56 protein-coding genes, 1 tRNA gene and 2 pseudogenes (1 of these 59 only partly in view) are annotated in these 53,771 nt (G+C 75.2%); 32 read left to right on the top strand and 27 right to left on the bottom strand.

The window, feature by feature from the left end; all coding sequences use genetic code 11:
• Nucleotides 1-53 precede the first annotated feature (53 nt).
• On the top strand, nt 54-1,040 hold the full coding sequence (locus Q3W71_RS10710; protein WP_302919150.1) for an RNA polymerase sigma factor RpoD/SigA: 987 nt from the start codon (nt 54-56) through the stop codon (nt 1,038-1,040).
• A 108-nt stretch (nt 1,041-1,148) separates the two neighbouring features.
• On the opposite strand, the gene Q3W71_RS10705 is transcribed toward Q3W71_RS10710, so the two are convergent.
• Entirely contained in the window at nt 1,149-2,123 is a 975-nt protein-coding gene (locus tag Q3W71_RS10705) for a C40 family peptidase (protein ID WP_302919149.1), read from the bottom strand.
• A gap of 501 nt (nt 2,124-2,624) precedes the next feature.
• Between Q3W71_RS10705 and Q3W71_RS10700 the strand changes: the two genes are divergently transcribed.
• Nucleotides 2,625-3,164 (top strand): DUF6232 family protein, encoded by a 540-nt coding sequence (locus tag Q3W71_RS10700; RefSeq protein ID WP_302919148.1) that lies wholly within the window; start codon nt 2,625-2,627, stop codon nt 3,162-3,164.
• 75 nt (nt 3,165-3,239) lie between these two features.
• Here Q3W71_RS10700 and Q3W71_RS10695 read toward each other — a convergent pair whose 3' ends face one another.
• Both Q3W71_RS10695 and Q3W71_RS10690 read right to left on the bottom strand, forming a co-directional pair.
• A complete protein-coding gene (locus Q3W71_RS10695) occupies nt 3,240-3,578 on the bottom strand; it encodes a DUF3817 domain-containing protein (protein WP_302919147.1) in 339 nt (112 codons plus the stop codon).
• A gap of 27 nt (nt 3,579-3,605) precedes the next feature.
• The gene (locus Q3W71_RS10690) at nt 3,606-4,013 is read right to left on the bottom strand and encodes a hypothetical protein (RefSeq protein ID WP_302919146.1); all 408 of its coding nucleotides are present in this window, start codon (nt 4,011-4,013) and stop codon (nt 3,606-3,608) included.
• A gap of 128 nt (nt 4,014-4,141) precedes the next feature.
• Here Q3W71_RS10690 and Q3W71_RS10685 point away from each other — a divergent pair, with 128 nt between their 5' ends.
• Genes Q3W71_RS10685 through Q3W71_RS10675 form a run of 3 tightly spaced genes read left to right on the top strand, consistent with a single transcriptional unit; the run spans nt 4,142 to nt 5,340 of the window.
• A complete protein-coding gene (locus Q3W71_RS10685; RefSeq protein ID WP_302919145.1) occupies nt 4,142-4,465 on the top strand; it encodes a DUF6158 family protein in 324 nt (107 codons plus the stop codon).
• Complete coding sequence (locus Q3W71_RS10680; RefSeq protein ID WP_302919144.1) at nt 4,465-4,785, top strand: hypothetical protein; 321 nt, start codon at nt 4,465-4,467, stop codon at nt 4,783-4,785. Before Q3W71_RS10685 ends, Q3W71_RS10680 begins: the two co-directional genes overlap by 1 nt.
• A 27-nt stretch (nt 4,786-4,812) precedes the next feature.
• Entirely contained in the window at nt 4,813-5,340 is a 528-nt protein-coding gene (locus Q3W71_RS10675) for a DUF1360 domain-containing protein (protein WP_302919143.1), read from the top strand.
• Between the two features lie 62 nt (nt 5,341-5,402).
• On the opposite strand, the gene Q3W71_RS10670 is transcribed toward Q3W71_RS10675, so the two are convergent.
• The 3 genes and pseudogenes from Q3W71_RS10670 to Q3W71_RS10660 form a co-directional block, all read right to left on the bottom strand.
• Nucleotides 5,403-5,612 carry a hypothetical protein gene (locus Q3W71_RS10670; RefSeq protein WP_302919142.1) on the bottom strand — a complete coding sequence of 70 codons (210 nt, stop codon included), beginning with the start codon at nt 5,610-5,612 and terminating at the stop codon, nt 5,403-5,405.
• A gap of 32 nt (nt 5,613-5,644) precedes the next feature.
• Nucleotides 5,645-5,881: a hypothetical protein gene (locus Q3W71_RS10665; protein WP_302919141.1), complete on the bottom strand. Its 237-nt coding sequence runs from the start codon at nt 5,879-5,881 to the stop codon at nt 5,645-5,647.
• A 201-nt stretch (nt 5,882-6,082) separates the two neighbouring features.
• Nucleotides 6,083-7,217: pseudogene (locus Q3W71_RS10660) on the bottom strand (3-deoxy-7-phosphoheptulonate synthase).
• Nucleotides 7,218-7,541: 324 nt separating this feature from the next.
• Between Q3W71_RS10660 and Q3W71_RS10655 the strand changes: the two are divergent.
• Nucleotides 7,542-7,757 carry a hypothetical protein gene (locus tag Q3W71_RS10655; protein ID WP_302919140.1) on the top strand — a complete coding sequence of 72 codons (216 nt, stop codon included), beginning with the start codon at nt 7,542-7,544 and terminating at the stop codon, nt 7,755-7,757.
• Here the strand turns inward: Q3W71_RS10655 and Q3W71_RS10650 are convergent.
• Nucleotides 7,724-8,464 carry a phosphodiesterase gene (locus tag Q3W71_RS10650; protein WP_302919139.1) on the bottom strand — a complete coding sequence of 247 codons (741 nt, stop codon included), beginning with the start codon at nt 8,462-8,464 and terminating at the stop codon, nt 7,724-7,726. The genes Q3W71_RS10655 and Q3W71_RS10650 overlap by 34 nt on opposite strands.
• A gap of 87 nt (nt 8,465-8,551) precedes the next feature.
• Here Q3W71_RS10650 and Q3W71_RS10645 point away from each other — a divergent pair, with 87 nt between their 5' ends.
• The 4 genes from Q3W71_RS10645 (at nt 8,552) to Q3W71_RS10630 (ending at nt 13,216) form a co-directional block, all read left to right on the top strand.
• A complete protein-coding gene (locus Q3W71_RS10645) occupies nt 8,552-9,844 on the top strand; it encodes a pitrilysin family protein (RefSeq protein ID WP_302919138.1) in 1,293 nt (430 codons plus the stop codon).
• Complete coding sequence (locus tag Q3W71_RS10640) at nt 9,841-11,187, top strand: pitrilysin family protein (protein ID WP_302919137.1); 1,347 nt, start codon at nt 9,841-9,843, stop codon at nt 11,185-11,187. The genes Q3W71_RS10645 and Q3W71_RS10640 overlap by 4 nt, the downstream gene beginning before the upstream one ends.
• Nucleotides 11,188-11,705: 518 nt before the next feature.
• Entirely contained in the window at nt 11,706-12,731 is a 1,026-nt protein-coding gene (locus Q3W71_RS10635; RefSeq protein WP_302919136.1) for an aspartate-semialdehyde dehydrogenase, read from the top strand.
• A 47-nt stretch (nt 12,732-12,778) separates the two neighbouring features.
• Nucleotides 12,779-13,216, top strand: coding sequence for a PPOX class F420-dependent oxidoreductase (locus tag Q3W71_RS10630; RefSeq protein WP_302919135.1), 438 nt, complete (start codon nt 12,779-12,781; stop codon nt 13,214-13,216).
• Between the two features lie 68 nt (nt 13,217-13,284).
• Here Q3W71_RS10630 and Q3W71_RS10625 read toward each other — a convergent pair whose 3' ends face one another.
• Nucleotides 13,285-13,866 (bottom strand): nucleotidyltransferase family protein, encoded by a 582-nt coding sequence (locus Q3W71_RS10625; RefSeq protein ID WP_302919134.1) that lies wholly within the window; start codon nt 13,864-13,866, stop codon nt 13,285-13,287.
• Nucleotides 13,867-13,954: 88 nt separating this feature from the next.
• On the opposite strand from Q3W71_RS10625, the gene Q3W71_RS10620 reads away from it, so the two are divergent.
• On the top strand, nt 13,955-14,371 hold the full coding sequence (locus Q3W71_RS10620) for a CBS domain-containing protein (RefSeq protein ID WP_302919133.1): 417 nt from the start codon (nt 13,955-13,957) through the stop codon (nt 14,369-14,371).
• A gap of 127 nt (nt 14,372-14,498) precedes the next feature.
• Here the strand turns inward: Q3W71_RS10620 and Q3W71_RS10615 are convergent, their stop codons facing one another.
• On the bottom strand, nt 14,499-15,608 hold the full coding sequence (locus tag Q3W71_RS10615) for a crosslink repair DNA glycosylase YcaQ family protein (RefSeq protein ID WP_302919132.1): 1,110 nt from the start codon (nt 15,606-15,608) through the stop codon (nt 14,499-14,501).
• 239 nt (nt 15,609-15,847) lie between these two features.
• Here Q3W71_RS10615 and Q3W71_RS10610 point away from each other — a divergent pair, with 239 nt between their 5' ends.
• Nucleotides 15,848-16,222 (top strand): SCP2 sterol-binding domain-containing protein, encoded by a 375-nt coding sequence (locus Q3W71_RS10610; protein ID WP_302919131.1) that lies wholly within the window; start codon nt 15,848-15,850, stop codon nt 16,220-16,222.
• A complete protein-coding gene (locus tag Q3W71_RS10605) occupies nt 16,219-18,279 on the top strand; it encodes a glycogen debranching N-terminal domain-containing protein (RefSeq protein ID WP_302919130.1) in 2,061 nt (686 codons plus the stop codon). Before Q3W71_RS10610 ends, Q3W71_RS10605 begins: the two co-directional genes overlap by 4 nt.
• 64 nt (nt 18,280-18,343) lie before the next feature.
• Here the strand turns inward: Q3W71_RS10605 and Q3W71_RS10600 are convergent, their stop codons facing one another.
• A complete protein-coding gene (locus Q3W71_RS10600) occupies nt 18,344-18,991 on the bottom strand; it encodes an alpha/beta hydrolase (protein WP_302919129.1) in 648 nt (215 codons plus the stop codon).
• 116 nt (nt 18,992-19,107) lie between these two features.
• Here Q3W71_RS10600 and Q3W71_RS10595 point away from each other — a divergent pair, with 116 nt between their 5' ends.
• The 3 genes from Q3W71_RS10595 (at nt 19,108) to Q3W71_RS10585 (ending at nt 21,663) form a co-directional block, all read left to right on the top strand.
• Nucleotides 19,108-19,857 carry a 1-acyl-sn-glycerol-3-phosphate acyltransferase gene (locus tag Q3W71_RS10595; RefSeq protein ID WP_302919128.1) on the top strand — a complete coding sequence of 250 codons (750 nt, stop codon included), beginning with the start codon at nt 19,108-19,110 and terminating at the stop codon, nt 19,855-19,857.
• A 213-nt stretch (nt 19,858-20,070) separates the two neighbouring features.
• A complete protein-coding gene (locus Q3W71_RS10590; RefSeq protein WP_302919127.1) occupies nt 20,071-20,679 on the top strand; it encodes a cysteine hydrolase family protein in 609 nt (202 codons plus the stop codon).
• A gap of 3 nt (nt 20,680-20,682) precedes the next feature.
• Entirely contained in the window at nt 20,683-21,663 is a 981-nt protein-coding gene (locus tag Q3W71_RS10585; RefSeq protein ID WP_302919126.1) for a GlxA family transcriptional regulator, read from the top strand.
• Here Q3W71_RS10585 and Q3W71_RS10580 read toward each other — a convergent pair.
• The 6 genes from Q3W71_RS10580 to Q3W71_RS10555 all read right to left on the bottom strand — a co-directional run bounded on the left by Q3W71_RS10580 (nt 21,545) and on the right by Q3W71_RS10555 (nt 27,024).
• The gene (locus tag Q3W71_RS10580; protein ID WP_302919125.1) at nt 21,545-22,273 is read right to left on the bottom strand and encodes a hypothetical protein; all 729 of its coding nucleotides are present in this window, start codon (nt 22,271-22,273) and stop codon (nt 21,545-21,547) included. The two genes, Q3W71_RS10585 and Q3W71_RS10580, sit on opposite strands and share 119 nt — an antisense overlap.
• Before the next feature lie 74 nt (nt 22,274-22,347).
• Nucleotides 22,348-23,061: a response regulator transcription factor gene (locus Q3W71_RS10575; protein ID WP_302919124.1), complete on the bottom strand. Its 714-nt coding sequence runs from the start codon at nt 23,059-23,061 to the stop codon at nt 22,348-22,350.
• Complete coding sequence (locus tag Q3W71_RS10570) at nt 23,034-24,212, bottom strand: hypothetical protein (RefSeq protein WP_302919662.1); 1,179 nt, start codon at nt 24,210-24,212, stop codon at nt 23,034-23,036. Before Q3W71_RS10570 ends, Q3W71_RS10575 begins: the two co-directional genes overlap by 28 nt.
• Nucleotides 24,213-24,258: 46 nt before the next feature.
• Nucleotides 24,259-25,437 carry a sensor histidine kinase gene (locus Q3W71_RS10565; protein ID WP_302919123.1) on the bottom strand — a complete coding sequence of 393 codons (1,179 nt, stop codon included), beginning with the start codon at nt 25,435-25,437 and terminating at the stop codon, nt 24,259-24,261.
• Nucleotides 25,438-25,559: 122 nt separating this feature from the next.
• Nucleotides 25,560-26,369 (bottom strand): class I SAM-dependent methyltransferase, encoded by an 810-nt coding sequence (locus Q3W71_RS10560; RefSeq protein ID WP_302919122.1) that lies wholly within the window; start codon nt 26,367-26,369, stop codon nt 25,560-25,562.
• Between the two features lie 40 nt (nt 26,370-26,409).
• Nucleotides 26,410-27,024: a DinB family protein gene (locus Q3W71_RS10555; RefSeq protein ID WP_302919121.1), complete on the bottom strand. Its 615-nt coding sequence runs from the start codon at nt 27,022-27,024 to the stop codon at nt 26,410-26,412.
• A gap of 228 nt (nt 27,025-27,252) precedes the next feature.
• On the opposite strand from Q3W71_RS10555, the gene Q3W71_RS10550 reads away from it, so the two are divergent.
• Nucleotides 27,253-28,125 carry an alpha/beta fold hydrolase gene (locus Q3W71_RS10550; RefSeq protein ID WP_302919120.1) on the top strand — a complete coding sequence of 291 codons (873 nt, stop codon included), beginning with the start codon at nt 27,253-27,255 and terminating at the stop codon, nt 28,123-28,125.
• Between the two features lie 35 nt (nt 28,126-28,160).
• Here Q3W71_RS10550 and Q3W71_RS10545 read toward each other — a convergent pair whose 3' ends face one another.
• The 4 genes from Q3W71_RS10545 to Q3W71_RS10530 all read right to left on the bottom strand — a co-directional run bounded on the left by Q3W71_RS10545 (nt 28,161) and on the right by Q3W71_RS10530 (nt 31,133).
• Nucleotides 28,161-29,261 (bottom strand): PLP-dependent cysteine synthase family protein, encoded by a 1,101-nt coding sequence (locus Q3W71_RS10545; protein ID WP_302919119.1) that lies wholly within the window; start codon nt 29,259-29,261, stop codon nt 28,161-28,163.
• 220 nt (nt 29,262-29,481) lie between these two features.
• The gene (locus tag Q3W71_RS10540) at nt 29,482-29,979 is read right to left on the bottom strand and encodes a DinB family protein (protein ID WP_302919118.1); all 498 of its coding nucleotides are present in this window, start codon (nt 29,977-29,979) and stop codon (nt 29,482-29,484) included.
• A gap of 46 nt (nt 29,980-30,025) precedes the next feature.
• Nucleotides 30,026-30,430 carry a RidA family protein gene (locus Q3W71_RS10535; RefSeq protein ID WP_302919117.1) on the bottom strand — a complete coding sequence of 135 codons (405 nt, stop codon included), beginning with the start codon at nt 30,428-30,430 and terminating at the stop codon, nt 30,026-30,028.
• A 268-nt stretch (nt 30,431-30,698) separates the two neighbouring features.
• The gene (locus Q3W71_RS10530) at nt 30,699-31,133 is read right to left on the bottom strand and encodes a DUF4440 domain-containing protein (protein ID WP_302919116.1); all 435 of its coding nucleotides are present in this window, start codon (nt 31,131-31,133) and stop codon (nt 30,699-30,701) included.
• 66 nt (nt 31,134-31,199) lie between these two features.
• Here Q3W71_RS10530 and Q3W71_RS10525 point away from each other — a divergent pair, with 66 nt between their 5' ends.
• A complete protein-coding gene (locus Q3W71_RS10525) occupies nt 31,200-31,541 on the top strand; it encodes a helix-turn-helix domain-containing protein (protein WP_302919661.1) in 342 nt (113 codons plus the stop codon).
• Nucleotides 31,542-31,671: 130 nt separating this feature from the next.
• On the opposite strand, the gene Q3W71_RS10520 is transcribed toward Q3W71_RS10525, so the two are convergent.
• Nucleotides 31,672-31,744: transfer RNA gene (locus Q3W71_RS10520), tRNA-Arg, on the bottom strand.
• 168 nt (nt 31,745-31,912) lie between these two features.
• On the opposite strand from Q3W71_RS10520, the gene Q3W71_RS10515 reads away from it, so the two are divergent.
• Nucleotides 31,913-32,605, top strand: a complete 693-nt coding sequence (locus Q3W71_RS10515) for a hypothetical protein (RefSeq protein WP_302919115.1) — start codon at nt 31,913-31,915, stop codon at nt 32,603-32,605.
• A gap of 31 nt (nt 32,606-32,636) precedes the next feature.
• On the opposite strand, the gene Q3W71_RS10510 is transcribed toward Q3W71_RS10515, so the two are convergent.
• Together Q3W71_RS10510 and Q3W71_RS10505 are read right to left on the bottom strand one after the other, a co-directional pair.
• A complete protein-coding gene (locus Q3W71_RS10510; protein WP_302919114.1) occupies nt 32,637-33,686 on the bottom strand; it encodes an alpha/beta hydrolase in 1,050 nt (349 codons plus the stop codon).
• A gap of 101 nt (nt 33,687-33,787) precedes the next feature.
• A complete protein-coding gene (locus Q3W71_RS10505) occupies nt 33,788-34,213 on the bottom strand; it encodes an HPF/RaiA family ribosome-associated protein (protein WP_302919113.1) in 426 nt (141 codons plus the stop codon).
• Nucleotides 34,214-34,647: 434 nt separating this feature from the next.
• Here Q3W71_RS10505 and Q3W71_RS10500 point away from each other — a divergent pair, with 434 nt between their 5' ends.
• From Q3W71_RS10500 to Q3W71_RS10485, 4 genes are all read left to right on the top strand, one after another.
• Nucleotides 34,648-35,511: a single-stranded DNA-binding protein gene (locus Q3W71_RS10500; protein ID WP_302919112.1), complete on the top strand. Its 864-nt coding sequence runs from the start codon at nt 34,648-34,650 to the stop codon at nt 35,509-35,511.
• Between the two features lie 276 nt (nt 35,512-35,787).
• On the top strand, nt 35,788-36,789 hold the full coding sequence (locus Q3W71_RS10495; protein WP_302919111.1) for a cobalamin biosynthesis protein: 1,002 nt from the start codon (nt 35,788-35,790) through the stop codon (nt 36,787-36,789).
• Complete coding sequence (locus Q3W71_RS10490) at nt 36,786-38,336, top strand: cobyric acid synthase (protein ID WP_302919110.1); 1,551 nt, start codon at nt 36,786-36,788, stop codon at nt 38,334-38,336. Before Q3W71_RS10495 ends, Q3W71_RS10490 begins: the two co-directional genes overlap by 4 nt.
• A gap of 135 nt (nt 38,337-38,471) precedes the next feature.
• A complete protein-coding gene (locus Q3W71_RS10485) occupies nt 38,472-39,515 on the top strand; it encodes a hypothetical protein (protein WP_302919109.1) in 1,044 nt (347 codons plus the stop codon).
• 61 nt (nt 39,516-39,576) lie between these two features.
• Here Q3W71_RS10485 and Q3W71_RS10480 read toward each other — a convergent pair whose 3' ends face one another.
• The gene (locus tag Q3W71_RS10480) at nt 39,577-39,978 is read right to left on the bottom strand and encodes a rhodanese-like domain-containing protein (RefSeq protein ID WP_302919660.1); all 402 of its coding nucleotides are present in this window, start codon (nt 39,976-39,978) and stop codon (nt 39,577-39,579) included.
• Between Q3W71_RS10480 and Q3W71_RS30950 the strand changes: the two are divergent.
• The 4 genes and pseudogenes from Q3W71_RS30950 to Q3W71_RS10460 form a co-directional block, all read left to right on the top strand.
• Nucleotides 39,913-40,906: pseudogene (locus Q3W71_RS30950) on the top strand (uridine kinase); the annotation flags it as partial. The gene Q3W71_RS10480 and the pseudogene Q3W71_RS30950 overlap by 66 nt on opposite strands.
• The gene (locus Q3W71_RS10470) at nt 40,899-42,251 is read left to right on the top strand and encodes a dipeptidase (RefSeq protein ID WP_302919659.1); all 1,353 of its coding nucleotides are present in this window, start codon (nt 40,899-40,901) and stop codon (nt 42,249-42,251) included. The pseudogene Q3W71_RS30950 and the gene Q3W71_RS10470, both read left to right, overlap by 8 nt.
• Before the next feature lie 77 nt (nt 42,252-42,328).
• Nucleotides 42,329-42,535 (top strand): hypothetical protein, encoded by a 207-nt coding sequence (locus Q3W71_RS10465; protein ID WP_109902554.1) that lies wholly within the window; start codon nt 42,329-42,331, stop codon nt 42,533-42,535.
• A gap of 119 nt (nt 42,536-42,654) precedes the next feature.
• On the top strand, nt 42,655-44,238 hold the full coding sequence (locus tag Q3W71_RS10460) for an ATP-dependent DNA ligase (RefSeq protein ID WP_302919107.1): 1,584 nt from the start codon (nt 42,655-42,657) through the stop codon (nt 44,236-44,238).
• 34 nt (nt 44,239-44,272) lie between these two features.
• On the opposite strand, the gene Q3W71_RS10455 is transcribed toward Q3W71_RS10460, so the two are convergent.
• The gene (locus tag Q3W71_RS10455) at nt 44,273-45,097 is read right to left on the bottom strand and encodes an SURF1 family protein (RefSeq protein WP_302919106.1); all 825 of its coding nucleotides are present in this window, start codon (nt 45,095-45,097) and stop codon (nt 44,273-44,275) included.
• Nucleotides 45,098-45,257: 160 nt separating this feature from the next.
• Here Q3W71_RS10455 and Q3W71_RS10450 point away from each other — a divergent pair, with 160 nt between their 5' ends.
• The gene (locus Q3W71_RS10450) at nt 45,258-46,649 is read left to right on the top strand and encodes a cobyrinate a,c-diamide synthase (protein WP_302919105.1); all 1,392 of its coding nucleotides are present in this window, start codon (nt 45,258-45,260) and stop codon (nt 46,647-46,649) included.
• On the top strand, nt 46,646-47,215 hold the full coding sequence (locus Q3W71_RS10445) for a GNAT family N-acetyltransferase (RefSeq protein ID WP_302919104.1): 570 nt from the start codon (nt 46,646-46,648) through the stop codon (nt 47,213-47,215). Before Q3W71_RS10450 ends, Q3W71_RS10445 begins: the two co-directional genes overlap by 4 nt.
• A gap of 120 nt (nt 47,216-47,335) precedes the next feature.
• Here the strand turns inward: Q3W71_RS10445 and Q3W71_RS10440 are convergent, their stop codons facing one another.
• A complete protein-coding gene (locus tag Q3W71_RS10440; RefSeq protein ID WP_302919103.1) occupies nt 47,336-49,468 on the bottom strand; it encodes a transglycosylase domain-containing protein in 2,133 nt (710 codons plus the stop codon).
• Between the two features lie 122 nt (nt 49,469-49,590).
• Between Q3W71_RS10440 and cobC the strand changes: the two genes are divergently transcribed.
• From cobC to cobA, 3 genes are read left to right on the top strand one after another with little or no spacing between them, the layout of a single operon-like run.
• Nucleotides 49,591-50,688, top strand: a complete 1,098-nt coding sequence (gene cobC, locus Q3W71_RS10435) for an Rv2231c family pyridoxal phosphate-dependent protein CobC (protein ID WP_302919102.1) — start codon at nt 49,591-49,593, stop codon at nt 50,686-50,688.
• Nucleotides 50,688-51,758: a nicotinate-nucleotide--dimethylbenzimidazole phosphoribosyltransferase gene (cobT, locus tag Q3W71_RS10430; protein WP_302919658.1), complete on the top strand. Its 1,071-nt coding sequence runs from the start codon at nt 50,688-50,690 to the stop codon at nt 51,756-51,758. The genes cobC and cobT overlap by 1 nt, the downstream gene beginning before the upstream one ends.
• Before the next feature lie 38 nt (nt 51,759-51,796).
• The gene (cobA, locus tag Q3W71_RS10425; protein WP_302919657.1) at nt 51,797-53,038 is read left to right on the top strand and encodes a uroporphyrinogen-III C-methyltransferase; all 1,242 of its coding nucleotides are present in this window, start codon (nt 51,797-51,799) and stop codon (nt 53,036-53,038) included.
• 75 nt (nt 53,039-53,113) lie between these two features.
• Here the strand turns inward: cobA and otsB are convergent, their stop codons facing one another.
• Nucleotides 53,114-53,771 carry the final stretch of a trehalose-phosphatase gene (gene otsB / locus Q3W71_RS10420; RefSeq protein WP_302919656.1) on the bottom strand. 1,904 nt of this gene lie beyond the right edge of the window, so only the last 658 of its 2,562 coding nucleotides appear in the window; its start codon lies off the right edge, out of view — the gene reads right to left on this strand; its stop codon occupies nt 53,114-53,116.

Genomic DNA, 53,771 nt, shown 5'->3' with positions numbered 1-53,771 from the left:
GAAGTTACGGGGGAGGGCTGATGGACGTGGGGACGGCAAGGAACCGGGTGGGGATGGCAAGGAACCGGGCAACCGGCGCTAGCGAGGGGACCGTGAACGTGGACAAGAACATCGGCATGCGAACCGACGAGGTCGCCGAGGAGCGTGACCTGGTCGGCGTCTACCTGCACGAGATCTCCCGGACGCCGCTGCTGGACGCCGCCAAGGAGGTCGATCTCTCCAAGGCGATCGAGGCCGGCCTCTACGCCGAGCACCTGCTGGCCGAGGACCGCGTCCCGGCCGGTGTCGGGCGGGACGAGCTGGAGCGGCTGGTCGCCGAGGGGGAGCGGGCCAAGGACCTGTTCATCCGGGCGAACCTGCGCCTGGTGGTGTCGATCGCCCGACGCTACGTGCGGTCCGGGATGCCCATGCTGGACCTGATCCAGGAGGGCAACACCGGCCTCGTCCGGGCGGTCGAGAAGTTCGACTACGAGCGGGGCTACAAGTTCTCCACCTACGCGACCTGGTGGATCCGCCAGGCGATCAGCCGGGCGATCGCCCAGCAGGAGCGCACCGTGCGGCTGCCGGTGCACCTGGTCGAGGACGTCAACCGGATGCGCAACGTGGCCCGGCAGCTCACCCGTGAGCTGGGCAGCGACCCGGAGCCGGAGCAGATCGCGGCGGCCCTCGGGGTCACCGTCGAGCGGGTCAACGAGCTGGTCCGGTGGTCGCAGGACACCGTGTCGCTGGACACGCCGGTCGGCGACGACGGGGACACCAACCTCGGTGACCTGGTCGCCGACAGCGACGCCCCGTCGCCGGAGGAGATCGTGCTGACCGGCCTGGAGCGGCAGCGGATCGAGGGCCTGCTCAACCACCTCGACGACCGGTCGGCCGGGATCATGCGGGCCCGGTACGGGCTGGAGGACGGCCGGGAGCACTCGCTCACCGAGGTGGCCTCGCGGTTCTCGCTCTCCCGCGAGCGGATCCGGCAGCTGGAGATCCAGGCGCTCGGCCGGCTCCGCGAGCTGGCCCGCGCGGAGGGGCTGCAGGCAGCCTGAGCTGGTAGTAATGACGAGAGGAACGGCCGGCGTCCGATAGGGGGACGCCGGCCGTTCGTCATGTCCGGGGCGGGGTGCGCGCGGGCCGCTGCCCGCGTGGTCGTCGGGTCAGCGGACCCGGCCGTAGCCCTGGATGGGCATCAGGTTCATCCCCCGTTTGAGCACGTTCCGCCCGGCGCTGGGCGCGTCGATCACCTGGCCGCCGCCGACGTAGAGCGCCACGTGCCCGAGACCGCTGTAGAACACCAGGTCGCCGGGGCGTAGCTCGGCCCGGCTGATGTGGGCCACCACGCCCCACTGCATCCGGGTGTTGTGCGGCAGCGACTTGCCGGCCGCCCGCCAGGCCGCCGAGGTGAGGCCGGAACAGTCGTAGCCGTCCGGGCCGTCGGCGCCCCACCGGTAGGGCTTGCCCAGCGCCCCGTACGCGTAGCGGACGGCCACCCCGGCCCGGCCGGAGACGGCCGGCGCGTCGTCGGCGCTGCCCGGCCGCGCGGCGGGCTGCTCGGTGGCCCGGCCGTACGCCTGGCGGCGCAGCTCGTAGAGGCGGGCCAGGTCGCGTTCGATGCGCTTCTTTCCCGCCTCCAGTTCCCGGGCCTGGGCCGCCTGCCGGCTGAGCGTGACGTCCAGCCGGGTCTTCTCGTCGAGCAGCGCGCGCTGGCTGGCGGTGAAGCCGGCGATCCGCTGCTGCCGCTGCCGGGTGAGCTGGTCGAGGGCGCCGAGCCGGTCCAGCAGCGTGCTGGCCGAGTCGGGCCGCAGCAGCGCGTCGGCGGTGCTCAGATCGCCGCCGGTCTTGTACGCGGTCACCGCGAGCGCGCCGACGTCGGCCCGGCTCTGCTCGCTCTGCCGCTCCAGCGGCGCGATGCGCTCCTGCAGAGCGGCGACGGCGGTGCGGTTCTCCTTCATCTGCTCGCGGAGCCGGTTGTACGCCTCGACCACGTGCTCCAGCTCGGTCGAGGCCTTCTCGATCCGTCGGTTCAGTTCCCCGGCCGACGGCTCCGCCCGGGCCACCGTGGCCGGCGCGAGCAGCGCGGCCGAGAGCACCGTGACGGCCAGGCCGCGCAGCGTGTTCCTGAGGGACGACAAGAGCGGAAGGCTCCTCTCCCACCGGCCGCCGAGGGCTGCTGAGGCCCCGGGCGGCACCCGGGCCGGCGCCATCCGGGTGGACGGCGATCAACCGGGCCGGGCCCGCCCAACCTAACCCGGGGCGGGAGTGGTCCGCAGTGAAAGCCGGGGCGAATGTTGGCAAAGGGGCGGCAAGGGCGGACGTGCCGTCACGATGCGTGCGGGGCGGATCGCCGCCTCGCGCCCGGCGTTGGTCGGCCTTTTCGGGCTACCGGGGGATGTGTCGGATTCGTCGTTCCAGGCGTATGCCGCCGGTTGTCGGGTCGCTATAACCGATAAGACGGACTTGGATGGCTCTATCTGGCGGAACGCCGGTGACCAGCGCCGCCCGGGCAACGAAAACGACAGTCCGGGCTGGCGGGGCGGCAACACAATGAAGCGCGGAGCCGGGAATCCCGCCGGCGGGCATTGATGCCCGTGCCGGCGGCGGCCGACCCGGCGCACCAGCCGTGGGAGGTAGCCGTGAACCACGATGGCGCCACGACCCGACCGCCGCGACCGCCCCGTCCCGCCAAGGTGAGCGCGGAGAAGAAGAACACGCTGCTCTACGCCCGGCCCGGGATCATCGTCACGGTCGACCGGTTCACCGTCGGCCGCAACACCTGGCGGGTCGCGGAGCTGACCCACCTGCACACCACCCGGGGGCCGCACGACCGGGTGGCGATGCGCGCGGTCGCCGCCAGCGGTGCGGTGATCGGCGCGGTCGGGCTCCTGCTCGGCTTCACCGGCGGGCTCCAGCGGCTCACCGCCGGGGCGTACCTCACCCTGGGGGTGGTGTTCCTGCTGCCGGTGCTGCTCGCCGCGGCCGGCGACCGGTGGCGGCCGCCGGCGTACGAGCTGTGGGGGTGGCACCGGGGCACCGAGGTCCTGCTGTTCAGCAGCGATGACGAGCGGCAGTTCGGCCAGGTGTCCCGGGCGCTGCGCCGGGCCCGGGAGATGAACCGCTACGGCGGCTGGGAGGAACCGCTCGCCTCGATGGACCCGTGGCGACCGATGCGGTGACCGCACCGGCGGCGGCCGGACGGTCCGTAGCCGGGCCGGCCGCCCGCCGTCGCCCGGTGTGGAGCCGCGCCGGAGTCAGCGGGAGGCGGGCACGGCCGGCTCGGCGGCCGGCTCGGCCCGGCCGCCGGTGACCCAGGAGCTGACCCGGCGCTCGGCGTAGAAGGAGACGAACGGCACGGTGCCGGCCAGCATCACGGCGAGCATCCGCTTCAGCGGCCAGTCGGCCCGGCGGGCCAGGTCGAACGCGGCCACCAGGTAGACCATGTAGAGGAAACCGTGCGCCGGGCCTACCGTCTCCACCACGACCGGGTTGTCGAAGCCGTACTTCAGCGGCATGCCGATCACCACCAGCAGGATCAGCACCACGCCCACGATCCAGGCGATCACGCGGTACCGGGTAAGGGCTGCGCCCACCTTCGTCCGTCCTTCCGAGATCCGGCGTCAGCCGGGGTAGTCACCGGGCCGGGCGCCCGGATTGGCGTTCAACCATTGCAGGTAGCGGTTGTAGGCGGCCAGGTCGGCGTCCTCGCCGTCGGCGGCGGGCACCGGCACCCGGGTGACCCGCACCGGCCGGCGTACGCCCGGGCGGGTGGCGGCCCCGGACGGTGCCGGCGGGGCCGGGGCCGGCTCCGGCGCCTCCGGGCCGCGCAGGGCGTGGCGGACCTCACGCCACCAGACGAACACCACGAAGCCCGCGAAGATCGGCCACTCGAAGGCGTACGCCCAGCTCAGCCCGTTGCCGGAGGCGGCCCGCCCGATCTGCCACCAGCCCAGCGCGAGGAAGCCGACGACCAGCACGACCATGGCCACGTGGCGCACGATCCACGCCGGGGTCCAGAGCCGCTTCATGGCATCGAGGGTACCGGTGCCGGCAGCGTTCTCCGACGCGGTGTCGTAGTCCGCCCGGGCCGCAATGGTTTGGTGCGACCCGGTGTGGGCATCCGTCTAGACGCCAGCCCAAAACTCCACCAGGGGGCGTGATGACCGGATCGATACGACAGGACGAGTTCCCCAGCCCCGAGCAGCGGATGCCCGAGTGGGGTGGCGACCAGGTCCACGACGTGGCGTCCACCGGCCCGGACGACGACGGCGACCTGCTCGGTGTGGACCCCGCCGAGCTGGCCGACGAGGACCTCATCCGCGAGATGCACAGCCTGCACCGCACCCGGCTGGACACGCTGCGGCACGCGTCCGACTCGGCGTTGGCGCACCACCTGCGCCGCACCGCCGAGTTGGAGACCGAGTACCTCGCCCGGCACCCGGGCCGCGAGGTCGACCCGAGCCGGCTGCGGGACGAGTGATGGGTTCCGCCGAGCGCGGGGTGTCCGCGCCGCCGGAGGTGGTGTTCAGCACCGCTGTCGACCCCGACCGGGCGTCGGCGTGGCTGCCCGAGCCGTTGCGCGCCGACGGCACTCCCGCCGAGCACACCGACGTGGAGGAGCTGTCGGCGCGCTGGACCGCCCCGGGCGACTGGAGCGCCGAGCTCCGGGTGGACCCGGGCGACGCCGGCGGCGCCCGGATCCACCTCGACCTGACCGGCGCCACCGACGCCGACCGGCTGGCCGGCGAGGCCCTGGACAGCCTGGCCCGCGAGGTGGCCGACAACCTGCAGGCCGGCTGAGCCGGCGCGGAGCACGAGGGAGATCGGGTGACCGACCTGAAGGAGAAGGTGGCGCGGCTGCGCCAGGCGTACGCGCCGAACGAGTACCGGCCGCTGGGCAGCTACCTGGGGGCGATGGGCACCTATGTCGGGGTGACCGGGGCGATCGCCGGCCTGGTCCGGCTGACCGGCCGGCCGGTGCCGGAGCGTCCGGCCACGGCGGACGTGGTGCTGCTCTGCGTCGCCACCCACAAGCTGAGCCGGCTGCTCTCCAAGGACGCGGTGACCAGCCCGCTGCGGGCCCCGTTCACCCGTTACGACAAGCCCATCGGCAGCGGTGAGGTGATGGAGCAGGTGCGCGACTCGGGCAGCTCCACCCGGCACGCCATCGGCGAGCTGCTCAGCTGCCCGTTCTGCCTGGCCGTCTGGGTGGCCACCGGGCTCACCGGCGGCCTGGTGCTCGCCCCGCGGCTGACCCGGCTGGTGGCGACCGCGCTGACCGCGGTGGCCGCGTCGGACTTCCTGCAGATGGCGTACGCGGTGGCCCAGCAGGCCGCCGAGGGGGACGAGGACTGACCAGTACCGACGGAAGCGGGGGCCGGCGATCCGCTGGCCCCCGCTGTCGTGTCGACCGCCCGTCAGGTCGGGGTCGTGCCGTGGTTCTGGCCGGCCCAGCCCCGGGACCGCTCGGGCTCCCGCTCGTCCTCGTCCGCGCCGGTGATCACGTCACGGTCCACCGCTGTCTTGTCGTGCTCGTTGGCGAAGTCCGGGTCGGGCAGCGTGTCCAGCCCCTCCGGGGGCTGGCCCAGTGCCGGGACCTTCTCGTGCTGCTGCTCGTGGTGGGACATCTCGCTCTCCTCTCCGGGGGCGCGCCGGGACCTCAGGTGACCGACCCGCCGAGCAGGTCCGCCGCCTCGTCCACCGCGTACTCGCCCTCGGGTAGCGCGGCGATCCGGGTGAGCAGCTGGGCGGGAAGCTCGGCGGCCACCGCCCGGCGGTAGATGGTGGCCTGGGTGATCCGCTCCTGGCCGTGGTAGAGGTCCTCGAGCAGGTCGTCGAGCCGCCGGATGTCCGGCTCGTCGCCGACCGGCGCGTCGCCCACGGAGGTGTCAGTCACGGAGGTGTCAGCCACGGGCGTGTCGGTCACGGGTACGTCCTCGGTCACCCCGCCGGCCTGGGTACGGGTGATCTCGCCGACCGCCTCGACCAGGTCTCATTTCACCACCCTGCCCACCACCCCACCCACCCACCACCCACCCGTTGATCATGAGGTTGGCCGCGGTGTTGAGAGATCGAGACTTCGCCGTCAACCCCATGATCAACGGATCGGGTGGGGGTGGGGGGGTGGGGTGGGGTTAGGGCGGGGGTGGGGGAAAGTGCGGCGGCGGGTGCGGACGGCGGTGGCGAGGTGGGCCAGCACCTCTTTCGGTGGTGTCCCAGCCGATGCAGGCGTCGGTGACCGACCGGCCGTAGGTCAGCTCCCGGGTGGGGTCGAGGTCCTGGCGGCCGGGGAGCAGGAAGCTCTCCAGCATGATCCCGACGATGCCGCGCTGGCCGGCGGCGAGCTGGCCGGCCACGTCCGCGGCCACCCTCGGCTGGTTGCGGTGGTCCTTGCCGCTGTTGGCGTGGCTGGCGTCCACCACCACCCGCTCGGGCAGCCCGGCCGCCCGGAGCAGCTCCAGCGCCCCGGCCACCGACTCGGCGTCGTAGTTCGGCCGGCCGCCACCGCCGCGCAGCACCAGGTGCCCGTCGGCGTTGCCCCGGGTGTGCATGATCGCCGGGGTGCCGGAGACGTCGATGCCGGGGAAGACGTGCGGGACCCCGGCGGCGCGGATCGCGTCCACCGCGGTGGCGATGCTGCCGTCCGGGCGGTTCTTCATCCCGATCGGCATCGACAGCCCGGAGGCGAGCTGCCGGTGCACCTGGCTCTCCACTGTGCGCGCGCCGATGGCGCCCCAGGCCACCGTGTCGGCGATGTACTGCGGGGTGATCGGGTCGAGGAACTCGCAACCCACCGGCAGACCCAGCCGCAGCACGTCGAGCAGCAGCGCCCGCGCGGTACGCAGTCCGGTGTTCACGTCACCCGAGCCGTCCAGCCCCGGATCGTTGATCAGGCCCTTCCACCCCACCGTGGAGCGCGGCTTCTCGAAGTAGACCCGCATCACCACCAGCAGGTCGTCGGCGAGGCGGTCGGCGGCGACGCGGAGCCGGTGGGCGTAGTCCAGGGCGGCCGCCGGGTCGTGCACCGAGCACGGGCCGACCACCACCAGCAGGCGGTCGTCCGCGCGGTCCAGCACCCGACTGACAGCGCGGCGGCCGGACAGCACGGCCGAGGCGAGCGCGTCGTCCAGGGGCAGCTCGTGGTGCAGCAGGGCCGGGGTGGTCAACGGCACGACGCGGTCGATCCGCTGATCGCTGACCCGATCGGTCTCCGGGGTCGTCACGGTGGGCATCCTTCCGCCGACCGCGCCCGGTGCCGGTGCCCGGGGTCGAGCCGGCTGCTCGCATGCGAAAGGGCAGGAACTCGATGCTCCTGCCCGGCCGGCTCGTGGTGCGGTGACGTCAGATCATGGTGAGGTCACCGGCTGGCGAGCCGGCTGCCTAAACCATCGATACGACCGCGTCACGCCGGCAAGCCTACCCGACACGACGGCCGGTGGCACCAGGCTCGTCGCGGCGTCACCCACGCCAGAGGGCGGTCCCGGCCGCCGCGGCACCGGCGTGGTGGGCGGGACCGCCGGGCGTGCCCGGTCCGCGCCCGGGGTATGGGGTTCGGCATGACGCACGAGCAGAGCGACCAGGAACGGGTGGAGTCCCGCGCGCACCTGCTGCCGGAGGAGGCCACGGTGGGCAGCGACGATCCGGTGGCGCAGGCGGACGCCATCCTCGACGAGTCCGACATCCGGGAGGAGGACCGCAACGCCGCCCCGGACACCGTGCTGGAACAGCGGACGTCGGATCAGACGGTGACGCCCAGCGAGCCGCCGGACTGAACCCGGGCGCCGCGGGCCCGGCGCGAGCCCCGGTAGGTGTGCTCGCGTACCCAGGCCAGCGGCCCGACCGCGCGCAGCCCCGCCGGCAGGTTGCCGATCGGGTCGAAGGCCAGCTCGGCGTCCGTCCGGGCGCTGAGCTGGTCGCCGAGCGCGACCTGGCCGACCGGCCGCCACGGCCCGACCGCCGACGCGACCGCGAGCACCAGGCGCGGCGCGTCCGCGCGGGTGGCCGCGGCCACCTCGGCCAGGCTCCGGCCCAGGTCCACCGACTCCGGGTCGGCCAGCGCGGCCAGCCAGAGCCGCCGCCGGTCCACCCGGTAGGACATGATCGAGCTGTACGTGCCGGCGAACCGCCGCCGGGGCAGCGGCAGGTGGCGCAGCAGCGGCGCGGCGCAGCTGGAGCTGACCAGCAGGTCGAACGGGCGGTCCCCGCCCCGGTGCATCCGTACCGCCAGGCCGAGCACGTCCGGCCAGCCGTCCGGGGTGGGCACGCCGCGGGAGAGCCGGACCGTGGCCGGGTAACGGCCGGGCCGGTCGAGCATCCCGACGCCGGTCGGCGGCCCGGCCACGCCCCAGATGGTCACCTCGCCGGTGAACGAGCGGCCGAGCGGATGCAGCAGGCGGGCGCGGCGCAGCCGGGTCAGGGCGGCGGTGGCCCGTTCCAGGGCGGCACCGGCCCGGGCGGTGGTGCCGGTCGGGGCGGACATGCCCCTGCGGTACCCGGCCGCTCGCGGTCGATACCTCCCCGGACGGCGCGTCGCGATTCCGCCCCCGAGATCGGATAGCGTCGAGCCATGCCCGACAGCGGTTACCCCTGGCCCATCGAGACGACCCGACTGGACAACGGCCTGCGCGTGGTGGTGAGCGAGGACCGCACCGCCCCCGCGGTCGCGGTGAATCTCTGGTACGACGTCGGCTCGCGTCACGAACCGGAGGGGCAGACCGGCTTCGCCCACCTCTTCGAGCACCTGATGTTCGAGGGCTCGATGAACGTGGCGAAGACCGAGCACATGAAGCTGGTGCAGGGTGCGGGCGGCTCGCTGAACGCCACCACCAACCCGGACCGCACCAACTACTTCGAGACCGTCCCGGCCGAGCACCTGGAGCTGGCGCTCTGGCTGGAGGCCGACCGGATGGGTGGGCTGGTGCCGGCGCTGACCCAGGAGACCCTGGACAACCAGCGCGACGTGGTGAAGAACGAGCGGCGGCAGCGCTACGAGAACGTCCCGTACGGCGACGCCTGGCTGCGGCTGCTGCCGCTGCTCTACCCGCCCGGGCATCCCTACCACCACGCCACGATCGGCTCGATGGCCGACCTGAACGCCGCCGACCTGGCCACCTTCCAGGCCTTCCACCGGACGTACTACGCACCGAACAACGCCGTGCTAACGGTGGTCGGCGACGCCTCCGCCGCCGAGGTCTTCGCGCTGGCCGACAAGTACTTCGGCGCCATCCCGGCCCGGGCCGACATCCCGTCCGCGCCGGACGGCCGGGTCGTCCCGGCGACCGGCCGGCCCGCCGTCGAGACGATCACCGGCGACGTGCCGGCGCCCCGGGTGTACGTGGCCCACCGCACCTACCCCTTCGGCACCCCCGGCTACGACGTGCTCACCGTGCTGGCCACCGTGCTGGGCAGCGGCCGGGGCAGCCGGCTCTACCAGCGGCTCGCCGACGGCGAGCGGATCGCGCAGCCGGACCTGGTCGGGGCGTACGGGGTGGACCTGGCGCACGCCCCCGCGCCGCTGATCGCCACCGCCACCGCCCGGCCCGGGGTGACCGGCGAGCGGCTGGCCGCCGGGCTGGCCGAGGTGGTCGACGAACTGGCCACCGTGCCGGTCACCGCGACCGAGCTGGACCGGGCCAAGGCGCTGCTGACCACCGCGTGGTGGCGGCAGATGTCCACGGTGGATGGCCGGGCGGACACCCTCGGCCGCTACGCCACCCAGTTCGGCGACCCGGCGAAGGCCGGCGAGCGGCTGCCGGCCTGGCTCGCGGTGACCGCCGAGCAGATCGCCGAGGCCGCCGCCGAGGTGCTCGGCGCCGCCGACCGGGTGACCCTGACCTACCTGCCCGAGGAGACGTCATGACGCTGATCACCCACCGTCCCGGCCCAGGCGCCGCCCGCCCGTACCGGTTCCCGCCGGTGGTCCGCCGCGCCGTGGCCGGCGGTCAGGTCGTCGCCGCGCACCTGCCCGGGCAGAACCTCGCCGTCGCGCTGCTGCTGCTCGACGCCGGCGCGGCGCGCGAACCGGTCGGCAAGGAGGGGCTCGCCGGGGTGCTGGCCAAGGCCCTGGAGGAGGGCACCGCGCAGCGCGACGCCACGGCGTACGCGCTGGCCATCGAGGCCCTCGGCACCGAGTTGGTGACCGGGCTGGACTGGGACTCCTTCCAGGTCAGCGTGCAGGTGCCGGTGGACCGGCTGAGCGCCGCCGTGGAACTGCTCGCCGAGGCGGTGCGGACGCCCCGGCTCGACCCGACCGACGTGCGCCGGGTCCGCGACGACGAGGCGACCGCGCTGCGGATGGACTGGGCCAACCCCGGCCCGCGGGCCGACGCGGCGCTGCGCGCCGACCTGTTCGGCGCCGAGAACCGCTGGGGCCGCCCGATGTACGGCGACCCCGACTCGGTCGCCGCGCTCGACGCGGAGGACGTCACGGTCTTCCACTCCGAGTGGTTCATCCGGCCCGGCACGCTGATCGTGGTCGGCGACCTGGACCGGCTCGACCTGGACGCGCTCGGCGCGGCCGCGTTCGCCGGCACCGGCGGCGGGCCGGTCGACCGGGGCGGCCCGATCGAGGTGCCGATCCGGGAGGGCCGGCGGATCATCCTGGTGGACCGCCCCGGCTCGGTGCAGTCCACGCTGCGGCTGGGCCACCCGTCGCCGCACCGGGCCCACCCCGACCACGTGCCGATGACGCTCGCCGGCACGGTGCTCGGCGGGGCGTTCACCTCCCGGCTCAACCACCTGATCCGCGAGGTGCGTGGCTACACGTACGGCATCCGGGGTGACTTCGCCTCGTCCCGCCGGTTCGGCCGGTTCGCGGTCAGCTCCGGGGTGCAGACCGCGGTGACCGCGCCGGCCCTGGTCGAGGCGGTCGGCGAGATCACCCGTACCCAGGCCGGCGGGGTGACCGAGGACGAGCTGGCGGTGGCCCGGTCCTGGCGGGCCGGCCAGCTCTCGGTCGAACTGCAGAGCCCGCGGGCGATCGCCTCCGCGCTGACCACGCTCGTGGTGCACGACCTGCCGGACGACTACCACGCGCGGCTGCGGGAGTCGCTGCTCGCCGCCGACGTCGAGCAGGTCTCCGCCGCGGCGGCGGCGCACCTGCACCCGGAGTCGCTGACCCTGGTGGTGGAGGGGGACGCGGCGGTCATCCGGGACGAACTGGTGGCCACCGGTCTCGGCGAGATCGTCGACGCCGCCCCCTGACCCGGCCGGCCTGGCCGTCGCGCCCGGCGCGCTCTCCGTCGTGGTCGGCCTGGGGTGTGGCCCGCCATGCCCGGCTCCGGGCGGTCAGGCTTGATCCCTGCGCCGGTCACGGCGGGCCACACCCCGTCGTGGGCCGGGTGCGTCCAGGGGTGCCGGGAACGAGACAGCGCCATGCTTCCTTGATCCACACCGGGTCGGGGATATGGGGGTGTCCGGCGGCGGATGGCGCAACTTCGGGGACCTTGAGTGGGATCAAGCCGGCTGTGATGTGGGTCGCTGGTGGGCTTCGGCGGGGTGGCGGGTTGGCGGGGGCGCCGGGCGTGGGACCGGTGGGGATGCTGCGGTGGGGGTGGCGGTGGTCCGCGAATCTTCCGGAGCGGGGCGCGTAGGGGCGAGGTCGTTGCGGCCGGCGGGCCGTTCCGGCGCGCGGGCGGCGCCGGCCGGGCCCGGTGTGGCGTGGGCCCGGGCGGTGGGAAAGCGTTCCCGGTCGGGGGCCGGGGCTGGGTAGCCTCGCGGGCATGAGGATCGGCATTGTGGGGGCCACCGGCCAGGTCGGTGGCGTGATGCGGCAGGTGCTGGGCGAGCGGGAGTTCCCGGCGGAGCAGGTGCGGTTGTTCGCCTCGGCCCGGTCGGCCGGGCGGGCGCTGCCCTGGCGGGACGGCGAGATCACCGTGGAGGACGCGGCCACCGCCGACTACACCGGCCTGGACATCGTGCTCTTCTCCGCCGGCAAGGGCACCGCCAAGGAGCTCGCACCCCGGGTCGCCGCCGCCGGCGCGGTCGTGATCGACAACTCGTCCGCGTTCCGGATGGACCCGGAGGTGCCGCTGGTCGTCGCCGAGGTGAACCCGCACGCCGCCGCCGTACGCCCGAAGGGCATCATCGCCAACCCGAACTGCACCACGATGGCCGCGATGCCGGTGCTGCGCCCGCTGCACGAGGAGGCGGAGCTGGTCAGCCTGGTCGTCTCGACGTACCAGGCGGTCTCCGGCGCCGGCCTGGCCGGCGTGGCCGAGCTGGACGAGCAGGTCCGCAAGGTCGTCGAGCACGCCAGCGGCCTCACCTTCGACGGCGCCGCCGTCGAGTTCCCCGCCCCGCGCTCCTTCGCCCAGCCGATCGCGTTCAACGTGCTCCCGCTGGCCGGCTCGGTCGTCGACGACGGCTCGGAGGAGACCGACGAGGAGCAGAAGCTGCGCAACGAGAGCCGCAAGATCCTCGAGATCCCCGGGCTGAAGGTCTCCGGCACCTGCGTCCGGGTGCCCGTCTTCACCGGCCACTCGCTCCAGGTCAACGCCCGGTTCGCCCGGCCGATCACCCCGCAACGGGCCCGCGAGCTGCTGGCCGACGCGCCCGGCGTGGCGCTCAGCGACGTGCCCACCCCGCTGCAGGCCGCCGGGCAGGACCCGACCTACGTGGGTCGGATCCGGGCCGACGAGACCGCCGAGCACGGTCTCGCCCTGTTCTGCTCCAACGACAACCTGCGCAAGGGCGCGGCGCTCAACGCCGTGCAGATCGCCGAACTGGTGGCCGCCGAGCTGGGCTGACCCGGAGCGGGGATGACGGGGCGAGGCGACTCGACGAGGAGGACGCGGTGCCGGACGACCGTACCCAGGAAGCGCTGACCGACCTGATCGCCGGCCGGTGGATGGGGGTGCTGGCCACCATCCGCCGGGACGGGCGGCCGCAGCTGTCCACCGTGGTCTACGCCTTCGACCGGGAGCGCGGCCTGATCCGGGTGTCGGTGACCGACGACCGGGCCAAGACGGCCAACCTCCGCCGGGACCCGCGGGCCAGCTTCCACGTGAGCAGCGACGACGGCTGGGCGTACGCGGTCGCGGAGGCGCGCGCCGAGCTGACCCCGGTGGCCGCCGACCCGGCCGACGCGACCGTCGAGGAACTGGTCGGGCTCTACCGGTCGATCCAGGGCGAGCATCCGGACTGGGACGACTACCGGCGCGCGATGGTCGCCGAACGGCGGCTGGTGCGGCTGCACGTCGAGCGCGTCTACGGCGCCCCGCCCCGCGGCTGACCCGCGCGGACCGCGCCCGCGCCGATCCGCCCGGCACAACGGGTCGGATCCGTCGGGTGCTTGGCGCGTCAGCCCGGCTCGACGACCGTGACACCGGGCCAGCGCTGGGCGGGGCGGTGCCGGGCCAGCCGCTGCCGCGACCGGGCCACGTCCACCCGGGCCGGGTTGTGCCGCCAGAGCCCGCCGAGCAGGTCGGCCAGCCCGTACGGGGCGCAGACCTCCAGCCGGTCGGTCGCGTCCAGGCGGACCGCCACCGCGGTGGCGTACTCGGGCCAGGTGGCCACCGCCTCGGCCACGCTCCGGTAGGGCGGGATCGGGTCACCGCCGAACGTGTCCGCGTACCAGGTGTGCACGGCGGCCTGGTTGCGCGCCTCCCAGGGCGGCTCGGCCCAGGCCGCCACCAGTCGGGCGGTGGCCCGGTGGTCGTTGTCGCGGCTGAGATCCCCGGGGTCGAAGAAGACCACGTCCACGTCCCGGACCGCCCCGGGATCGAACCCGTCCCCGTAGCGCTCGCCCCAGACCAGGTCGCGCAGGGTGCCCGCGCCGATCCAGGCGTCCGGCAACCCCGAGTCGCGTACCACGGCCAGTGCCCGCAGCACCCACGGGCTGCCCCGGACCAGCTCGCCCAGCTCCCGCTCGTGCCGACCCACGCCGACACGCTAGCCGGGCGCGGGGCCGGGGCGTTACCCCGGCGGGGCGGCGGGTAGACCGCCGGTGCCGAACCGAGAGGGGAGCACCATGACAACGGTCGGAGAGTTCATGACGACCCGGTTGGTGACGATGGACGGCAACGACACGCTCACCGCGGCGGCGCAGGAGATGCGTGACAGCGCCATCGGCGACGTGGTGGTGACCGACGGCGACAACGTGGTCGGCATCGTCACGGACCGGGACATCACGGTCCGGGCCGTCGCGGAGAACCTGGACCCGAACACCACCGCGCTCAACCGGATCACCAGCAAGGACGTGATCACGGTGAGCCAGTACGACGACGCGGTGGCCGCCGCGGACCTGATGCGGACCTACGCCGTGCGCCGGTTGCCGGTCGTCGACGACGGGCGCCTGGTCGGGCTGGTGTCCATGGGCGACCTCGCGGTCGAGCGGGAGCCCCAGTCGGTGCTCGCCGACATCAGCGCCGACGACCCGAACAACTGACCTGTCCGCCGCGGTGGGCCGGCTCTCCGGTGCGGGGAGCCGGCTTCGCTGCGTTCCGTGGCGCCGTGTGAGCCCGCGCCCCGCCGCGCCCGGGTGGCGTCGGCGCGGCCCCGCGGCGTGCGGGACGTCAGGCCGGTTCGACGCCCACCCGCACCTCGGTGGCGCCCCGCGCGGCGGCCACGACGGCCGCCTCGGCTTCCAGCTCGCGGCGGGCGCGGCCCGGCAGCGCGCGGCCGTCGAACGGGGTGACCGTCACCTCCAGAGCGCCCCGGCCCGCCACCTTCGCCCGCCAGACACCGGCCACCTCGCCGTCGACCAGCAGCGCGCCGGGATTGCCGATGATCCGCCAGAGTTGCTTCTGGTGGGCCTTCTCCGGCACCAGCGCGTCGCGGTCCCGGGCCTGGAGGAACGGGTCACCGGGCGGCAGCAGCCGGACTCCCGGCGCCGGCCGGGCCTCGCGCAGCGCGTCGAGCCGGTCGGCCGGCAGCCAGGCCCGCCGCCCGGCCACCCGCACCTCGGCCAGCCCTTCGGGCCACACCCCGCGCAACGCGCCGGCGCTGGTGCCGAGGAAACCGGCCACCTCGGCCGGGGTGGCCGGGCCGAGCAACCGCAGGTAGGCCAGCACCAGCGCGTCGGTGCCCGCCGCGCGCTCCGGCGGGCCGGTCCAGCCGGACAGCGGGGCGAGCGTCGCCGACCGCCCGGAGACCGCCAGGCGTACCCCGCCGGCGAGGCCGGCCTGCTGGAAGAGCGCCCCGGAGATGTGCCGGGCGCCGCACGGCTCGCAGTCGTACGTCAGCTCGGCCGGCACCCGGTCGCTCACCGCGCGGCTCACGTCGCCGCGGGCCATCGGCGCGGTGACCACGGCGGCGAACGCGTCCGCCGTGACCCGGAAGGCGGCCAGCCCGAGCCGGGCCCCCTCGCGGATGCGGCCGGGCAGGCGTCGGGTGGCGTCCGCGTCGTCCAGCGGCCAGATCGCGGCGGCCAGCTCGGGTAGCTCGGCGCGCCGGTGCAGGTGCGGCGCCCCGCGCATCGACCAGACCAGCTCCAGCCGGTCGTCGCCGGTGGGCGCGCCCCGGGCGGCGAGCGCCAGCCGGGCCGAGCCGTACGGAGTGTCCTGCACGCCCAGGTCGAGCACCGCGAGGTCGGCCGCGGCGCGCCCCGGGCGGTGCAGCTCCTGCGCGGCCGCCCGGTAGGCGAGGACCTGCTCCCGGCTGACCTCCGTCCCGCCCCTGGCCATCCGACCTCCCGACCTCCACCCCGGCTCTCCCGGGGCTCCTGCGCCCGGCTTTCCCGGAGGCTACTGCCCGGCCGGGAGAACCGGGCGCCGGCTCACCCGATCCGGGCGAGGTTGACGCCGCTCCGGCCGGGGACCCGGTGCACCGAGGCCGAACGCCGGACGGTGGGACGTACGTGGCACAACGCCCCCACCCGGGCCGGCGGGGAGCCGGGACCGACCGACGGGGAGGAGAGGGCCCGATGGTGGACGCGACCACGAGGTTCTTCGAGGATCTCGACCGGCGGGGGTTCGAACCCGTGCTGGCGAAGACCAAGGGGACCCTGCGCTTCGATCTGCACGAGGGGGCGCAGACCACGCACTGGCTGCTGCGGATGGATCGGGGCCGGGTCGAGGTGACCCAGGAGGACGCCGAGGCGGACACCGTCGTCGGGACCACGCCGGAGTTGTTCGAGGACCTGGCCACCGGGCGGGAGAACGGGATCGCGGCGCTGTTCCGCGGGGACATGACGGTGACCGGTGACGCCCGGCTGGTGGTGCAGGTCGAACGGCTCTTCCCCGGCCCGCCGGACAGTCGCGGGCCGCGCCGGCGCTTCGAGAGGGGGATGCAGCGATGAGCCAGAGCAGCACCATCCGGATCCTGGACGGCAACACCTTCGTGGTCTCCGAGGACACCGGCGACATCGAGGCGACGCCGACCGAGCCGACCGGCCTCTTCTCCCTCGACATGCGGTACCTGTCCACCTGGGTACTGACCATCAACGGGGAGCGGCTCAACGCCCTCTCCTACGACGACCTCCAGTACTACGAGGCCCGGTTCTTCCTGGTGCCCGGGGTGGCGACGCACTACATCGACGCCAAGCTCTCGGTGATCCGGGAACGCGCGGTCGGCGGCAGCTTCCGCGAGCAGTTGACCATCCTCAACCACGACGAGAAGCCGGTCGACCTGGAGATCCGGATCGACGCGGCGGCCGACTTCGCCGACCTGTTCCAGGTCAAGGACGAGATCCTGAACAAGAAGGGCGAGCTCTACTCCGAGGCGGAGCCGGACCGGCTGCGGCTCGGCTACCGGCGGGGCAACTTCAAGCGGGAGACGGTGATCTGCTCGTCCGTGCCGGCCCGCTACGACCGGCAGGGCCTCGCGTACACCGTCCACCTGGAACCCAACGAGCAGTGGGACACCCGGATCGACGTCCAGACGATGGCGGTCGGGCCGGGTGGCCGGGACCTGCGGATGGGGTTGCGGGCGCACGGCAACGAGCGGCTCGCCCTCCAGCACGACCTGGAGGAGTGGCTGCGCAACGCGCCCAAGGTGAACACCCAGCACGAGGAGTTGGCCAGCACCTACCGGCGGAGCCTGATCGACCTGGCGGCGCTGCGCTTCTCGCCGCTCTCCCTCGGCGGGGCGACCCTGCCGGCCGCCGGCCTGCCCTGGTTCATGACCATGTTCGGCCGGGACAGCATCCTGACCTGCCTGCAGACGCTTCCCTTCACGCCGCAGCTGTCCCAGACCACGCTGCGGATCCTGGCCGCGTTGCAGGGCACCCGGTTCGACGACTTCCGGGACGAGGACCCCGGGCGGATCCTGCACGAGATGCGCTACGGCGAGACCGCGGCCTTCGAGGAGCAGCCGCACACGCCGTACTACGGCTCGGTGGACGCCACCCCCTTGTTCGTGGTGCTGCTCGACGAGTACGAGAAGTGGACCGGGGACGCCGCGCTGGTCAAGGAGTTGGAGCAGGAGTCGCGGGCGGCGTTGAAGTGGGTCGACGACTACGCCGACCTGGTCGGCAACGGCTACATCTGGTACGAGCGGCGCAACAGCGACACCGGCCTGGAGAACCAGTGCTGGAAGGACTCCTGGGACTCGGTCTCCTACCGAGACGGCAAGCTGCCGCCGTTCCCCCGGGCCACCTGCGAGGTGCAGGGGTACGCGTACGACGCGAAGATGCGCGCCGCGCGGCTGGCCCGCGAGTTCTGGGACGACCCCGAGTACGCCGACCGGCTGGAGCGCGAGGCGGCGCAGTTGAAGGAGCGGTTCAACCGGGACTTCTGGGTGGAGGACGGCGAGTTCTACGCGCTCGCCCTCGACCCGGACGGCCGGCAGTGCGACGTGCTCAGCTCCAACATCGGGCACCTGCTGTGGAGCGGCATCGTCGACCACGAGCGGGCCGAGAAGATCGCCCAGCATCTGGTCGGGCCCCGGCTCTTCTCCGGTTGGGGGGTGCGGACGCTGGCCGAGGGCGAGGTCCGTTACAACCCGATCGGCTACCACAACGGGACGATCTGGCCGTTCGACAACTCCTTCATCGCCTGGGGCCTGCGCCGGTACGGCTTCGCCGAGGAGTCGGCGATCATCGCCAGCGGCATCCTGGACGCCGCCCGCTACTTCCAGGGCCGGCTGCCGGAGGCGTTCGGCGGCTACCCGCGCGAGCTGACCAAGTTCCCGGTCGAGTACCCGACCGCGTGCAGCCCGCAGGCGTGGTCGACCGGCACCCCGATGCTGCTGCTGCGCACCATGCTCGGCCTGGAACCGCACGAGGGGCACCTCGCGGTGGAGCCGCGGCTGCCGGTCGGGATGGGCCGCATCGAGGTGCTGGACATCCCGGGCCGGTGGGGCCGGGTGGACGCGTTCGCCCGGGGCCGGATGGAGATCGAGGAGCCGGCCGGCTGACCGGAGCGTCCAGCCGCCGGCGGACCGGGTCTGCTCCGCCGGCGGCTCCGCTCGCTCACCGGCGTCAGGCGGGTGGCAGGACGGTGTCCAGGAACGCCCCGGCCACCGCGGCCAGGTCCGGGCGGTGCAGGTCGAGCGCGTGCCCGCCGTGGGTGATCCAGGCGTGCACCGGGTGCCCGGCGGCCAGCAGCGCCGCCGCCAGGTCCACCGACTGGCTGACCGGCACCGACCGGTCGTCGACGCCGTGTACCAGCAGCACCGGCACCCGGTTGCCGGCGTGCGTGCCGACGGTCGCGTCCACGGTCGCCGGGTCGCCGGCGGCGGGCGGATGGCCGAGCAGACCGGCCCACGGGTCGTCGGGGCGGCGCAGCCGCCGCCAGTCGGCGGCCAGCGGGTCGACGGCCGGCCAGTAGGCCAGGGCGGCGGTCACGTCGTCCGGCCGGTCCACCCCGCGCAGCGCCAGGTGCAGGGCGAGCATGCCGCCCGCCGAGTCACCCGCCACCAGCAGCGGACGACCCTCGGCCGCCGCGCGGGCCTGCCGGGCCGCCGCGCGTACGTCGTCGAGCTGGGCCGGCCAGTGCGCCCGGTCGACCAGCCGGTAGGTGGCCGGCACCACGCGCAGGCCGTGGCGGGCCAGGGCGGCGCCGTCCTCGGTCGAGCGGGCCCGCCAACCGCCGCCGTGGATCCAGAGCAGCACCGCACGTTCGGTCATCCCGCCAGCCTGCCCCGGCCCGGCCGGGCCCGCCCACCCGGTATGCCGACGGCAGACGCGCCGACGGGTCGATCGACCCTGGCGTGACTCACAGCTCCGCGGGGTACCGTCTGCGGATGCCGGAACTCGTGTACCCGCCTGTGATCGCCGCCGCCAAGACGATGTTCCGCGTCCTCGACCTGAAGATCACCGTCGAGGGCGCGCACCATGTCCCGCGTACCGGCGGGGCGGTGCTGGCCAGCAACCACGTCAGCTACCTGGACTTCATCTTCTGCGGCCTGGGCGCGCACCCGGCGAAGCGGCTGGTCCGCTTCATGGCCAAGCAGTCCGTGTTCCGGCACAAGGTGTCCGGCCCGCTGATGCGCGGCATGCGACACATCCCGGTGGACCGCCGCGCGGGCGCCGGGTCGTACGCGACAGCGGTCAGCGCGCTGCGCCGGGGCGAGGTGGTCGGCGTCTTCCCGGAGGCCACGATCAGCCGGTCGTTCACGGTGAAGGAGCTCAAGAGCGGCGCCACCCGGATGGCCCAGGAGGCCGGCGTGCCGGTCCTGCCGGTGGCGCTCTGGGGCACCCAGCGGCTCTGGACCAAGGGCCGCCCGCGTACGCTCACCCGCCGGCACACCCCGATCACCATCCTGGTCGGCGAGCCGATGGACCCGGCCGGTTACCCGGACGCGAACGCGATGACCGCCGAGCTGAAGCACCGGCTGGCCGCGCTGGTCGACCGGGCCCAGCGGGAGTATCCGGAGGCGCCCGCCGGCCCGGACGACAGCTGGTGGCTCCCCGCCCACCTCGGCGGCACCGCCCCCACCCCGGAGGAGGCCGCCGCCCTCGACGCCGGCCCCCGCCGCACCTCCCCGGCCTGATCCCCCCTCCCCGCGATCTTGCACTCGGTGCCCCGGCAAACGCGGCAAAGGCCCCAGAGAAGGGGCGGAAAGCGCAAGATCGCGGGAGCGTGGGGTGGGGCGTGGGCGTGGGCGTGGGTGGGGTGGGGTGGGGTGGGAGGGTGGCCGGATCGTTCCGCAGCGGGGCAGGATGGTGTCTGCCGGCACGACCCCCGGCCAGCCAGGATTCAGGGCATGAGCAGAGCAGCACTCGTCGTCATCGACGTCCAGGAGTCCTTCCGGCAGCGCCCGATCTGGGCGTACGCCTCGAACCCCGACATCGTCGGCGCGGTCGACCGGCTGGTCGCCGCGGCGCGCGACCGGGGCGACCTGGTGGTCTGGGTCCTGCACGCCGAACCCGGCAGCGGTGGCGTGTTCGACCCGGCGCACGGGCACGTCCGGCTGATCGAGGGGCTGGCCCCCGCGGCGGGGGAGCCGACCCTGGTGAAGACGTCGCACAACGCGTTCACCACCACCAACCTCCAGCAGATGCTCACCCTGGCGGGCATCCGCGAGATCACCGTCTGCGGGATCCGCACCGAGCAGTGCGTGGAGACCACCACCCGGGTCGGCTGCGACCTCGGCTACGAGATGACCTTCGTGACCGACGCCACGGTGACCTTCCCGACCCCGCACCGGGACCTGCCGGAGACCGCCACCCTGGCCGAGATCCTCGCCGACCCGCGCACCCTCTCCACCGACGAGATGATCGCCCGCACCGAGTACGCCCTGGCCGGCCGGTTCGCCACCGTCCGGACCGTGGCCGAGGTGACCGGCGCCGTCCCGGCCGGCGCGCGGGGCTGAGCCGTGGCCCGGGTCGTCTTCCTGCTCGTCCCGCAGGTGCACCTGCTGGACCTCGCCGGGCCGGCCCAGGTCTTCTCCACCGCCGCCGATCTCGGGTACGACTACCGCCTGCACTACGTCGCGGACCGGCCGCAGGTGCCGACCGTGCAGGGCGTACCGCTGGTGGCCGGGCTGGACTGGCCCGAGTTGACCCGCGACGACCTGGTGGTGGTGCCCGGGTGGCGGACCAGCGCGCACGGCCCGCAGGGGCCGGTCGGCCCGGACGGCCTGCGGCGGCTGGCCGACCACCACGCCCGGGGCGGGACGGTGGCCAGCGTCTGCGCCGGCGCGTACGCCCTGGGTCGGGCCGGCCTGCTCGACGGCCGGCGCTGTACCACCCACCACGACGTGCAGGACGACCTGGACCGCCGGTTTCCGGCGGCCCGGGTGGTCCGGGACGTGATCTACGTGGTCGACGACCGGGTGGTCACCTCGGCGGGCATCGCCAGCGGCATCGACGTGGCGCTGCACCTGGTGGCCACCCGGCACGGCCCGGCGGCGGCCGCCCGGATCGCCCGCACGCTGGTCCTCTACGCCCGGCGCAACGGCCACGAGCAGCAGGCCAGTGCCATGATGCGGCACCGCTCGCACCTGTCCGACGCGGTGCACCGGGTGCAGGACCTGATCGACTCCCGGTTCGCCGAGCCGCTGCCGCTGGCCGAGCTGGCCGCCGCCGGCGGGGTCGCCGAGCGCACCCTCACCCGGCTGTTCCGCCAGGCCACCGGGCTGACCCCGCTCGGCTACCAGCAGCTGCTGCGGGTGGAACGCGCCGAGCACCTGATCGGGCACGGCAGCACGGTGGAGGCCGCGGCCCGCACCGTGGGGTTCACCGACGCCCGCATGCTGCGCCGGCTGCGGGCCCGCGCGAACCGGAGCCCGAGCCCGTCGGGTGGTAGTAGTCGTCCCGGGAGCGGAACTCCACCGGAAGCGACCCGGGCAGCGTGATCCGCCCGTCGCCGGCCAGCGGCCCGCCTCCGGCGCGTAGCCGCAAGACGTCCCGCTCGGCCGGGGAGAGGTCGACCAGCTGCGGCCGGGTCAGCCGGAAGGTCGCCACCGACCGGCGTACCTGCCGGGCCAGCTCGGTGACCTCGTCGACCGGGCCGGCCAGGGCGAGTGCCGGCTGCCAGATGGTGCGCAGCGCGTCGCAGACCACCAGCAGTCGGGCCGGTCGGTCCGGTCCGGCCGGCACCAGCTCCAGCCGGGACGGCCACTGCCAGCGGATCTGACCACTGACCAGGCCCGGCGTCCGGGCGCGGCGGCGGTGCCGGGCGTTGTCCCGCGCCCCGCCGACCACGGCCAGCTGCCACCCGCTGCCCGCGTACGCGATCCGCCGGTCGGTGACGGTCACCGACACCGCGGCGGGCAGCGCCCACCGCTGCCACGCCTCGGTCGGGCCGAGCAGGTAGCCGGCGGCGTGCAGCCGGTGCCGCCACAGCACCCGCTCACCCGGGTCGGGCACCAGCTCGTGGCGCCGGTCGAGCACCGGGGCGACGTCGTCGTCCGGCGCGTCGAACCGGTGCGGACCGATGAAGAAGGGGGACGCGTCGTCATGCATGGTCAGGATCTCCCGGAGCAGACGGCCTTACCCACCGAGCGTCGCCGAACCGGGCCACGGTGTCATGACACCCGTTAGGGGGTCGGCCGGTCGTAGGACGCTTGTGACCGGTAGATGCCGATCTCCTCCGGCCGGATGAGGCCGTCCTCGATCGCCCGGGCGAGCAGTGCCGCCTTCGTGGCGGCCGGTCGCCCCGCCCGGGTGTACTTGATCCGCGCCCGGTCGACGTACTGCTTGACCGTGTGTTCGCTGATCCGCATCCGGCGGGCCACCGACGCCTTCGACATCGACTGGAACCACAGCAGCAGCGCCTCGCGTTCCTTGTCCGACAGGACCGGCCGGTCCGGGCGGGCGTCGCCGACGATCGCCCCGGCCAGCGCCGGCGGCACGTACGGGCGGTCGCTGGCCGCGGCCAGCACGGTGGCCACGCAGTGCTCCCGGCCCTCGTGCTTGGCGAGGAACGCCACCGCCCCCGCGTCCAGCGCGGCGAGCATGGTCTGCGGGTCGGTGTGCTCGGAGTAGACCACCACCCGCCGGCCGGCCGCGCTCAACTCGGCGAGCTTGTCCAGCGCCATCCGGCCGTGCAGCCGCAGGTCGAGCAGGACCACGTCGGCGGCCGGGGCGGCCCGCAGCACCTCGTCCGGATCGTCGCCGGTGGCCAGTACGGTCAGCCGCGGCTCGGTGGCCAGCCAGGCCCGTACCCCCTCGACCACCACCGGATGGTCGTCGACGATCGCCACGCCCACCGGTCGCTCGCCGGTCACCGGCGCCACCGGGTCTGCGTCCATCTGATCTCCCCGTCGTGTTCGTGAAGCAGTTCCACCCGGCCGTCGCCGTCGCCGTCGCCGTCGTCGCCGCCGTCGTCGCAGGCCGTCGGTGGCCCGCTGCCGGCCGGGCCGTCCCGGTCCGGCGCGACGAGGCTCACCACCACCTCGTCCGGCCCGGCGACCACGGTCAGCCGGGCCCAGTCGCGGGCGCCGGCCAGGGCGGCGGTGGGCGGGTCGACCAGCCGCCGGCGAACCTCCACCGGGAGCGGCGGGGGCGTGCCGATGGTGACCAGGTCGATCGGCAGGCCGCTCCGTTCGGCCAGGTCCGCCGCCGCCCGCAGCTCGTGCAGCAGCGGGTCCGGCACGTCGTCGGATTCGGCGATGAGCCGGCGCAGCCGGGCCGCGGCCAGCACGCAGCGGCGCTGCACGTCCGGGTCGGCCGGGTCGGCCCGCCCGTCCGCCAGCTCGGCGAGCACCTTCTCGGCGGTCCCGCTGACCAGCGCCAACCGTTCCCGGCGGTCGCGGCGGGCCCGCTCGGCGGCCTCCCGCTCCGCCGCCATCGCGTGCGCCGTCGCCGCGGCGGCGGCCCGCTGCCGGGCCAGCGTGGCGATCACCGCGCCGCCCACGAAGACCGCCACCGGCAGCGACAGGGTGCCGTAGACGTACATCGCGTAGCGGGCCAGGTCGGCGGGGGCGGTCGCGCCGTGACCGAGCACGGCGACCAGCGCGATCAGCGAGTGCGCGGCCAGCAGGGCGAGCAGCCCGATCACCCGCCGCCCCCAGAGCACCAGCACGAAGAACCAGCCGAGCGTGCCCCACCCCCAGTTGGCGGCGGTGAAGAGCTGCCCCTCGCCGGCCGCCGCGAAGACCGCCGCGTCGACCACCAGCAGCAGCATCGCCAGCGGCCAGGCCGGCAGCGGGACACCGCGCAGCAGCCGTACGCCGGCCAGCACGCCGGTCGCCGCGACGACCAGCCAGCCGGCCGCCGCCACCGCCGGGGCCGCGAGGTCGGCCCGGGCCGCCAGCACGGCGGGCAGCGCGATCGCGGTGTGCCAGGCGAGCGCGATGGCCACCACCACGATCCGGGCACCCCGGTCGGAGACGCTGGCCACGGCCGCCGCCGCCTGTCGCGCCTCGACCGCCACCGGCCCGGCCGCCGTGGACCCGGCCACCGTGGACCCCGTGCCGGTGGGTCCGGCGGTCGTGGCGCGGGCGGTCTCAGTGGACACCGGGCCACTCCAGCCGGATCCGGGTGCCGGCGCCGGGTGCGGACTCGACCACGGCCCGCCCGCCGACGCTGGCCATCCGGCCGCGGACCGACTCCCGCAGGCCGTACCGGTGGGCCGGCACGCGCTCCGGGTCGAAGCCGGGGCCGTCGTCGGCGACCTCCACCGCGACGGTGCCGGCCACCCGGTCCAGCCGTAACGCGGCGGTGGCGCCGGGCGCGTGCCGGGCCACGTTGGACAGCGCGGCGTAAGCGCTCTCGGCGAGCGCCTCGGCGACCGGCCCGGGCACCGTGCAGGGTGTCAGCTCGGCGGTCACCCGCAGTTCGGGCAGCCGGTGCAGCACCGCGGTGAGCCGGTCGGCCAGCGGCGCCGGCCCGTCGTCCGGCGCCGACCGCGCGTCGGCCAGCGCGGTGAGGGTACGCAGGTCGGCGGCGCAGCGCTCGCGCAGCCGCGGCGAGGGGCCGGCCACCGCGCCGAGCCCGACCATGGTGAGGGTGGCCAGCACGGTGTCGTGCAGGTCCCGGTTCTGCCGCCGCTCGGCGTCCCGGGCGGTCCGGGCCACCAGCGCGTCCCGGGTCAACCGCTGGTGCTCGGCGAAGCCGCGGTCGGCCCGGCCGATCCGGCGGCGCATCACCGCTGTCATCATCGCCGTGCAGGCCGTCTGCACCAGCAGGGTCGCCGCGTGCGCGGTCGCCTCGTCGGGGTTGCCGGCGGTGTGCGCGCCGGCCGCGTAGGCGGCGGTGACCAGCAGCCCGGCCGGGACCGACCAGCGTGCCGGCGCGGTGGCCTGGGTGTTGATCACGGTGGTGCTGGCCAGCACCGCGACCCAGCTCCCCTCGCCGGGCAGCACCTCCGGTGCCACCAGAACCGGGATCGCCAGGCAGGTGGCGGCGGTCAGCGCCACGTCCCCGGCGACCAGCGGCCCGGTGACGCCGTGCCGCAGCGCCCGCACCGCGTACCAGAGGGACCAGGCGGTCAGCGCGGCCACGGCCGGGACCAGCAGCGCTGGCTCCACGGGCGGGGTGCGGACCGCGAGCGCCACCGCCGCGCCGACCAGCCCACAGGTCAGCCGGAGCAGTGCGGGGAGGGTGGTGAAGATGAGCGCGAACGCGCCGCCGGCCGGGTTGTCCAGCAGGGCCGGGGGCGTGGTCGGAGTGGGAACGGCCGACATCGGGGAGAAGTCCTTTGCGACAACGACCCGATCCGGGCCCGCGCTGCGGAGATAGACGCCGGAGAATAACACGCGTTTTCGGCGGGGTGACCCTCAGTGTGCGGCGTGTCGCTGCTCGGTCATCATGCCGGCGTCCGCGCCGTGGCCAGCAGGTGCGCGCTGGTGCCGAGCACCTCGGGGTCGCGTTCGAAGAGGGCAGCGCAGCGCAGCACCTCGGCGAAGAGCGCGCCGTCGGTCTCCGGGCCGCCGGCCAGCGGCAGCAGCGGCCAGAGCGGACCCTCGATGCCGTACAGCTCGGGCCGGGGCAGCCCGGCGGCCCGGAACTCGTCGACCACCTCCGCCGGGCGGTGGAAGTAGGCGGTGGTGAAACCGGAGACCGGGTCGTTGACGCCGGAGGCGTAGGCGGCGAGCAGGGCGGGACGGGTGCGGTCGTCGACCCGACCCTGCCGTATCAGGTCCAGCAGCGGGGCGTGCCGGCTGATCGTCGCGGTGACCACCAGGCCGCCCGGCCGGGTCAGCCGCAGCGCCTCGCCGAGTGCGGCGATCCGGTCGGCGCGGTCGGTGAGGTGGTAGAGCGGCCCGAGCAGCAGGGTCGCGTCGGCGCACCGGTCGGCCAGTGGGAGCCGGCGGGCGTCGCCGACCGTCGCGGTCACCGCCGGGCACGCCTGCCGGGCCGCCGCCGCGTGCGCCGGAACGAGGTCGACCAGGTGCACCCGGTGACCCGCGTCCGCCAGCCAGCCGGCGTGCGCGCCGGGGCCGCCGCCGACGTCGAGCACGGTCGCCGGTGCCGCCGGCAGCAGCCCGGCCAGCAGGTCGCGGGTACGCAGCGCCTCCAGCCGTCCGTGCGGCGACCGGGACAGCCGGTCCGCCTCGACGAAGACGTCGGTGTAGTACCGCACGACGTCGGGCTCGGCAGGTCGGTGCTCCGGCATCCGTCGATGGTGGACGAGCCCGGTCGACCCGTCACCCGGTTTACCCTCGCGCGCTCCCCGGCCGGCCGGCGTCACCGTCGCGGGTACCCGCGCCGGTCGCGTCGCGGTGGGCGTGGAGGTCGCGGAGCAGGGCGACCTCGGCGAGGTGGTGGATCGCCTCGCGGTTGATGTGCAGCACCAGCGACGCCAGCGGGAGGTCGGCGTAGGGGCCCTCGGCCGGGCCGCACCGCCGGGCCAGCCCGTCGTGGCCCAGGCCGCGCACGCCGTCGAGCCAGCGGTCGTACGCCTCGTCGAGTTGGCTCAGCGCGGCGGCGCCCGTGCCGGCGTACGGGAAGGAGCCGTAGTCGACCGGCGGGCCGCCGAAGTGGGCGGCGTTGCGGGCGCCGAACACGCCGACGATGACGTGGCCGAGCCGCCAGGCGATCGTGGTGACCGGTGGCGGGTCGGGCTCGGGGACCGCGAAGTCGATCAGGTGGTCGCCCTGCCCGACCGCCATCGGCGCGCTGCTCGTGCCGCGTGGCCGTACGCCCCAGCAGCCCGGCACCGGCTCCCAGTGGTATTCGGCGTCGGTCAGCCCGTCGAGGCGCGGCCGGGCCTGCTGACGCCAGTGCCAGTCGAGCTGCTCGACCAGCTCGTGGTTCCAGTCGACGTCCATACCGGGCACGTTACGCCCGGGGTCCGACCCTCGCCCGGCTCGCGACCGGCACCGTCCCCGGCGACCGGCCGCCATACTCGGGTCGAGCGCGTAACGTCCCTGACGGTTCCCGCCGCGAGTCGGTTGGCCGGCCGGCGATCGTGCGGCGGGGGCCGGACCGGGACACCGATACCGGCGCGTGGGCGCCGGGTCCGATGAGTTTCCACCGCGGGAGGGGTCAACACCGTCATGACGAACACGCACACGCTGGAGACCGCCGAGGCCGACATCGTCTACGACGTGCGCGGCCCGCTGCCCACCGCCGACGGACGCCCACCGCTGTTCATGATCGGTCAGCCGATGGAGGCCGCCGGCTTCGCCACCCTGGCCTCGTACCTGCCCGACCGCACAGTGGTCACCTACGACCCGCGCGGCCTCGGCCGCAGCCGCCGCAAGGACGGCCGGGTCGACCACGCGCCCACCGTCCAGGCCGCCGACGTGCACGCCGTCGTCGAGGCGCTGGGCGTCGGGCCGGTCGAGATGTTCGCCAGCAGTGGCGGCGCGGTGACCGCGCTGGCGCTGGTGGCGGCCTATCCCCACGATGTGACCACCCTGGTGGCCCACGAGCCACCCCTCCTCTCGCTGCTGCCCGACGCCGAGGCGGCCGAGCGCGCCCGCGCCGACATCCGGGACGTGTACCAGGCCAAGGGATCGAACGCGGGCATGGCGGCCTTCATCGCCATGACCTCCTGGCAGGGCGAGTTCACCGCCGACTACTTCGCCCAGCCCGCGCCGGACCCGGGCCAGTTCGGGATGCCGAGTGAGGACGACGGTTCGCGTGACGATCCGCTCCTGTCGGACCGGTCCTGGGCGGTCAGCAGCTATCGCCCGGACCTGGAGGCGCTGGCCGCGGCACCGACCCGCATCGTGGTCGCCGTCGGTGAGGAGTCCGCCGGCGTCCTCACCGGACGGACCGCGGTGGCCACCGCCGAGCTGCTCGGCCAGCGGCCGAGCGTGTTCCCCAGCCACCACGGCGGCTTCCTCGGCGGCGAGTTCGGCTACGCCGGCCAGCCGGAGGCGTTCGCCCGCAGGCTGCGCGCGGTCCTCGACGGCGACGACTGACGGGAGGCCCCCTGCCGCCGACGGTGGTCGCCCGGTCAGGAGGGCTCGATCCACCGGCCGGCGGTGAGGAAACGGTCGATCGTCCCGGTGTACGGGCCCGGGTCGAGTGACCTCTCCCGGATCCAGCCGTCGTCGTAGTAGGTGCCGCGGTAGGCGTCGGCGCCGTCGCAGATCAACGTGGCGATGCTGCCGGATTCGCCCTGTTCGCGCATGCGGTGGGCGATGCGCAGCGCGCCCCAGAAGTTGCTGCCCGTGGAGGGGCCCACCGACCATCCGGTGGTCGCCGCCAGGTGCCGCATCGCGGCGAGGCTCGCCGCGTCCGGTACGGGCATGGCCAGATCGATGACCCCGGGCAGGAACGCCGGCTCGACCCGGGGTCGGCCGATGCCCTCGATCCGGGACGGCATTCCGGTGCCGTAGCCGTCGTAGCCGGTGACCCAACTCGGCCAGTACGCCGAGTTCTCCGGGTCCACCAGCGCGAGGCGGGTGGGGTAGCCGTGGTAGCGGATGTGGCGTCCCACCGTGGCACTGGTCGATCCGGTGCCGGCACCCACGACCGTCCACGCCGGCGCCCGGCCCTCCTGCTCCAGGACCTGCGCCAACAGGGCCGCCCCGACGCTGTCCGGGGCGCGCCAGTCCTCCGCCTGCGCCGCCGCGGCGAAGTGGTCGAGGTGGTGACCACCGAGCTCGGCGGCGAGCCGGACGGCCTCGTCGTAGATGGCCGCGGGCGGATCGAACGGGTGGCAGCGGCCGCCGTACCGCTCGATCCGCGCTCGTTTCGCCGGCGCCGTCTTCCCCGGCACGACGGCGACGAACGCCACGCCGATCAGCTGGGCGAAGTAGGCGGTGGCGACCGCGGCGTTTCCGGCGGTTGCCGCGACGACAGTGGTGCCCGGCCGGATGTCGCCCCGGGCGACCGCGTCCTCCACGAGCCGCCGGACCACCCGGTGCTTGAGGCTTCCGGTGGGACGCAGGGACTCGTCCCGGAAGTACAGCGGGATTCCCCACGACTGCGGCAGCGGGTAGCGGCGCAACGGGATGGGCGGCTCGGCGGCGGCTTCGGCGCGGAGCCGCGCCAACGCCTGCTGCGCCCACCGGCGCGTTCCGGCCTGCGTCGAGTCGCCAGGATCGGTCACAGTGGCCCCCGTGCTGGTGAAGATCAACGCGTGCACCTCATCGTAGGGCTCGCGGCGCGTGGCGACCTGTGCGCACCCACCTCGACGGGTGGGTCCGCCGCCGGTGTGGCGGGCGGCTGACCTGTGTAATCGGTTTGCCGCTGGTCAGCGCGGTCGGGTAGGAATGGCGGCGGCGCCGGCAGCCTGCGTGATCGACCGGATGGCCGGTCGAGATCCGCCACTACTCGTCGAGAAGCTGCTCTCGAAGGATGTCCGCGTGCCCACAGTGCTGGGCGAGCTCGCGCAGCACGTGGAGGTACACCCACCGCAGCGGAACCGGGCCGCGCCGGTGCCCGTGCAGGATGTCGTCCAGCTCCAGGGACGCGGTCGCCCGACGGGATGCTTCGCAGGCTTCGCGGTGTGCCGCCTGGACGGTGGCGATCGTGTCGTCGTCATCGAGGACGAACGACTCCTCCGACGACGCGGGGATGCCGATCTCGGCGCGCGACCGGCCCGTGACGGCTTCGTCGAACCAGACCTTCTCGACGAAGGTCGCGTGCTTCACCAGACCCAGCAGCGTGGTCCGGGAGGCCACCAGCGACCGGCGCGCCTGTTCCTCGGTCAGCCCGTCCAGGCAGCCGTTGAGCGCGCCGCGGTGCTCGTCGAGGAACGCCTCGAACTGGGCCCGGGCTGGCAGTGCGACGACCTGGTCGGCGAAGGTGGGCGGGAAGGAAGGCATGGGCGAAGCATCCCAGACCGCCGCCGGTGGGCAACCGGTAGCTGGCCTAGTGCTCGGCGATCGCCGCGACCGCCTCGATCTCGATCAGGAGGTCCGGTCGGAACAGGCCCGCCACCTGGACCAGTGAACTGGTCGGCGGCCGTTCCACGTTGACGAACTCGTCCCGTACCGCCCGTACGGTGGCCAGCGCCGAGGTATCGACGACGTAGAAGGTGAGCTTGAAGACGTCGTCCCACGTCGCGCCCGCGGCGGCCAGCGCGGCACCGACGTTCCGCATGGCTTGGCGGGTCTGAGCCGCCCAGTCCCCGGCGGGTGCCGCGGTGCCGTCCGCGGCGATGGGCACCTGACCGGACGTCCAGATCAGCCGGCTGCCCGGGCCGATGGTGGCCACGTGGCTGTAGCCGTTGGGCTGCGGGAGCGTCTCTGGCGTAGCGAGTTCGATGTGCGCCATGGCGAGCACTCTACGACCGGACACAGCCAGTAACGGAGCTGGGCCAACCCTGGGTACGCACCTCGACGGGCACCACAAGGGCTACCCGCCTTCCCGGACGGGGCCAAGGTCGTACCTCCGGTAGGACGCTCCACCTTGTCCCCGCCCGGGGAGGCTGGACGGTCTGGCGCCGGCCCGACGAGGAGATCCTCTCCAGGCAGCGCTTCACCGGCCCTACGGTCGCTCTGGTCAGCAGCACCACCGGCACCGGGGCCGGGACGTAGGTGCGCTACCGCTGACCGTGGTGAATCTCCGGCTCGGCGGTGCCGAACGGGTTGTCGATGACGTACCGCCAGCGGCCGTCGGGACCGCGGCGGGCGACATCGGTGGCGGTGCCTTCGATGTGCACGGGTCGGCCGTCGCGATCGGTGCCGTCAATGGTCCAGTCCACGATGAGCAGGGCGACATCGTCGGCCACGTAGACGTGCCGGGGCCGCACCTCGATGGGGAGCCCGAGGTCGAGGAAGCGCTGGTTGGCCGCGATCCGGGCGGCACCGGTGACGGGCTGGCCCGGGACGGTGACCAGTAGGCCTCCAGGTTCGTAGACCTGCTCGACCGCCGCGACGTCCCCGGAGTTGAAGGCGCGGGCGAACACCGACGGGTGCTGGGCCGCGCTGTCGCTGAGCGGGACACTCGTGGAGTGGGTGTGGAGATCGGAAGACATGCTGACAGTCAAGGTGCTGCTCGCGCAGGTAACCAAACGGTGAGCGGCGGCTGGGCTCGCGACCTGGTGCCGGACCAGCGCGGCGCGACCCGCCGGCCGGAGCCTGGCTGCCCCGTCGAGGTCGCCCTGGCCGCGGTGAGCGGCCGGTGGGCCACCCTGGTGCTGCGGGAGTTGATGCACGGCCCCCGATCGTTCGGCCAGCTTCAGGCGGCGCTGCCCGACCTGAGCGCCAAGGTGCTCAGCGAGCGGCTCGCGGCGCTGACCCGGCAGGGCCTGGTCGAGCGTGACCGCTCCCGCACCTTCCCGCCGAGCACCTGCTACCGCCTCACCCGTGCCGGTACCGAGCTGCGCCCGCTGCTCGTCGAGCTCTACCGGACCGGGGACGCGCTGCTGCGCGAGCGGGCATGACGGGCGATGAACGTCCGCGGGTGCCAGCTGGGAGGCGAGGCGGGTGAGAGCGGGTCCGCCACGCTCCTCGGATCAGCGGGCAGGCCGGGCCAGCCACCCACGCGAGCCGATCAACTTTGGGAAGTGGAGGCGCGCCCGGCAGGATTCGAACCTGCGGCCTTGGGATTAGAAGTCCCCTGCTCTATCCGCTGAGCTACGGGCGCATGGTGCGGTCGTCGCGCCAGAAGGGTACCGCCGCCCCCGCCGGCAGCGGTGGAACGGGTGCCCGGCTGGTCACGCCGCGGATCAGCGTCGCACGTGCTGCCGACCGGTGGCACCCGGATTCCGGCCCGCCGCCCACCGCGGCGCCTTTGGTCCGTACCCTCGGCCTCGTGCTGCTTGACCCGGATGCCGAGAACGAGGTCGCCTACGAGTTGTGCCAGCTCGTCGGGCGCGCCATCCTGCCGTTCCGTGGGATCGGGCAGGTCCCGGCGACCGCGGGCACCGCGTTCTTCTTCCGTGACCCGGTGGGGGAGTACCTGCTGACCGCCGACGCGCTCACCGACGCGCCGCTGGGTGAACTCGGCCTGCGGGCGAGCCTGACCGAGCCGGCGGGGGCGGCCGGCGACGTCGTGCCGGCGCCGGAGTCGTGGCTGCACCGGACCGAGATCGGTGTCGCGATCCTGCCCACCGCCGGGCTGCACGAGGACGCGCGGCGGGCCGGCTGGCGGTGGCGTACCCAGCAGGTGACCGACGGCGTCGCGGCCGGCTCGGACGTGGTGACCCGGATCGGCGCGGCGCCGGGGTCCGCGTTCGTGCTGGCCAACGGGGTCCGCGAGGACGGATCCCGGCCGCTGGAGGTGGCGATCGAGCGGGTGGTGCGGGCCGGGGACGCCGTCCGGATCACCACGGAGCTGCCGCCCGGCTACGTCGGCGCGCCGGTCTTCGGCGTGCAGGCCGACGCCGCCGGTGAGGTCGCGCTGCACTGCCTGGGCCTGGTGCTGCCGGCCACCGTGGGCGGGCACCCGGTGGCGACGTTCGACCGGGTCCGGGCCGCCATCCCGGCGGCACCCGGCGCCGCCTGAGCGCACCCGATCCGGCGGTCCGCCCGGGCGGTCAGCCGCCCTGCGCGGTCGCGTCCGCCGGGTCCGGTTCGTCCGCCGGTCGCCGGCCGCCGGGCACGCCGGCGTCGCCGGGCGTCGGGCGTACGTCGGTCGGTCCGGCACCGAGGAACGCCTCGGCCCAGCGGCCCACCTCGGCGAAGACCTTCTCCCGTACGGCCGGGCCGGAGAGCGTGAGGTCGTGCATGCCGCCGTCGAAGCGCGCCACCGTCACGTGCCGGCCGAGCCGGGGCGCCCAGCGGACCATGTGCTCGACGTCCAGCACGGCGTCGGCGAGCGCGGCCGACTCGTGCCACCGGGTGCCCTTGAACGAGCGGGTCGAGCAGGCCAGCAGCACCGGTACCTGGATGTCCAGCCCGGCGCGCAGTTGCCGCTGGCCGGTGCGGATCGCGTTGAGCCAGCCGGCCCGGACCGGGAACCCGGCGAGCGGCTTCCACTCCAGGTCGTACTGCCACTCGCCGCGCCGGTCGGCGTGGATCGTCTCGCTGTAGACGGTGCCGAGCCCGAACGGCAGGACCCGGCGCGGCACCCGGCGGCCCAGCCGCGCGGCGGCCGCGGCGACCGGCCGGCGCAGCAGCCAGGGGGCGTTCAGGTCGAAGAACGGGCTGTTCAGGAAGACCCCGTCGATGATCCCGGCGTCCCGCCGGGCGTGCGCCCAGAGCGGCATGACCAGGCCGCCCGTGGAGTGCCCCATGGCCAGCAGGGTGTCGTGCCCGTCGTCCGCGCGGATGATCTTCGCCGCGGCGTCCAGCTCGGGGAAGTAGTCGGCGATGTCGCGGCAGAAGTTCGGGGTCTGGTGCGGCAGCAGGCTGCGGCCGTGCTTGCGCAGGTCGAGGGCGTAGAAGTCCCAGCCCCGCTCGGCGAAGAAGTGGCCGAGGTGGGCCTGGAAGAAGTAGTCGGTGAAGCCGTGCGTGTAGAGCACGGCGCGCCCGGTGGGGCGGTCGGCCCGGCGGCGGACCAGGGTGGCCACCACCGGCCCCTCGTCGTCGGTGCCCAGGTCGATCGTCTGCCGCTCGTACGGCGGGCCCAGCACGTCCGGTTCCACGTCGGTGACGGTACGCCCGGAAGCTACCCGGCGGTAGCCCTGCGGTGCGTCCGCGTCCCCGTCCGCCCGCACCGACGGACGGGGACGCGGAGGCGTACGCCTCAGGCGGTCTCCGCGTCGGCGCGGGCCGGGTCGACGTCGCCCGCCGGTTCCCCGGTCCGCTGGGCCGGCTGCCCGATCTCCCGCACGTGCTTGTTGTGCCGCGGCTCCTGCCTCGTCTTCGCGTCGTTGAGCCGTCGCCGCAGGTCGTCGCGGGCGTCGTTGAGCGCGGCCCGCAGGTCCTCCTCGGCCGAGGTGGTGACGATCTTCTGCCGGCCGGCGATCCAGCACTCCAGGGTGACCTTCTGACCCCGGGAGTCCCGGTCCTTCACCGACACCTCCAGCTCGGTGGCGTCGGCGTGGAAGGCGGCCAGCCGGGCGTCGAGGGTGGCGAACTGTTCCACGATCCAGTTCCGGTCACCCTGGGAGAACCCGGCGCCGACGCGCAGGCACTCGGCCACCGTGGCGGGGTTCGCGACGGCGCTCATCGCCGCACCTGGCCGAGGACGTGGGCGGAACGGGTGGTGGTCGTCATCATGGCGCTGACCCTTTCGTTCGACGTCGTGCTGTCGGCGGTGCGGTTGATCAAATCCCTACCCAGCCGGGTCCCGTCCGGAACGCGACGCTTGTCGCACCTCGATCCTCCGGCCGTGATCACCGCCGGCCCTAGGGCCGGGCGGGCGTCGGATCCGGGCCGCTCGACCCTTGATCGACGGCGGGTGGCGTGCCCGGGCGGGCGCACGCCGGGTCGAGCGCGACCGGTGGGGTGACGTAGCACATCGGCTGCTTGATCAGGGCGTTGTCCACAGCCGGTCGGGCTGTCCACAGGCCGGCGGCACGGGCTGGCGTCGGGGGTGCCGCCGGCCCAGGCTCGGCACGAGTCGACTCGCCATGCCAAGCCCGATCTCCCCCTGGAGGGACGATGTTCGACACGTACGTCACGATCGTCGGCAACGTGCTGACCGCGCCGGAGTGGCGCCGGACCACCCAGAGCAACACCCTGGTGGCCAACTTCAAGGTCGCCTCGACCGCCCGCCGGCTCGACCGCGACAGCGGCCGCTGGGTCGACGGCAACAGCCTGCGGGTCCGCGTCAACTGCTGGCGCAAGCTGGCCGAGGGAGTGGCCGCCTCGGTCATGGTCGGCGACCCGGTGGTGGTCTGCGGCCGGCTCTACACCCGCGACTGGACCGACGACGCCGGCAACCACCGCACGCTCTACGAACTGGAGGCGGTCGCGGTCGGGCACGACCTGTCCCGGGGCCGGGGCCGCTTCCTGCGCAACCGGCCCAGCCTGACCACCAGCACCGTCGAGGACGCCGAGGCGGAGCAGCGGGTGCACGGCGAGCCGACCGAGCCGGTGCCGACCGGCCAGGCTCCGGTCCGGCCGGACGACCGCCCGCTCGACGACGACTTCGAGCTGCCCGGCTTCGCCGCCCCGCGGTCCGGTCGCGACCTGCCGGCCGACGCCGCCTTCGCCGGCCCGCTCGACCCCTTCGACGAGCGGGCGGACGACGATGACGACGGACTCGGCGACGGGGGGTCGGCGGCCGACGGTCCGGCGGCCGACAGCGTGGAGCTGACCGTCGAGGGCCTGGGCGGCGGCACGGGCGGTACGGGGCCGCTGGGCGCGGACGACGGGCTGGCTGGTGACGCCGACGAGTTGGCGCCGCTGGGCGGCGCGGCCGAGACGGCGGACGGCGAGCTGGGGCCGGCGCCGCAGGCACCGGAGACGGCTCCCGGCGGGCGGGGTCGACGGGGTCGGGGCCGGGTGCCGCAGCCGGCGTGAGCGCCGGGCGCGGAGGTGTCCCGACGACGGGGGCGGAGTGCCGGCGGTCCGCCGTCGCCACCCCGCTTCGGCCGCACCTCCGCGCCGCCCGCCCAGCCCGGGAACGCTCAGCTTCCGGCACGTAGTGGTGTCCGGCGCCGCCGGACACCACACCGTTCCGGAAGTCGCGGTCCGAGCGCGGGAGGTCGCGTGCGGCGGGAGCGTGCCGTGCGGGTGTGCGGGGCGGGGATGGGAGCGTGGGCCTGGTCTAGGCTGGCCGGCCGGAGGTGGTGACGGGTGCGGCAGGCTGCGCCGGTGGCGAACGCGGTGGGACTGGCCGCTGGATACGCCCTGGACACGCTCCTCGGCGACCCGAGGCGGTGGCATCCGGTGGCCGGCTTCGGCCGCGCCGCGGGCGCCCTGGAACGGCGGGTGTACCGACCGGACCGGTCGGCCGGCGCCGCGTTCACGGCGCTGGCGGTCGGCGCGCCGGTGCTGCTCGGCGCGGCGGCCACGATCGCCACCCGACGCCACCCGGTGGCCCGGGCGGTGCTGGTCGCCGCCGGCACCTGGACCGTGCTCGGCGGGCGCACCCTGCGGCACGAGGCCACCGTGATGGGTCGGGCGCTGCGCGACGGTGACCTGCCGGCGGCCCGGCACCGGCTCGGCCACCTCTGCGGGCGGGACCCGTCCGCGCTCGACGAGCCCGAACTGGCCCGGGCCACGGTCGAGTCGGTCGCCGAGAACACCTCCGACGCGGTGGTCGCCCCGCTGCTGTGGGGCGCGGTCGCCGGGCTGCCCGGGCTGCTCGGCTACCGCGCGGCGAACACCCTCGACGCGATGGTCGGCCACCGCTCGCCGCGCTACGCCCGGTTCGGCACCCCGGCCGCCCGCCTCGACGACCTGCTCAACCTGGTCCCCGCGCGGGTGACCGGGCTGCTCACCGTCGCGCTGGCACCGAGCGGGCACGGCGACCGGGACCGGGCCTGGCGGGTCTGGCGCCGGGACCGCAACGACCACCCGAGCCCGAACGCCGGGCAGTGCGAGGCGGCGATGGCCGGCGCGCTCGGCGTGCGGCTGGGTGGGCGCAACGTCTACTTCGGGCGCTCGGAGGTGCGCCCGTTCCTCGGTGACGGGCCCCGCCCCGAGGGCCGGCACCTGAAGCGGGCGGCCCGGATCTCCGGCGCGGTCGGGCTGGCCGCGCTGGGGCTGGCCGTCGCGTACCCGCTGACCGTGGGTCGGCTGGTGAGCGCCGCCGGGCGCCGGGTCCTCGGCGGCGGGCGGGGGAGCGCGTCGTGAGCGGGGGGCTGCTGGTCGCCGGCACCACCTCGGACGCCGGCAAGAGCGTGCTCACCGCGGGCATCTGCCGGTGGCTGCACCGCCGGGGTGTCAAAGTGGCGCCGTTCAAGGCGCAGAACATGTCCAACAACTCGGCGGTGGTGGTCGGGCCGGACGGCCGGGGCGGCGAGATCGGCCGGGCGCAGGCGATGCAGGCCGCCGCCTGCGGCCTCGCCCCCGACCTGCGGTTCAACCCGGTGCTGCTCAAGCCCGGCAGCGACCTGGCCAGTCAGGTGGTGCTGCTCGGCGAGGCGGTCGACACGGTCACCGCCGGCAACTTCCGCCAGTTGCGGCCCCGGCTCGCCGAGACGGCGTACGCGGCGCTGGCCGACCTGCGGGCCAGCTACGACGTGGTGGTCTGCGAGGGCGCCGGCAGCCCCGCGGAGATCAACCTGCGCGGCGGCGACTACGTCAACATGGGGCTGGCCCGGCACGCCAACCTGCCCACCATCGTGGTCGGCGACATCGACCGGGGCGGCGTCTTCGCCTCGATGTTCGGCACCCTGGCCCTGCTCGACCCGGCCGACCAGGCGCTGATCGCCGGCTTCGTGATCAACAAGTTCCGCGGCGACCGCGGGCTGCTCCAGCCCGGGCTGGACATGCTGCGCCGGGTCACCGGCCGCCCGACGTACGGGGTGCTGCCCTGGTCGCTCGACCTGTGGCTGGACGCGGAGGACTCCCTCGCCTACGGCCGGGTGCTCGGCCGGCCGGCCGCCCCGCACGGCACCGACTGGCTGGACGTGGCAGTGGTCCGGCTGCCCCGGATCAGCAACGCCACCGACGTCGAGGCGCTCGCCACCGAGCCGGGCGTACGGGTCCGGCTGACCGTCGAACCGGCCGAGCTGGCCGCCGCCGACCTGGTGGTGCTGCCCGGCTCGAAGTCGACAGTGGCCGACCTGGCCTGGCTGCGGGAGACCGGGCTCGCCGACGCCGTGCTGGCGCACGTGGCGGCGGGCAAGCCGCTGCTCGGCATCTGCGGTGGCTTCCAGATGCTGGCCCGGGCGATCCACGACCCGGTGGAGAGCCGGCGGGGCAGCGTGCCCGGCCTGGGCCTGCTGCCCGTCGAGATCACCTTCGACCCGCGCAAGACCGTCCGGCAGTCCACCGGCACGGCCGGCCCCGGCGTGCCGGTGCGCGGCTACGAGATCCACCACGGCTACGTCTCGGCGGCCGACCCCGCCCTGACCCCGCTGCTGACCTACGCGGACGGCACCGGGGAGGGGGCCGTCGTCGGCGCCGTGCACGGCACCCACTGGCACGGCGCGTTCGAGTCCGACGAGTTCCGCCGGCGCTTCCTCACCGAGGCCGCCCGGCTGGCCGGCCGGCACGGCTTCCGGGTCGCGCCGGACACCGCGTTCGCGGCCGCCCGGGAACGTTCCCTCGACCTGCTCGGCGACCTGGTCGAGGAGCACCTGGACACCGAGGCGCTCTGGCGGCTGGTCGAGTCCGGCCCGCCGCCCGGCCTGCCGTTCGTCCCGCCCGGCGCGCCACCCGCCACCGACCACTGACCGGCCCGGTGGCGACCGGCGGTGGCCGGCGGGGCGGCGACCAGGGCGGCGACGGCCGGCGCGGACGCCGACGGGACACCACCGCGGCGGCGGGATCGTTAGAGTGCGCCGGTGTTCTTGAATGGTTCCGGAAAGTTGACCGATCGCTGCGCCGAGGTGGAGGCGGCCGTGCGGGCGCACGACAGTGCCCGGATGACCGAGGCCGTACCGCGGTTGTGGGAGGCAGCCCAGCAGGCCACGCCGGCCGAGCTGGACGAGACGCTGTCCCGCTGCGTCGCGCTCCTGCCCGAGCTGGGCATCAGCGCGGGCGGGCAGTTCGCGGTGCTCTGCGGCGCGCTGGTGGAGCTGGGGGCCCGACCGGACCCGCTGGTCCGCGCCGTCGCCGACGGGCTGCTGGACGCGCTCACCGAGGCCGAGCGGTTCCGGGCCGGGTGGGAACGGGTCCACCCCGACGAGGAACTGCCCGAGCCGGGTGACCCGGCCGCGCTGGAGCCGGCGGTCGCCGCGATGACCGCGGCCGGCGACGACGAGGGCGGCGCCCTCCGGGCGGCGCTGGGCTGGCTCTCGGCCGGCAACTGGGCGATGCCGGCGACGACGCTGCTGCAGCACTCGACGGCCCTGCGGGAGACGTTCCCGCACCGGGCCCGGCTGCGGGAGCTGGGCAGCGGGCTGGCCGACGTCCGCGGCGACCTGGACTGCATGCTCGGGCTGCTGCGACTGCTCGACGCCGAGCGGCTGCTCGTCCTGCACCGGGAGACCGGGCGGGGTTGGTGGGTCACCGTCGACGGCGTGGGTGACAACTTCCAGCTGCACACGCTGCTGGCCGCAGCGCTGGCCGAACCGGGCCGGATCGAGGGGCTCACCGTCGACCCGGCGTGGGTCGCGGTCGCCACCGACGCGCCACCCGAGCGGTTCGGCGGCCTGGTGACCGGCAGTTTCAACCTGGTCGACGGCCACGGCGCGTGGATCTGGAACGAGGGACTCCCGGCCGACATCCCGCTGCTGGACGGGGTCCGGGTCGTCGTGCTCGATCCGCCGTCCTACACCCGCAGCTGGGAGAACGTCCGCCGGTATCCGACCGTGCGCGGCTCGCTGGCCGTGGACGGGGAACTCGGCGCCGCCGACGCGGCGGCCTGGCTCGCCAGGGTCGCACCCGCCGGAAACCCGCCGGGCGACTGACCCCCGGCGGGGAGAGCCGGCGGACCCGCCGAGCAGAGCCGCACCGCCGCCGGGGATCCGGTCAGTAGCGGACGTCGGCCGGCCGGTCGGACATCGGCAGCCCGGCGGCCAGCCACGCCTGCACCCCGCCGATCATGTCGGTGGCCCGGTGCAGTCCCAGCGCCCGCAGGCTCGCCACCGCCAGGCTGGAGCTGTAGCCGTGCCGGCAGGCCAGCACGATCCGCAGGTCGTACCCGGTGGCCTCGGGGATCCGCCAGGCGCTGGCCGGGTCCAACCGCCACTCCAGGACCGTGCGGTCGACGACGATGGCGCCGGGCAGTTCGCCCTGTTCCTGCCGCTGCCGTTCGGTGCGGGTGTCGATCAGCAGGGCCCCGGTGCGGACCGCCTCGACGGTCTGGTGCGGGGTCAGCCGGCGTACCCCGGCGCGGGCCTGTTCCAGCAGGGCGTCGACGCCCGGACTCATCACGCTGTGGGACACCAGCCGATCATCCCGTCCCGTCCGGGCGTCCGGCCGGGGAACGGCCCCGGTCCGTGCCACGACCGCCCGAACGGGCGACCCGCGCGCCACCGCGATCCGCACCGTGCCGCCGGCACCGCGGTCCGCACCGGCACCGACGCCGGCCGGGAACCGGGGGCCGCCGGCCCGGGCGGCGGGCCGGCCCGCGGGGCCGGTTACCGTCGGCGGGTGGCGGTGGTCGTGGTCGAGGCGTACGCCCAACTGGCCCGCCGCGTGCTGGCCGCGCCGGCGCGGTTGGGACGGACCCGGCTGGTGGCCGTCGACGGGCCCAGCGGCGCGGGCAAGAGCTTCTTCGCGGCGCGTCTCGCGGACGCCCTCGCCGCGCTCCCCGGCGGCGGGCGACCACCGGTGGTGCACACCGACGACCTGCTCGACGGCTGGGCCGACCAGCTCACCTTCTGGCCCCGGCTGGAGGCGTGCGTGCTGGCGCCGCTGCGCGCCGGCCGGCCGGGCGCCTACCAGCGGTACAGCTGGGTACGGCAGCGCTTCCTGCCGCGTCCGGTGCCGGTGCCGGTGACGCCGGTGCTGCTCGTCGAGGGGGTGAGCGCGGCCCGGGCGGCCGCCCGGCCGGACCTCACGCTCGCCGTCTTCGTCACCGCCCCGGCGCCGCTGCGGCTGGCCCGGGCGGTCGAGCGCGACGGCGCGCAGATCCTGCCGGAGCTGCGCCGCTGGCACGCCGGCGAGCGGGCGCACTTCGCCGCCGACCGCACCCGGGCGCGGGCCGACCTGGTGGTCGACGGGGCGCCGAGGCTGCCGCACGACCGTGACCGCTACTACCAGCGGCTGCGCTGACCAGCGTCGGCACCGCCTCGGGCGGTGCGGGCCGGTAAGGCCGGCATACGATGCCGGTCATGACCACACCGACCATGTCCGAGTCCGACCTGCGGGCCGCCGTCGAGCGGGAACTGCCCGGCGTCCGCGCCGACCTGGAGCGCCTGGTGCGTATCCCCGGCATCGCGTTCGAGGGTTTCGACCACTCGCACGTCGAGCGTTCCGCCGAGGCGGTGGCCGAGCTGCTGCGCGGCTGCGGCCTCGACGTGAAGATCGTGCGCTCCGGCGGGCAACCGGCCGTGATCGGGAAGAAGGCGGCCCCGCCCGGTGCGCCGACGGTGCTGCTCTACGCCCACCACGACGTGCAGCCGGTCGGCGACCTGTCGCTGTGGGAGTCCGACCCGTTCGAGCCGGTGGAGCGGGACGGCCGCCTCTACGGTCGCGGCGCCGCCGACGACAAGGCCGGGATCATGGCGCACGTGGCGGCGCTGCGCGCGTTCGGCGACGCCCTCCCGGTCGGCGTGGTGCTCTTCATCGAGGGCGAGGAGGAGTACGGCTCCGACTCGCTGGAGCGGCTGCTCGCCGAGCACCGCGAGGAGATCACCTCGGACGTCATCGTGATCGCCGACTCCGGCAACTGGGACATCGGCGTACCGGCGCTGACCACCTCGCTGCGCGGCATCGTGAACTGCTTCGTCGAGGTGCGCACGCTCGACCACGCGGTGCACAGCGGGATGTTCGGCGGCGCGGTGCCGGACGCGCTCACCACCCTGGTGCGTCTGCTGGCCACCCTGCACACCGACGCCGGCGACGTGGCGGTGGAGGGCCTCGTCGGGCGGGAGGGCGCCACGGTCGACTACCCGGAGGACCGGTTCCGCGCCGAGGCCGGGTTGGTCGAGGGCGTGTCGTTCATCGGCACTGGCCGGATCACCGACCGGCTCTGGACCAAGCCGGCGCTGGCCGTGCTGGGCATCGACGCGCCGGCCACCGGCGAGGCGCCGAACGCCCTGGTGCCGGCGGCCAAGGCCAAGCTGAGCATCCGGCTCGCGCCGGGCGACGACCCCAAGCGGGCGTACGCGGCGCTGCGCACCCACCTGGAGAAGCACGTGCCGTGGGGGGCGCGGGTGGAGGTCAGCTTCGAGCACGACGGCTTCCCGTGCGTCATCGACGCCGCCGGCCCGATGTTCGACGCCGCCCGGTCGGCCTTCCGCACCGCCTGGGACGGCACCGACCCGGTGGACATCGGCGTCGGCGGGTCGATCCCGTTCATCGCCACCTTCCAGGAGATGTTCCCGCAGGCGGCGATCCTGGTGACCGGTGTGGAGGACCCGCACGCCCGGGCGCACGGCCCGAACGAGAGCCTGCACCTGGGCGAGTTCGCGCGGGTCTGCCTGGCCGAGACGCTGCTGCTGGCCAAGGTGGCCGAGGCGGGCACGAAGGGCCGGTAGGCGTCGGAACCGTAACTTCCCGGTTGATGTGGGAGTTTGCGGTGTGTCGGGCGCCGGGCTGTTATAGCCTTTCGAACATGAGTACGAACGAGGTGATGGCCCGGCTGGGGGCCGCCGTCAGCGCTCTGGGGGACGTCGACGTCTCCGCGTGGCCCGAGGACACGCTCAAGGAACAGCTCGGCGAGCTCTCCGCCGCCCTGGTCGCGCTGGACGCGGTGCTCTCCCGGGTCGCCGACGAGGTCCGTGCCCGCGGCCTGCGCATCGAGGAGCCCGTCTCGGCCTGACCGGCCCGCCGGTCCGCGCGGTGGGTGTCCCGGCCGGCGTGGCGATTGGTCCTGGGGGCCGCGCCGGCCGGGCACGGCAATGCCGCGGTGGTGTCGGGGGTGGCTGGCAGGATGAATCCGTGCGGTTCATCGACCTGGCAGCCACCTCCGCCGCCGTCGCCGCCACCAGCGGCCGGCGCGCCAAGGTGGAGCTGCTCGCCGACGCCCTGCGCCGGCTCGACCCGGCGGAGATCGCGGCCGGCGCCGGCTGGCTCGCCGGCGAGCTGCGCCAGCGGCAGACCGGGGTGGGCTGGGCGAGCCTGCGCGACCTGCCGCCCGCCGCCGAGCAGCCCACGCTGACCGTGGCCGCTGTCGACGCGGCGATCGACGAGATCGCCGCGGTGCACGGTCCCGGTTCGCAGGCCCGGCGTCGGGCGCTGCTCGGAGGGCTCTTCGCCGCCGCCACCGCCGACGAGCAACGCCTGCTCACCGCGCTCTTCGGCGGCGAGCTGCGGCAGGGCGCCCAGGCGGGGCTGCTCGCCGACGCGGTGGCCCGGGCGGCCGAGGTGCCGCTCACCGCCGTCCGGCGGGCCCTGCTGCTCGCCGGTGACCTGCGGGCCGTGGCGGTGGCCGCGCTCACCGGGGGCGCCCCGGCGCTGGCCACCTTCGGCCTGCGGGTCGGGCGCCCGCTGGCGCCGATGCTGGCGCAGAGCGCACCCTCGGTCGACGAGGCGCTCGCCGCGACCGGCACGCCGGCCGTGGTCGACGTCAAGCTCGACGGCATCCGGATCCAGGTGCACCGCTCCGGGTCGGAGATCGCCGTGTTCAGCCGCAGCCTCGACGACATCACCACCCGGGTGCCCGAGGTGGTCGCCGCCGTCCGGGCGCTGCCCGGTCGCGAGCTGGTGCTCGACGGCGAGGCCATCGGGCTGGACGCGGCCGGGCGGCCACTGCCGTTCCAGGAGACCGCCAGCCGCGCCGCCCGGCGCACCACCCCGAGCACCACCGGGCGCACCCCGGTCGCCCCGGCGGTGCTCGCCGCCGCCGAGACCACCGGCCAGCCGGTGCTCACCCCGTACTTCTTCGACCTGCTGCACCTCGACGGCGCGGATCTGATCGACCTGCCCGGCCGGGAGCGCTGGGCCGCGCTGGCCGGCGCGGTCGACGCCTCGCTGCTGGTCGGGCGGATGGAGGTCGACGGGCCGGAGCGGGCCGGCGCGGCGTTCGCCGCGGCGATCGACGCCGGCCAGGAGGGCGTCGTGGTCAAGTCGCCCGACGCGCCCTACGACGCCGGCCGGCGCGGCTCCGCCTGGGTGAAGGTGAAGCCCCGGCACACCCTCGACCTGGTGGTGCTCGCGGTGGAGTGGGGCAGCGGCCGGCGCACCGGCTGGCTGTCGAACCTGCACCTCGGCGCCCGCGACCCGCGCACCGGCGAGTTCGTGATGCTCGGCAAGACGTTCAAGGGCCTCACCGACGAGCTGCTGCGCTGGCAGACCGAGCGCTTCCTCGACCTGGCCGTGGAGAAGGGCGACTGGGTGGTGCGGGTCCGGCCCGAGCAGGTGGTCGAGATCGCCTTCGACGGGGTGCAGACCAGCTCCCGCTATCCGGGTGGCATGGCCCTGCGCTTCGCCCGGGTGGTGCGCTACCGCGACGACAAGACCGCCGCCGAGGCCGACACCATCGACGCGGTCCGCGCCATACACGCCGGCCGGGCCACCGGCTGACGCCCGGCCCGCCGGGCGGAACCCCGCGTGCCGCTCAGGCCGAGGTGCTCGGGGCGGGCTCGGCGGCCCGGTCGACCGGCCGCCGCGGCGCCGCCCCGGACAGCCGGCGGGCCTCCCGGCGGGCCACCCAGACGTAGCCGAACAGCGTCATCCCGGCGAAGAGCCACCACTGCACGACGTAGCCGAAGTTCTGCCAGTTGTTGGCGTGCCCGACCGGCACCGCCACGAAGGCCGGGTCGGCCGCCGGCGTCTGCTCGTCCAGCAGCAGGTACGCCCCGTGCACCGGGTAGGGCAGCTCGCGGGCGAGCTGGGGGACGCCGATCCGCCGGGTCTCCAGCCGGCCCTCGCGCCGGGACACCCCGACCGAGCCGCTCTCGCTGGCGTGCACCCGGCCCACCACCGTGACCTCGCCGGGCGGGGCGGCCGGCACCTGCGGCTGGGCGACGGCGCCACCCGGGGCCGGCGGGATCCAGCCCCGGTCCACCAGCACCGCCGTGCCGTCGGCCAGGACGAGCGGGGTGAGCACCTCGAAGCCGACCCGGTTCTCCGCCGTCCGGCCACGGACCAGGACCACGTTCGCGGTGTCGTACCGGCCGGTCACGGTGACCCGGGTCCAGGTCTTCTCCTCGGCCGGCGCGGGGCCGGCCGTGCCGCTGCCGCCGGTCGGCGCGGGCACCGCCTCCCGCAGCGGCACCGGGGCCATCCGCAGGCCGGCGTCGATCCGCTCGTTGATCTCGGTGCGACCCCGGTAGCGGTCCAGCTGCCAGTTGCCGAGCAGCACCATCACCGTCGCGGCCACCAGGGTCAGCGCGAGGATGCCCAGCCAGCGCGGCGTCAGCAGGAACCGGTACACCCCCACGAGGCTACCCGTATGACCCGGGCCACCCGCGCCGGACCGGGTGCCGCCGCGACCCGTCCGTCGCGCGGCGCTCGCCCGCGCGGCGGTTCGGCTATCGTCACGCGGGCGGGCCGCGGCTGCGGTCCGTGGCCGCGTACCCGCCGCCGCGAGGGAGTCGATGATGACCGTGGTGCCGCGCCTGGTGCTCAGCGCGCCGTCCTCCGGGCACGGCAAGAACGCGCTGGCGATCGGGTTGCTCGCCGCACTCGCCGACCGGGGCGACGCGGTCGCCGGGTTCAAGGTCGGCCCGGACCAGGTCGACGCGGCGTACCTCGGGCTCGCCGCCGGGCGGCCCGGGCGCAACCTGGACCCCCGGCTGGTCGGCGCGGACCGGATCGCCCCCCTGCTCGGGCACGGCGCCGCCGGGGCCGCGCTCGCTCTGGTGCAGGGCAGCATGGGCCTCTACGACAGCCTCGCCGGCCGCCCGGAGACCGAGTCGACGGCAGCCGTCGCGATAGCGCTGCGCAGCCCGGTCGTGCTGGTGGTCGACGTGGCCGCCATCGGGCAGTCGGTGGCCGCGCTGGTGCACGGCTTCCGGTCGTACGACGAGCAGATCTGGCTGGGCGGGGTGATCCTCAACCGGGTCGCCTCGGCCCGGCACGAGGCGCTGCTGCGCGAGGCGCTCGACGACATCGGCGTGCCGGTCTACGGCGCGCTGCGCCGCCAGGACCTGCCCCCGGTGCTGCCGGCACGCCGGTTGGGTGCCGTACCCGCGCTGGCCGGCTCCGGCGAGGCCACCCGGGCGGTGCGCCGCCTCGGCGAGGCGGTCGCCGCCACCGTCGACCTGGACCGGCTGCTCGGGCTGGCCCGCTCCGCCCCGCCGCTGCCCGCCGCGCCCTGGTCGCCGAACCCGGCCGGCGAGCCGCCGGCGGGGGAGCGCCCGGTGGTGGCGCTCGCCGGCGGGCCGGGCGGCAGCTACAGCCACGCCGAGACCGCCGAGCTGCTGCGGGCGGCCGGGGCCGAGGTGGTCACGCTCGATCCGCTGCGCGACGAGGCGCTGCCGGCCGGCAGCCGGGCGCTGGTGGTCGGCGGCGGCCTGCCCGAGTCGTACGCGGAGCAGCTCTCCGCCAACCGCCGGCTCTGCATAGCGGTCGCCGAGCTGGCCCGCACCGGCCGGCCGGTGGTGGCCGAGGGCGCCGGCCTGCTCTGGCTGGCCCGGGAGCTGGACGGGCTGCCGATGTGCGGGGTGCTCGACGCGGTCGGCGCCAGCCGGGAGGGCATGGTGGTCGGCTACCGCGAGGCGACCGCGGTGACCGGCAGCGTGGTCGCGCCGGCCGGGGCCGTGGTGGCCGGGCACAAGGCGCACCGGGCGGTGCTCACCCCGCGGGCCGGGCAGCGTCCGGTCTGGAGCTGGTCGGGCGGTTCCCCGGAGGGCTTCGTCTGGCGGGGCGTGCACGCCTCGCAGCTGGTGGTGCACTGGGCCGCGGATCCGGCGATCGCCGCCCGGTTGGTTACCGCCGCGGCGGCGGAGCCGGCGGCCGAGGGGGCCCGGCCCGGCGGGGTGCCGGCGTGATCGGTCAGGTGGCGATCCGCCGGTTCCCGGCGCTGACCGTCTCCACCCCGCGTACCGAGGTGCGCCAGCTGGCGGCGGCGGACGCGCCCGCGGCCGACGAGGTCTTCGCCGACAAGCAGACCCAGCGCTGGCTGCCGCTGGCCGACTCGACGGGCCAGATCGACGGCCACGCCTGGTGCACTGACCTGGCCCGGCAGCGGCGGGACAGCGGCGACGGGGACCACTACGGGGTGGTCCGCCGGGAGGACGGCCGGGTGGTCGGCTGCCTCTGGACCCGGCGTACCGACTGGGGTGCCCGGTGCACCGAGATCTCCTACGCGATGGCGCCGCACGCCCGCGGGTTCGGCCTGGCCGCCGAGGCGGTCGACGCGCTGGCCATCGCCTTGATCCTGGAGCACGGCTTCCAGCGGGTCGAGCTGCGGGTGGCGCCGGGCAACCTGGCCTCGCGCCGGGTGGCCGAGAAAGCCGGCTTCAGCTACGAGGGCCTGCTCCGCAACGCCGGCTACGCCCGCGGCGGCCGGGTCGACCTGGAGGTCTGGTCCTTCGTGACCGCCGACCTCCACTGACCCCGCCGCCCGGGCCGGCCGGCGTCGCCGTGGTCGCGGGCCAGGCGGGCCCGCCGCCGCCGTGTCGAGGGGCCGGGCGGTCTCGGGCTCGGACCCGTGGCCGACCCGGCCCCGAGGTGGTCAGCCGACCATGCGGTCGGAGGGTGGGGTGAACTGGCGGGTCGGCTTGCCCTTGAGGGCGTCGCGGAGGGTCTCCGCGACCGCGGCGATCGGGATCTGTGACTGGCCGTCGCCGACCGCGTTGAACGGGTTGTCCGGGTCCGAGATGAAGCTCGCCGCGGCCAGCTCCGGGGTGTAGCCGACGAACCAGGCGGACCGGGTGCTGTCAGTGGTACCCGTCTTGCCGGCCACCGGCCGCCCGACCGTGCCCCGCACGCTGTCCGCCGTCGACCAGCCGCCGCAGCTGCCGCGGGCCGGGGTGTCGCCGGTGGGGCAGCGGGCGGCGTCGGTGGCGGCCCGGGCCGCGTCCGCGCTCACCACCTGCCGGCAGCGCGGCTTGGCGACCTCGCGTTCGATCCCGCCGGCGGTCCGGTACGTGGTCGGCGTGCCGTCCCGGTTGTGGATGGACTGCACCGGGATCGCCTCGCAGTACCGCCCGTCCGCCGCGATGGCCGCGTACGCGTTGGCCATCTCCAGGGGGGTGGCGTCGGAGACGCCCAGGGTGAACGCGCCCCACTTCTTCGCCTTGTCCGGGGACGCCTGCTCCCGGTCCACGTCGGTACGCCAGCGCAGCCCGAGCTGCTCGGCCAGCCGGACCGCCTTGTCCGCGCCGACCTGCTCCTCCAGCCAGACGAAGTAGGTGTTGACCGACTTGCCGAAGCCGGACCACATGGTCTGGGTGCCGGACATCGCGCCGCTGGCGTTGGACGGCGCCCAGCCGTCGTAGACCTCCGAGCGGTACCGGTGCGGGGCGTTGAACGAGGTGGACAGCGGCATGCCCGCGTTGAGCGCGGCCAGCATCGGGAACATCTTGAACGTCGATCCGGCCTGGTAGCCCGGCAGGTCGCCGCCGCCGAGCAGTGGCGCCACCGTGTTCGGGTAGTTCGCCTTCATCTTCGGGTCGGCCTCGGGGTTGGAGCTGGGCGGGTTCTCGGCCAGGTCCAGCGAGTAGGTCCGGTTCACCGCCATCGCCTTCACCCGCCCGGTGCCCGGTTCGGAGACCACGATGCCGTTGGCGAACGGGCTGCCGGTGTTCTCCTTGGCGCCGACGTTCTTCTCGGCCGCCTCCTGGATCTTCGGGTCCATGCTCAGCACGATCCGGTAGCCGCCCCGGCGCAGCTTGTCCATCCGCTCCAGCCGGTTGTCCCCGAACGCGGGCTGCGCGCTCCACCAGTTCTTCAGGTAGTCGCAGGCGAAGCCCCAGCTGTTCCACTTCTCGGGGATCGAGGCGCAGTCGTTCGGCGGGTAGCTCAGCTTGAGCCGGATCGGCTCGCTCTTGGCCTGCGCCGCGTCGTCGGGCGAGAGGTAGCCGAGCTGGGCCATCCGGTCCAGCACGTAGTTGCGCCGGGCGGTGGCGTCCTTCTGGTCGGAGCTGGCCGGGTCGTACTCGGACGGGGACTTGACCAGGCCGGCGAGGGTGGCCGCCTCGACCGGGCTGAGGTCCTTCGGGGTCTTGGAGAAGAAGATCTCGCTGGCCGCGTAGATGCCGTACGCGCGGTGGCCGAAGTACGCCGAGTTCAGGTAGCGCTCGAGGATCTCCTCCTTGCTCAGCTCCTTCTCCAGGTCGAGCGCCATCCGCATCTCGCGGATCTTGCGCAGGCTGGTCTGCTGGGTGGCCTCCTGGACCTCCTTCGGGGTCTTCGCGCTGTCCCGCAGCGCCATCCGGACGTACTGCATGGTCAGCGTCGAGGCGCCCTGGGAGACGCCGCTGGAGCGGGCGTTGGCCACGAAGGCGCGGGCGACGCCCTTCGGGTCGACGCCGTGGTGCTGGTAGAAGCGGGAGTCCTCGGCCGCGACGATCGCCTGCTGGATGTTCGGCGACATGTCCGACAGCTTGGTGTACTGCCGGTACTCCTCGTAGAACATGGTCAGCACGGTGCGGCCGTCCGGCGCGTACAGGTACGACGTCTCGGCGGGCAACGCGCTGGTCAGGATCTTGGTCTTGTGCTCCAGCGCGTGCGCGGTGACCTTGGCGCCGATGCCGGTGGCGGCGGCCACCGGATACGCCACGGCGGCGACCACGATGCCGGCGATCAGCCCGGCGCGGAGGAGGGGAAGGAGACGACCAGCGGCAGCAAGGGGTCGGTTGCTCACACGGCCAAGTTATGACATTTCCGATTCATCCATGAGAAGTATTCATGAACGCCACCGGTGGTGACGCGCCCCACGCCCGGACACGCTGTCCCGTGGGCCGGCTTCCCGGCAGGATCGCGGTCATGCGCGGTCAGCCGATCGGGGCGCCCACCGGCGTCGGGCCCGACCCCGCCCACGAGCCCGACCTCGCCCACCACGGCGACGCGGAGGTGGGCGAGGGTCTGGTCGACCTCGCCGTCAACGTCCGCCGCGCCCCGATGCCGGCCTGGCTGGCCGAGCCGATCGCCGCGTCGCTGGCCGACCTCGCCCGGTACCCCGACCCCGCGCCCGCCCGGGCCGCCGTCGCCGCCCGGCACGGCCGCCCGCCCGCCGAGGTGCTGCTCACCGCCGGCGCCGCCGAGGGCTTCGTGCTGCTCGCCCAGGCGCTGCGCGGGGTCCGCCGGCCGGTCGTGGTGCACCCCCAGTTCACCGAACCGGAGGCGGCGCTCCGGGCGGCCGGCCACCGGGTCGACCGGGTGCTGCTCGACCCCGCCGACGACTTCCGGCTCGACCCGGCCCGGGTGCCCGCGGACGCCGACCTCGTCATGATCGGCAACCCCACCAACCCCACCTCGGTGCTGCACCCCGCCGCCGACCTGGCCGCGCTGGCCCGCCCGGGCCGGGTGCTGGTGGTCGACGAGGCGTTCGCCGACACCACCGCCGCGCCCGGCGTACCCGGCGAGCCGGAGTCGCTGGCCGCCCGGCGGGACCTGCCCGGCCTGCTGGTGGTGCGCAGCCTCACCAAGACCTGGGGGCTGGCCGGGCTGCGCATCGGCTACCTGCTCGGCGCCGCCGAGCTGCTCGACCGGCTCGCCGCCGTCCAGCCGCTCTGGGCGGTCTCCACGCCGGCGCTGGCCGCCGCGTCCGCCTGCGCCGGCCCCGCCGCGGTCCAGGCCGAGCGCGCCATCGCCGCCCGGCTCGCGGCCGACCGCGACCACCTGGTCGCCCGCCTGTCGGCACTGCCGGGGGTACGCGTCGCCGGCCGCCCGGCCAGCGCGTTCGTGCTGGTCCACCTGCCCGGCGCCGCCGCCGTGCGGGCCGCCCTGCGGGAGCGCGGCTGGGCGGTACGCCGGGGCGACACCTTCCCCGGCCTCGGCCCCGACTGGCTGCGGGTCGCCGTCCGCGACCCGGCCACCACCGACGCGTTCACCGAGGTACTGGCGCGGATCCTGGAGGCATGATGCTGGAGACCACGATCGCGGCGATCGGGCCGCTGGACGAGCCGGCGATGGCCGCCGCCCGCGACCTGCAGGGCCGGCTGACCAAGCCCGCCGGTTCGCTCGGCGCCCTGGAGGAGCTCTCGGTACGCCTCGCCGGCCTGGCCGGGGCCTGCCCGCCGCCGCTGCCCGAGCCGGCCGCCGTGGCGATCTTCGCCGGCGACCACGGCGTGCACGCCCAGGGGGTGACCCCCTGGCCGCAGGAGGTCACCGCCCAGATGATCGGCAACTTCCTGGCCGGCGGGGCGGTGGTGAACGCGTTCGCCCGGCAGGCCGGCGCCTCGGTCACCGTGGTCGACGTCGGCGTGGCCACCCCGGTGCCCGCCGCCCCGGCGAGCGACGCCGGCGCGCCCCGGCTGGTGGCGGCGAACGTCCGGGCCGGCACCCGGGACCTGGCGGTGACCGCCGCGCTCACCCGCGACGAGGCCCGGGCCGCGGTGGAGACCGGCATCCGGGTGGCCGGCGAACTGATCGACGGCGGGGCGGGCATCCTGCTCACCGGCGACATGGGCATCGGCAACACCACCCCGGCCGCCGCGCTGATCGCCGCGTACACCGGGATCGACCCGGCGGAGACGACCGGCCGGGGGACCGGGGTGGACGACCCGACGTACCAGCGCAAGATCGACGTGGTGCGGGACGCGCTGCGCCGGCACCGGCCCGACCCGGCCGACCCGCTGGGCGTGCTGGCCGCCGTCGGCGGCCTGGAGCACGCCGCGCTCGCCGGGCTGATCCTCGGCGCCGCCGCCCGCCGCACGCCGGTGCTGCTGGACGGGGTGATCGCGGTCTCCGCCGCGCTCGCCGCCGCGGCCCTCGCGCCGGACGCCACCGGGGCGATGGTCGCCGGACACCGCTCCGCCGAGCCGGGCGCCACCGTCGCGCTGCGCCGGCTCGGTCTCGACCCGCTGATCGACCTCGGGCTGCGCCTCGGCGAGGGCACCGGCGCGCTGCTCGCGCTGCCGGTGGTCACCGGCGCGGTCCGGGTGCTGCACGAGGTGGCCACCTTCGACTCCGCCGGGGTGGCCGAGAAGTGAACGCGCTGGGCAGCGTGCCGCCCCCGGGGCGGGACCCGGTGAGCGGCAACCCGTACCCGCTCGGGCTGCGGCTGGCGGGGCGGCGGGTGGTCGTGGTGGGTGGCGGGGCGGTGGCCACCCGGCGGGTGCCGGCCCTGCTCGACGCCGGCGCGGACGTCCTGCTGGTCGCCCCGGAGCTGACCCCGGCGCTGCGGGCGCACGCCGACGCCGGCCGGCTGCACTGGGTGCCGCGCCGGTTCGCCCCCGACGACCTGGACGGGGCCTGGCTGGTCCAGGTCGCGGTCGACGACCCGATCGCCGCCGCGTCGGTCAGCGCGGCCGCCGCCGAGCGGCGCATCTTCTGCGTACGCGCCGACGACCGGGCGGCCGCCACCGCGTGGACCCCGGCGGTGACCCGGCACGGCCCGGTCACCGTGGCCGTGCTCGGCGGCGGTGACCCGCGCCGGGCGATGAGCGTGCGGGACGCGGTGCGGGACCTGCTCACCGCCCGGATCGAACCGGCCGCGACCGGAGCGGCGGCCGGTGCCGCGGCCGGCCGGGTGGCGCTGGTCGGCGCCGGGCCGGGCGACCCGGAGCTGATCACCGTCAAGGGCTGGCGGCTGCTCACCGCGGCCGACGTGGTGGTCGCCGACCGGCTGGTCCCCGGGCTGCTCCTGGACGAACTGCGCGCCGACGTGGAGCTGGTCGACGCCTCGAAGATCCCGTACGGCCCGGCCCGCGCGCAGGAGGAGATCAACCGGATCCTGGTGGACCGCGCGCTGGCCGGGCGGTTCGTGGTCCGGCTCAAGGGCGGCGACCCGTACGTCTTCGGCCGGGGCGGGGAGGAGCTGCTCGCCTGCGCGGCGGCCGGCGTGCCGGTGACCGTGGTGCCGGGGGTGACCAGTTCGATCGCCGCGCCCGCGGTGGCCGGCATCCCGGTCACCCACCGGGCGGTCGCGCACGAGTTCACAGTGGTCTCCGGGCACGTGGCCCCCGACTCGCCGGCCTCGCTGGTGCGGTGGGAGCACCTGGCCGGGCTGCGCGGCACCCTGGTGATCCTGATGGGTCTGAAGAACCTGGCCGAGATAACCGCCACGCTGATCGCCCACGGCCGGCCCGCGGCGACGCCGGCGGCGGTGGTGCAGGAGGCCACCACCGGCGCCCAGCGGGTGCTCCGGTCGACCCTCGCCTCGGTCGCGGCGGACGTGGCGGGGGCGGGATTGCGGCCGCCGGCCGTGGTGGTGGTCGGCGACGTCGTCCCGGTGCTCTCGCCGGGGGCCGTCGGCGGCCCCGCCGACTGAGCACAGCTGTCACCGCCGACGCCGACGGCGGCCGGAGGATCGGGTCTCCGGCCGCCGTCGGGTGGAACCGTCAGGTCACTGTTTGAGCATGTTGTCCAGCAGGAGGGCGCAGCGGATAACGCCCAGGTGGCTGTAGGCCTGCGGGTGGTTGCCCAGCCCGCGCTCGGCCAGCGGGTCGTACTGCTCGGGAAGCAGCCCGGTCGGCCCGGCCGTGTCGATCATCTGGGCGAACAGTTCCTCGGCGTCGTCCCGCCGGCCGGTGCGCAGGTACGCCTCGACCAGCCAGGCGGTGCAGATGTGGAAGCCGCCCTCGCGGCCGGGCAGGCCGTCGTCCCAGTGGTAGCGGTAGACCACCGGGCCGCTGCGCAGGTCGGCCTCGATCTTGAGCACCGTGGAGAGGAAGCGCGGGTCGTCGCCGGGGAGCAGGCCGGACAGGCCGATCCAGAGCGACGAGGCGTCCATGTCCTCGTCCCCGTACGCGACGCTGTACGCCTCGGCGTGCTCGTGCCAGCCGTACTCCAGCACGTTGGCGCCGATCCGGTCGCGCAGTTCCACCCACTCCGGCCGGTCGTCGCCGCCGTGCTGGCGGACCACGTGCAGCGCCCGGTCGACGGTCATCCAGCACATCGTCTTGGAGAAGATGTGGTGCCGCGGCGGGAGGCGGGCCTCCCAGATGCCGTGGTCGGGCTCGTGCCAGCGGCGGCGGACCGCCTCGACCATGTTCTCCAGCACC

The organism is Micromonospora sp. C28SCA-DRY-2 (genome assembly GCF_030519475.1).
In the GTDB taxonomy this organism is placed as follows: Bacteria; Actinomycetota; Actinomycetes; order Mycobacteriales; family Micromonosporaceae; genus Micromonospora.
The sequence above is the reverse complement of the archived record's forward strand: the minus strand, read 5'-3'. Positions and strand labels throughout refer to the sequence as shown.

What these genes read in the sequence shown, in the direction of transcription:
- Q3W71_RS10650 (WP_302919139.1), bottom strand. Translation starts at nt 8,464, where the DNA reads ATGTCCGCCCCGACCGGCACCACCGCCCGGGCCGGTGCCGCCCTGGAA.
- Q3W71_RS10565 (WP_302919123.1), bottom strand. Translation starts at nt 25,437, where the DNA reads ATGTCGGCCGTTCCCACTCCGACCACGCCCCCGGCCCTGCTGGACAAC.
- Q3W71_RS10575 (WP_302919124.1), bottom strand. Translation starts at nt 23,061, where the DNA reads ATGGACGCAGACCCGGTGGCGCCGGTGACCGGCGAGCGACCGGTGGGC.
- Q3W71_RS10480 (WP_302919660.1), bottom strand. Translation starts at nt 39,978, where the DNA reads ATGAGTCCGGGCGTCGACGCCCTGCTGGAACAGGCCCGCGCCGGGGTA.
- Q3W71_RS10655 (WP_302919140.1), top strand. Translation starts at nt 7,542, where the DNA reads ATGACGCACGAGCAGAGCGACCAGGAACGGGTGGAGTCCCGCGCGCAC.
- Q3W71_RS10505 (WP_302919113.1), bottom strand. Translation starts at nt 34,213, where the DNA reads ATGAGCGCCGTCGCGAACCCCGCCACGGTGGCCGAGTGCCTGCGCGTC.
- Q3W71_RS10540 (WP_302919118.1), bottom strand. Translation starts at nt 29,979, where the DNA reads ATGCCTTCCTTCCCGCCCACCTTCGCCGACCAGGTCGTCGCACTGCCA.
- Q3W71_RS10690 (WP_302919146.1), bottom strand. Translation starts at nt 4,013, where the DNA reads ATGAAGCGGCTCTGGACCCCGGCGTGGATCGTGCGCCACGTGGCCATG.
- Q3W71_RS10645 (WP_302919138.1), top strand. Translation starts at nt 8,552, where the DNA reads ATGCCCGACAGCGGTTACCCCTGGCCCATCGAGACGACCCGACTGGAC.
- Q3W71_RS10535 (WP_302919117.1), bottom strand. Translation starts at nt 30,430, where the DNA reads ATGGCGCACATCGAACTCGCTACGCCAGAGACGCTCCCGCAGCCCAAC.
- Q3W71_RS10615 (WP_302919132.1), bottom strand. Translation starts at nt 15,608, where the DNA reads ATGGCCAGGGGCGGGACGGAGGTCAGCCGGGAGCAGGTCCTCGCCTAC.
- Q3W71_RS10465 (WP_109902554.1), top strand. Translation starts at nt 42,329, where the DNA reads ATGAGTACGAACGAGGTGATGGCCCGGCTGGGGGCCGCCGTCAGCGCT.
- cobC (WP_302919102.1), top strand. Translation starts at nt 49,591, where the DNA reads ATGCGCGGTCAGCCGATCGGGGCGCCCACCGGCGTCGGGCCCGACCCC.
- Q3W71_RS10605 (WP_302919130.1), top strand. Translation starts at nt 16,219, where the DNA reads ATGAGCCAGAGCAGCACCATCCGGATCCTGGACGGCAACACCTTCGTG.
- Q3W71_RS10710 (WP_302919150.1), top strand. Translation starts at nt 54, where the DNA reads ATGGCAAGGAACCGGGCAACCGGCGCTAGCGAGGGGACCGTGAACGTG.
- Q3W71_RS10600 (WP_302919129.1), bottom strand. Translation starts at nt 18,991, where the DNA reads ATGACCGAACGTGCGGTGCTGCTCTGGATCCACGGCGGCGGTTGGCGG.
- Q3W71_RS10580 (WP_302919125.1), bottom strand. Translation starts at nt 22,273, where the DNA reads ATGCATGACGACGCGTCCCCCTTCTTCATCGGTCCGCACCGGTTCGAC.
- Q3W71_RS10560 (WP_302919122.1), bottom strand. Translation starts at nt 26,369, where the DNA reads ATGCCGGAGCACCGACCTGCCGAGCCCGACGTCGTGCGGTACTACACC.
- Q3W71_RS10470 (WP_302919659.1), top strand. Translation starts at nt 40,899, where the DNA reads ATGTCCGAGTCCGACCTGCGGGCCGCCGTCGAGCGGGAACTGCCCGGC.
- Q3W71_RS10550 (WP_302919120.1), top strand. Translation starts at nt 27,253, where the DNA reads ATGACGAACACGCACACGCTGGAGACCGCCGAGGCCGACATCGTCTAC.
- Q3W71_RS10610 (WP_302919131.1), top strand. Translation starts at nt 15,848, where the DNA reads ATGGTGGACGCGACCACGAGGTTCTTCGAGGATCTCGACCGGCGGGGG.
- Q3W71_RS10450 (WP_302919105.1), top strand. Translation starts at nt 45,258, where the DNA reads ATGACCGTGGTGCCGCGCCTGGTGCTCAGCGCGCCGTCCTCCGGGCAC.
- Q3W71_RS10500 (WP_302919112.1), top strand. Translation starts at nt 34,648, where the DNA reads ATGTTCGACACGTACGTCACGATCGTCGGCAACGTGCTGACCGCGCCG.
- Q3W71_RS10680 (WP_302919144.1), top strand. Translation starts at nt 4,465, where the DNA reads ATGGGTTCCGCCGAGCGCGGGGTGTCCGCGCCGCCGGAGGTGGTGTTC.
- Q3W71_RS10530 (WP_302919116.1), bottom strand. Translation starts at nt 31,133, where the DNA reads ATGTCTTCCGATCTCCACACCCACTCCACGAGTGTCCCGCTCAGCGAC.
- Q3W71_RS10595 (WP_302919128.1), top strand. Translation starts at nt 19,108, where the DNA reads ATGCCGGAACTCGTGTACCCGCCTGTGATCGCCGCCGCCAAGACGATG.
- Q3W71_RS10670 (WP_302919142.1), bottom strand. Translation starts at nt 5,612, where the DNA reads ATGTCCCACCACGAGCAGCAGCACGAGAAGGTCCCGGCACTGGGCCAG.
- Q3W71_RS10620 (WP_302919133.1), top strand. Translation starts at nt 13,955, where the DNA reads ATGACAACGGTCGGAGAGTTCATGACGACCCGGTTGGTGACGATGGAC.
- Q3W71_RS10635 (WP_302919136.1), top strand. Translation starts at nt 11,706, where the DNA reads ATGAGGATCGGCATTGTGGGGGCCACCGGCCAGGTCGGTGGCGTGATG.
- Q3W71_RS10590 (WP_302919127.1), top strand. Translation starts at nt 20,071, where the DNA reads ATGAGCAGAGCAGCACTCGTCGTCATCGACGTCCAGGAGTCCTTCCGG.
- Q3W71_RS10640 (WP_302919137.1), top strand. Translation starts at nt 9,841, where the DNA reads ATGACGCTGATCACCCACCGTCCCGGCCCAGGCGCCGCCCGCCCGTAC.
- cobT (WP_302919658.1), top strand. Translation starts at nt 50,688, where the DNA reads ATGCTGGAGACCACGATCGCGGCGATCGGGCCGCTGGACGAGCCGGCG.
- Q3W71_RS10555 (WP_302919121.1), bottom strand. Translation starts at nt 27,024, where the DNA reads ATGGACGTCGACTGGAACCACGAGCTGGTCGAGCAGCTCGACTGGCAC.